We start from the raw sequence: 46,864 nt of genomic DNA, 5'->3' as shown, positions 1-46,864 counted from the left end.
AACCGAGAGCTATTCACCGATAGCTTCCTTTACGACCCAGATGGTGAGCCTCGCACTTGGTATGTTGTATGGGCAGATAATTCCGTAGATTATCCTGAATGGACTTTGGAAGAGTTTAGCTTTGTTGACGATTCTGATTTGATGTTCCGCGCCGAGCCAGGTGGTTTATTGGCTTTAACTCGACCTGGAGGCGAGTCAATATGCTTTGAAGGTGGTTACTGTACCGATACGGTAATGCTTCCGTTATCAGAGTTTGATGCGGAAGCGGGTAGCTTTGTAACTTACTTCGGGTCTGAAACAAATTACTTTTTCCAAACCCAAGCTGAAGCTCAAGCCAAGCTTGAACAGTTGCTCCCCGCTACAGAGGTTTTCACCATTGACTTTATTTTAGATGCTGATGCCACCGCCGCAGATTTCGAAGGTTGGGGGATTCACCTTTGGAACTTTGAGGACTGTAATGCTTACCCAGAACATGAGTACGCTATTCCACTAGCTGATTGGTTTGCTCCAATTATGCCAACCAGTATTGAAGCAGTGGGTATGGGACTATACGGTGAAGTAATAGGTGCTCGCTTTGAATTGCCAGTATATGTGGATGCAGGCTGTGCTAATTTCATTATTCATAAAGAAAATGACAAGGCTTATGAAGCAGATATGATGGCTGATATTGGTGAATACCAACACGCCACTGTTACTTATGGGCAGGAAGAGATCGTTTATTCTATGGAATAAGTAAACTCATCAACTTATAACTAAAGCCCCTTCAAATAGGGGCTTTTTTTTGGTTATTGTCATTATGGTTTTCACTGATGTGGATTTGACTCAGAGTGCTCTGCTGCTGTGGCCATTGCGAAGGCTGGTCAGGCCAAAGCGCAGGTTTTAAGTTTAGCCTGTTTTGCATTATTGTTTATCAGTTGAACGCTATTAAAGGGGAGAGTGGCAATAGCTTGCTGTTGCGGTACAATCGGCGCAATTTTTTGCCGAGCGGATCAACGCTCGTTTGACTTAAGTCGTGGTATCAGTGATGTCTAATTCTACAGTTGAAATCGGTTTGCTCAATCCTAAAAGCCCTAGCAATGTGGGCTCGGTGATGCGAGCGGCAGGTTGTTTTCAAGCCGATGCGGTGTTTTATACCGGCCAACGTTATGCGCGAGCGGCTCGCTTTAATACCGATACTAAGAGCCAAAGCCTCAATATTCCTTTAGAGGGCTTGGATGATATTTTAGCTCGGCTTAAACCCCAGCAAAAAGTGGTATGTATTGAGCTGGTGGAAGGGGCCACGGCCTTACCGGATTTTCAACACCCTGCCCATGCCTTGTATGTGTTTGGGCCAGAAGATGGGTCGATTAGCCAAGACATTGTAAACCAGGCCGATGAGGTGGTTTATATTCCTACCCAAGGCTGTTTAAACTTGGCGGCCACGGTAAATGTAGTGCTTTACGATCGCCAAGCTAAACTGGCTACAGTGCCTAGCGATGACGGGCTAATTAGGCAAAGTCGCGATGTGAATAACCGCCTCAAAGTGAAGTCTTAACCTTATTATTAGCCATCTATGGTGCTGGTTTTACCGTAACTCCCTGTTAAATTTTGAGTTAGAGGGCAATTTCTTAACTTACCGTGTTGATCGTTTGGCATTAAAACGGTGAAAACTGTGTGCTGTCCCGCTAATTGGAGGATTTTAAGCCTAGCCTCTCTTTGTTGCTCTCGAGCTGGTGGCTATAATGTAATATCAATGAACAAGGAATAGGTTATGTAGTATGTCTGGTGTTTTAGCTACCGTAGACCAACGTACTCAATTGGTGGGCGAGAACCGCCTAGAACTGCTGATTTTTAAACTTAATTCAATGCAGCTGTTCGCCATTAACGTCTTCAAAGTGAAAGAAGTCGTAAAACTACCACGGATGAACAAGTTACCCGGCTCGCACCCGCATATCAGTGGCGTGGTTAATCTTAGGGGCGTATCCATTCCGGTGATTGATTTGCGCGCCGCAATAAAAATGCCCCCAGCCAAAGCGGAGGCGCAAGCCGATTGTAATCTCATTATTACCGAATATAACCGCAGCGTTCAGGGCTTCATGGTGGGGGAGGTCATGCACATCGTGAATACCTCTTGGAAAGATATTCTACCGCCGCCTTCCTCTGCTGGGCGAAGCAACTACCTTACTGCAATTACTCGAATTGACTATCAGGACGCCAACCGTATTGTTGAGATCATCGATGTGGAAAAGGTCTTGGCGGAAATTGTCAGTTATAAGGTGAATATTTCTGAAGATGCGCTAGATAAAAACGTGGTTTCTTTATTGAATGGGAAACGGGTATTGGTGGTGGATGACTCCTCCACTGCGCGTGGTCAGGTTAAGGCGACCTTGGGCCAGTTAGGTATGGAAATTATCGAAGTCGAAAACGGCCTACAGGCGCTTAATTTGTTGAAGCGTTGGTTGGAGCAGGGTAAGTCGGTTTACGATGAAATTTTGTTAATGATTACTGATGCGGAAATGCCAGAAATGGACGGTTATCGGCTTACCGCGGAGGTTCGTAACGACCCGCGTATGGCGAAGCTATTCATCGCCTTAAATACTTCGCTGAGTGGTAGTTTTAACCAAGCCATGGTGGAAAAAGTGGGCTGTAATCGTTTTATTTCTAAATTCCAACCCGATTTGCTGGTAGACGTAGTGCAACAGCGGATGCGTGAACTGATGGCTAAATAGTCTAGACGCATAAATAAAAAAAACCAGCGACTCGCTGGTTTTTTTATGCCTTATCTTTAGCGAGGCTTTACCTAAAGAACAATTGACTAAAGGGATTAAGCAACGAAGCTAAGCCTGAAGTAAAGTGCAGTGGCGCATCTAGCAGGGTTAGGCACAGGCAGTCTTGATGGGCTGCGGTGCGAGGGCTGTGTTGGTGCTGTTTATTCTGAATCACAAAATCCCCCGGGTGATAGCTACCGACTTCATCATGAAAGCTACCGGCCAATACCAGAGTGATCTCTTGGCCCTGATGGGTGTGCTCTGGCAAGCTGCTGTCTTGATCCATATAAATGAAGTTCAATTTGCTGTTGCTTAGCGCATCCACTCTGGCGCGCTGGATTTTCCCAGGTAAGCGACCCCAGGGGCCAATATGTTCAGCATGGGTTTGCAGCGCGCGTGGCAGAGTAAATTGTTTTTCGCCTAACTGAATTTGTTGCTGACGCACCGGCTGTTCAATGGCTATTGATGTCTCAGGGCTTTGCTGCATGATCATCTGCAGCATGGAATCTAGCTCTTGCTCCATCGCCTGCTCGGGGATAGCGCTTAACTCAGCGGCAAGTTGCTGTTCGATGTCGGCGACCTTTTGTCGGCACTGCGCACAAAATTCTAGGTGGGCACTTAGCATAAGGCTCATTGCCGGATCTAATTGCCCTTGAGCATAGTGGCTGAGGCTTTGCTCGGGCGGATGAAATTGGATCTTACTCATCCAGTGCCTCCTTCATTTTTTTCAAGGCTAATCTAAGACGACTTTTGACGGTGCCAAGCGGCAAATCTAACATTTCAGATACCTGTTGTTGCGATTCGCCATGCAGATAAACTCGTCTAACTATATCGGCTTGCTCTTCTGGTAATTGGTCAATCACTTGTTGTAGTTCTTGGCTAACAAGGTGTTGATCAAGGTCTGGAATACTGTCTCGGTCTTGCTCTTCGCTAAGAACCGGCCATAGATCGTCACCTTGCACCCAACTCTGTTGGTGTTTGCCTTTGCGCATTAAGTCAAATTTCACGTTACGCGAAACCGAGAAAATCCAAGTCATCGCGTTGCCTTTAGAGGCGTCATATAAACCGGCTTTTAACCATAGTTTAAGCATGGTTTCTTGAACCATTTCTAAAGCCAATGATTCTTCAACTAATTGCTTGCGCGCTAAATTTAATAGCCGCGGGGCCACTTGGCGAAACAAACTTTGATAGCTTTCTCGGCACTGCTGGTTGGCGATATTGGCCAACAACAAAGCAATGCCATCATCGTCGTTGTTAGACTGGGTAAACGAGCCTGTCATGGGTTTGGTTTTACCACCGATAGTCGATTGGGTACTGTATCTTTCCATATTGCCAAAATCGTTGTCGGATTGATAACTGATTAACGCGGTAGATAGGTAAAACGATCATTCTGTCGCAAAATAAATGTTAAATAGCGTAAACACAATTCCGCAGAGGGCGAATGAAGTAGCCGCTGTTTGGTCTTTAAGGGGAGTGGTAGCAATTCTAACCAGCGCCAGCAGAGTTGGTTTAGCTTAGTGGCCGCTGGGCTGGTTATTAGCTCGTTTACCATTAATTCTGGGTGTTGTTGTAATACTAAGTCTAGCGCTTGTTGTAAGCGCTGTTGATGTTGAGCGCCACTATGTTGCGGCCACAGTTCAATAGGCTTTGCGGTGAGACTCGCACAAGGCCATTGTTCAGCTGATGAAGTCGCGGCAGCCACCACCACAGCCCAGTGGTGGATTTCACAATCGGCCACGATTTGCGACTGGCTGAGCCAATCAATCTGAATAATTTTTCCAAAACAGACCAAGTCACCCTGTTGTATCGCACTGTCACCGCAGCTGTCTTGATGAGCCAACCACATACCGCCGGCTTTTTCAGCAGCGCGTAAGCGCTCAGTGAACATTAACCCTTGGCCGCGCAGTTGAGCTAAACGCTGCGGCATTAAATGTTCACGAGTGGTGAATAAGGGTAAGCAAGGGTTGTGATTCAAGCCAATAGTCCTAAAAGTAACGATTTGACTTTATTTACGTAAGCAAGCAGAAAAAAGATGAATGATCTTTTTTATCGCTGATCACGTACTATGGTTAAAGATAATGTAAACAAACGCTTATAATTTTTATTGTTAGGATGATAAATAATGGATAAAGCAGCAAAACCACCGATTATCACCCAGCTAGAAGACTTTTATAGGCACTTGAGTTTGGCAAACATTGCCAGCTTAGCCGAGCTGTATAGTGAAAATATTGAGTTTGTTGACCCGGTTCACCACTTGTATGGGCTAGCGCCGCTCGAAGAGTATTTCAAACATTTGCTGGTGAATACCGAGTATTGTGATTTTCAATTTGGCCATTGCTTATTGGGCCAAGGTGAATGTAGCTTAACTTGGCAAATGCGCTTTAGCCATCCCAAGTTGGGCAAAGGAAAAGAGATTGTGGTAGATGGCATCAGTTTACTGAAGTTCACTGACAAAATTTATTACCACCGTGATTACTACGATTTAAGCGCCATGTTGCATGACCATGTACCGCTGCTGGGCTGGCTGTCGAAGAAACTTAAAGATGGGTTGCGCTAATGAATATTCTTATCACCGGGGCGAGCTCGGGTATTGGTAAACAATTGGCCCTCGATTACGTCGCACAGGGGCATCAGGTTTGGGGGCAAGGGCGTAATGCGCCACGCTTGCAAGCCTTAGCCGAGCAGGGCATTAAGCCGCTGCAAGTAGAATTGAGCGAGTTAAACCAAGTGCGTGAGGCTTTTGCCGATTTAGCCGATCTGGACTTAATTGTACTGGCAGCGGGAGATTGTGAATACCTTGACCCGCAAGCTTTTGACGCCGAATTGTTTGCTCGGGTTTGGCAAAACAATGTGCAAAGCATGGCCAATTGTATTGATGCGCTGTGGCCAAACTTAAAACCGCATAGCCAATTAGCACTAGTGGGTAGTTTGGCCCACTTGTTACCGTTTAGCCAAGCTGGCGCCTATGGCAGCAGCAAGGCTGCGGTGGATTATCTCGCACTGGCCTTAGGCACCGATTTAAAAGCTAAGCAGGTATCAGTGCACTGCATTCAACCGGGCTTTGTTAAAACCCCGTTAACCGACAAAAACAATTTTGCCATGCCCAATCTAATTAGCCCACAACAGGCAAGTCGTTATATTCGCCGAGGCTTGGTTAAGGGCAAAGCTAGAATCAACTTTCCCGGTGTTTTTAGCGGGATATTACATGCGCTAAGTTGCTTACCGGCGCGCTGGCAGCAAGCACTTTGTCAGCGTTTAGCGAATAAATAAGGACGTATTGATACATGAAAATAGCCATCATTGGTTCAGGGATTTCAGGCATGACTTGTGCCCATCTGCTACAGCATGACCACCACGTGACCTTATTGGAGCAAAATGATTATTTGGGCGGACATACCGCTACTAATCAGCTGGAAATAGAGGGAAAGAGCTACGCCGTAGACAGTGGTTTCATCGTATTTAACGACCGCACTTATCCTCTGTTTAATAAGCTGCTCGCCAAACTAGGTATTCAGGCCCAGCCTACCGAAATGAGCTTCAGTGTGGTGAATCCCGAGTTGGGACTGCAATATAATGGCCATAATTTGAATACGCTGTTCGCTCAACGCAGTAATGTATTTAAGCCGCATTTCTATAAATTTATTAGTGAAATCCTGCGTTTTAACAAGCTGGCCAAGCAAGCGGTAGATGCCGAGCCATCCCTGAGCGTGGGTCAGTTTTTAACTGAGCATGGTTTTTCTACGATGTTTCAAGAAAACTACCTATTGCCCATGGGTGCGGCCATTTGGTCGTCTACGCTCAATGCGATTAATCAATTTCCCATGCAGTTTTTTTGCTCGCTTCTTCGTTAATCACGGCTTATTGGATGTCACCAACCGCCCTCAATGGTATGTCATCCCCGGCGGATCTCAGCAATACATTAAACCGCTACTAGCCGGGCTAGAGGGTAATATTCACCTAAATTCGCCAGTGCACAACGTGCAGCGAAGTGAGCAAGGCGTCACTATCGACTATGGAGATAACAAGCAGTGGCAGGGAGATGCGGTGGTATTTGCTTGCCATAGTGACCAGGCCCTAGCCATTTTGGGCGAGCAAGCCACTTCCGAAGAGCGAAATATTTTAGGCAAACTCAAATATCAGCCTAATGAAGTGATTTTACATACCGACCAGCGTTTGCTGCCAAGCATTGATCGAGCGCGGGCTAGCTGGAATTATCTGTTGCCGCCTACAAAGGAGCGTGGCGATCGCCTCGCCAGCGTAACCTACGACATGAATCGCTTGCAGGGCTTAGATGATGCGCCACAGTTTTGCGTTACGCTAAACCCGCTGCAAGCCATTGATGAAGACAAGATCATTAAGCGGTTTAACTATATGCACCCGATCTTTTCTATCGAAGGTCATCAGGCTCAGCAGCAACGCGAGCAAATCAGTGGACATAATCATAGTTATTTTTGTGGCGCTTATTGGCATAACGGTTTTCACGAAGATGGAGTGCGCTCGGCGGTGGAAGTATGCCGTCAATTTGGGGTAGAGCTATGAGTATCAAGCACTCTGCCATCGCCTTTGGTGAGACCTTTCACCAGCGCTTTGTGCCGCGAAAACATGGCTTTAGTTACAAGCTGTATTACGCCTACATTGATTTAGCCGAAGAGCAGGCGGTGCAAGATCAGTTGGTTAATTTTGGTCGGTTTTTGCCGTGGTTACGGCTGAAGTCCGCCGACTATTTAGGTAAGGAAGGCGGCTCTATTTACGATAAAGCTTTGGCCGCACAACGCCGCTTTCAAGCCGATTATCAAGCTAAGCAAATCGTATTATTAGGCCAACTGCGTTGTTTGGGCTGGTTTTTTAGTCCGGTTAATTTTGTGCTTTACGGTGATGGCGAAAAGTTTGACTACTTGCTGGCCGAAGTCACCAATACGCCGTGGAAAGAAAAGCATCAGTATTGGTTAAATCTGAATGAATTAGCCGCCCACGACAAGGTTTTCCATGTATCGCCATTTAACCCTATGGACATGCAGTATCGCTGGCAGGTTGAGTTGGCCCAGCAGCAACTGCAAATTGTGATCAATTGTTGGCGTGAACAAAAAGAATTTTCTGCTGGACTGAATTTATTTAAGCAACCTTTGAACTCTTCTAGTCTTCGCCGCGTAATAAAAGCATACCCACTGATGACCTTGAAAGTGGTGGCGGGAATTTATTGGCAGGCCTTGAAGCTGTGGCTGAAGAAAGTGCCATTTTACGCGCACCCGTAGTTATAAGGTACTCATTAACAGGCTTGTGTAAGGACATACTATGACAACTGCAAAATCTCTGTTACTTGGCTCTCTAGGAGGCAGCGTAAACTGGGCCAGAAAATTGGTGGTAAACAGTTTTGCTGGCTTAAAAGGAGGCTCCATTACCCTAAGCCAGCCGGGTTATACCTCTATTCATCTTGGCGAGTTAGATCATCCCAATAACGTGGAAGTGCACATTCTTGAGCCACAAGTGTTTGCGCGTATTCTACGTGGTGGCAGTGTGGCCGCCGGAGAAACCTATATCGACGGCTTATGGCGCTGTTCAGACTTGCATGCCTTGTTGCAGTTGCTGGCCAATAACCAACAGCAAATAGACAGCTTAGACCGCCGTTTACACTGGTTGAGTGATGGCTGGATGAAGTTACAACATTTCTTTCGTCGTAATCATAAGCGCCAAGCCAAGAAAAACATTCTGGCTCACTACGACTTAGGCAACGGCTTTTATCAATCTTTTCTTGATTCGCAAATGCAATATTCTTCGGCTTTGTTCGCAGGCCAAGCGCTGAGTTTAGAACAAGCGCAAAACCAAAAATTGAAGCGGATTTGTGAGCAACTACAGCTAAGCCCAGATGATAACCTGTTAGAAATTGGCACCGGTTGGGGAGGCCTTGCCATGTATGCGGCCAAGCACTACGGCTGTAAGGTGACTACCACCACCATCTCCGATAAGCAATTTTCCCATGTGCAACAACAAGTTAAACAGCAGCAGCTTGAGCACTTAATTACGGTACTGAATAAAGACTATCGCGACCTCAGTGGTGAATACGATAAGTTAGTGTCGATAGAAATGATTGAAGCGGTGGGCGAGCAATATTTGCCCGGCTTTGCCGAGATCTGCAGTAAGCGCTTAAAAGTGGGTGGCCGCATGTTACTGCAAGCCATTACCATCGATGACCGCCGTTTCTCTGCGTATCGTAAGAGTGTGGATTTTATTCAGCAATATGTTTTCCCTGGTGGTTTCTTGCCTTCACCTTCCTTGCTTAAGCAGTTGTTTAGCAAGCAAAAGCTGATCCCGGTGCAACGCCTTGAAATGGGTTTGGATTACGCCCAAACCTTGCAACATTGGCATCAACGAGTAGTGCAGCAACGCCACGAGGGGCAGCAAAACTTTGGCTTTAGCGAACAGTTTTATCGTTTGTGGCACTTCTATTTTGCCTACTGCGAAGCAGGCTTTCGTAGCCACAATATTGGCACCGAACAGTTAACCTTAGTGAAGCAGTAACACTTATGCCTTGGTTAAGCTTTGTCGCCTTTAAGCTGAATTGGTTGGCCGCCTTCTTCTGGGGGGCACAGGCCGAACTGCTGATGTTATTGGGCATTGCTGCGCTGATAGCCCTGCAAAGTTATCGTTTCGGCTACGCCGTGCTGCTGCCTTGTGCGCTACTAGCCGGATTAGGCATAGCGGCAGATTGGCTGCTGGTATGGCTAGAGTTATTAAGCTTTAACCATCCGGGCTTGCCCTTGTTTATGGCCTTGTTGTGGGTGAGCTTCGCCCTGTTACTGCCCTCCTTACTCGCCTTGGGGCGTACTTGCTTGCTGCTTGTGGTGGGGGTTATGGGGCCAGTTTCCTACTATTTGGCTAACTTAGCCGAGGTATTAAGCTTACAGCCTAGCAGTGAACTGACCGCTGTGCTGTTACTTCCTTTATGGACGGGCTTAGCCTGCCTAGCCCTGTATCTATTGGAGCCGCGCCATGCTTAATGCTATTTTGTTAGCCGCGCTGTTAAGCAGCGCCAGCGTACCAAATTCAGCCTTACAAAAAGTCGGCGAAGCACAGTTGCGTTGGTTGTTTTGGCCGATTTATCAGGTGAGTTTACATAGCCCTGATGGGCAATATCAGCCGCAGCGCTATCCCATGAGTTTGAGCATTCACTATTTGCGAGACATCAAACAAAGCGCCTTATTAGAGGCCACCCAAGACGAGTGGCAGCGCTTGGGCGTTTGCCAACAGGCACCTTGTCAGCGCTGGCTCGGTCAACTCGCCGAGATTTGGCCCGACTTACAGCAAGGTGATCAACTGCAGTTATTTGCCGCTTCTGCCGATCAGGCCACGTTTTACTTAAATGGCCAAGCCTTAGGTAAAATGAACGACGATTTATTTAGTCAGCATTTTCTCGATATTTGGTTATCAGAGAACAGCCGTTTTCCAGAGCAACAACAAGCGCTGGTGGGCGGCGAATGAGCATCAACCAAAGCTCTCTGGATTGGCTGTTGTTTTATACATGCGCCGGGCTAAGGTTGCTGATGGCTGTACTTGTCTTGCCACTGTTCTTCATGTACCAATTGTTTTAAGTCTTCGCGGGCTAACCAGCCAAATTGCTCTAATTCGGGCTGCTCGGCAAAATGGGAGACATAACCAAGGCACAGGTAGCCAATAATGCTTAAGCGCTGCGGTATGTTCAGCGCATCGCGCAGCACTTGGTCATCAATAATGCTTACCCAACCTAGCCCAATGTTCTCTGCGCGCGCCGCCAACCACATATTTTGAATGGCACAGACGGTGCTGTATAAATCCATTTCTGGTTTGATGGTGCGGCCAATAACTACTGGTCCATTTCGCTCTCGGTCACAGGTAACACAAATGCCTAAGGGTGCTTCTACAATGCCTTCTAGCTTAAAGCTTTGGTAAGTTTGGCGAAGCTCCGGCGGAAATTGTAAGGCCGACTTAGCACTGGCCGCTTCATACCCTTGTTTTATCGCCTGTTTGGTGGCGGGCTGGCGAACCAAAATAAAATCCCATGGCTGGCTAAATCCAACGCTGGGAGCGTGATGAGCGGCCTGCAAAATACGTTCAATCACCGCTTGCTCTATGGGAGTATCAAGAAAATCTTGGCGAACATCACGGCGAGAATAAATGACTTTGTAAAGCGCATCTCGCTCAGCTTGGTTTATCTGCATGTTGCCCTCTATGGCTAAAATTGGCCATTAAGCCTGAAGCGTGACCGTTCTGCAATGCTTGCCGATTTTTCTAACACTCTTCTCAGCTGCACTTATTGGTAGTCGTCTTGGTAGTTTTTCGGCGGCGGTGTCCAGGCGCGGTCGGCTTGTGAATGGCCGTCGATGCGGTCTCTGTTCATTGCCTTACCCAATAGCTTTTCGAGTTGCAAAAACAGTTCGCGGTAGTCGTTACTAAAGCGGTTGTCTTCACTGCTGGCTAGCCAAGTTTTATAGAGTTTTTCTTTATGATCTTTTTCGATTTGGTCGAAGGCGGTTTTTAGTTGCTCTGATTTAAAGGGATGAAAGCCCAATTCGTTGAGCACGCGCCCACCCATTTCTAAGGCCGAGTAATAAGCTTCGGTAATCACGTGGTCGGCACCAAGGCTGCGCAGTTCGTAGGCATGGCCGCGGTCGAAGGCGCGTACCATTAAACACACATGGGGGTGATGTTGTTTCACGTATTTAACAATGTTTCTTACCCGTTGTTTGTCGTCGATGGTGACCACCATTAACTTGGCTTCTTCTATGCCTGCGGTATGCAATAACTCGGGTTGCGAGGCATCACCAAAATAGCTTTTGATGTTAATTTTGCGCATCAGCTCCACTTGGCCAGCCTGGTGATCCAGTACCACAGTACTAATGCCATTGGCCGTTAAGAAGCGGTTAACGATTTGTCCGAAACGGCCAATACCGGCAATAATTACCGTGCCTTTTTCATCTATTTCATCCGGCTCTCGGTGATTCTCGCTGCGCGCATAGCGCGGTAGGATAACTTTGTCGTACACAATGAACAGTGCCGGGGTGAGAAACATCGAAAAGGCTACCACTAGCGACAATATTTGAGAGATGTTGTAGGGCAGTACGTTGTTTTGCACCGTGTAGTTAAGCAATACAAAACCAAATTCACCGGCTTGGGCCAAACTTAGTGCAAACAACCAGCGGTCGCTGTTTTTAATTTTAAACACGATGGCCAGAGAGAATAGGATCAGCGCTTTAATCGCAATCACCGCCAAGGCTAAGCCGATGACCACCAGCCAGTGCTGAGACAATACCGCGAAATCGACAGCGGCTCCCACGGTGATGAAAAACAGGCCTAGTAGTAAGCCCTTAAAGGGTTCGATGGTGGATTCCAGCTCATGGCGAAATTCACTGTTGGCCAATACCACACCTGCTAAAAACGCGCCCAAAGCGGGGGATAAGCCGATTAAGCTCATTAATGCAGCAATGCCTATCACCAACATTAAGGTGGCGGCGGTAAAAATTTCCCGTAAGCCCGAGCTGGCCACATAGCGAAATAATGGTCGGCTTAAATAGTGCCCCGCGGTAACCAGCGTAATAATCGCAGCCACCACCACTAAGGCATAAGCCCAACCGGGTAGATGGGCGCTAAGCAGCAGGTTTTCGCCATGGCTGGCAACCGCGTTATTGGCTTGTTGGTTTTGGGTAATCAGCTCAGGTAGTGCCAATAAGGGAATTAGCGCTAGCATTGGGATTACCGCCATGTCTTGAAATAGCAATACCGAAAACGAAGAGCGGCCACCATCGGTTTTACTTAAGCCTTTCTCGTTAAAGGTTTGCAATACAATCGCGGTGGAGGAAAGCGAAAAAATAAGCCCAATGGCCAAAGAGATAGACCAAGCTAAACCCAACCAGAGACAGCCCAACATCACCACTAAGGTCGTTAGGCTAACTTGCAGGCCGCCCAAGCCCAGTAGCTTGTGACGCATGTTCCAAATCATCTTTGGTTCTAGCTCTAGCCCCACCACAAACAGCATCATTACTACACCAAATTCGGCAAAGTGCTGAATGGTTGCGGCCTCGCTGCCGACTAAGCCAATCACTGGCCCAATCATCACCCCTGCGACTAAGTAACCGAGCACCGAACCTAAGCCGAGCCGCTTGGCTAAAGGCACCGCCAATACCGCGGCAATCAGATAAACAAAAGCTTGTAAAAAGTAACCTGTCATGAGCGCTCCTTAAATACTTCGGTAGGCAGCGTTGCTAGGTTTTCTAGCTGGCATGCGATGTCTAGCTCAATGCGGTCTTCAACTAAAGCATGCAGCAGTTGCGACCAGTTATTTAGGTGTAACTCTAGGCGTTGTTCTTCTACCGCGGTGCGCGAGCCAAACAGCGCGAATGGTGCTAAGTAGCGCATGCCGGTGAGCCAGGCTGTTTGTTCTAAGGGGTGTAACAGTTGGCGAATAGAAAAGTGGTTATAACCTTCATTTTGATAGGCTTTTTCTACGCCGCCTGCGGTAAGGGCCGCCATAAATAGCTTACCGCGTAAGTGATTGCCGTGTTTGCCATAGGCAAATCCATATTCCAAGACTAAGTCTTGCCATTCTTTGAGAATGGCCGGGGTTGAATACCAATACAAGGGAAACAGCATGATCACCACATCGTGGGCGAGTAGCCGTTGTTGCTCTTTGTCTACGTTGATATGGAAATTGGGGTATTCGGCATATAAATCTACCGCAGTCACGCCGGGGATCTGCTGCGCTAGTTTAAACATAGGGCGGTTGATCTCGGAGCGCTCTTGAGAAGGGTGAGCAAAAAGCACTAATACTTGTTGTTTCTGCTGAGGCATAGTTAATCCCTAATAAGCCTGCGAATGCGCAGCAGTGAAAACTGAATTCAATATAGGTAGTTTTACTTACGCGATTCAAGTAAAACCTACGTTGTTAATTCGCTGAACGCGGGGTCTTTAACCAATTGCGCTGGGCTAAAGTGGCTTGCCTAAGTCGCGCAAGCCAAGGCTAAATGGGCTGATTTATTTTATTGCCAGCACCTGAACCACACTGCTTTCGCCTTGGTGGTAGGGGCCTTCGTCAATATAACGGGTAAGCTCGCGGCCAATCGAAAAGTCTAAGCCGTCCAGTTCTAGCTTTAGGTGCTCTAAAGACATGAAAAAGTCTAATTGCTCGGCGGGTGGCCCACCACGACCTTCGGTTTCTAGTTGACGTTTGGTGAAAGCTTCTAACAGCAATACGCCGGTATTTTTTAAGGCTTTAACGCAGCGTTGGTGTAAGTCTTTACGCAGAGGCGCGGGCATGTGGGCAAAAATAGACACAATACCATCCCAGCGTTCTTCACCTAAGTCATATGTGGCCAGATCGGCTACCTCGGTATGAATGGTAACGTCGTGTTGTTGAGCCAATAATTGAGCTTTTTCTAGTCCTACGACAGATTGGTCTACCGCTGTGACTTGATAGCCTTGGCTGGCCAAATATACTGCATTGCGGCCTTCACCTTCTGCTAAGCACAGCACTTTTCCCCGTTGCAGTATTGCTGAGCTTTCGGCACGCAGAAAATCATTGGCGGTGGTACCGTAGATATAATCCGATCGTTGATAACGTTGATCCCACATGTTCACTCTCCTCGGCACCTGATAATACCTAGCAGTTTATCGTGTTTATGGCTTGAAGCAGAGACTTGTTGTGAGAATATTTTTCGCTTGCCGTTAATGGCATCTTTCAAGGTTAGTTAAGCTATTGCCGTGAGTTAAGATGTTTTCGCTTAGCTGGCTGCTTTAGTCTAAAGAGCCAGCTTTAAGTTTACACTCGGCGCTTAGGTGTTGTTTATTGCCGGCTTAAGCAGGAACTGTCTGGAGCAACAATCAGCGTTATGGCTTGCGGCTCAACTTCGATATGGGCTTGCTTAAACTCATAGGGTTCGCCATCAAGGTTACAAGGAAGTGCTTGCTCTAGCTTTATGTCGAGGCTGGCGGTTTGCCAGCTAATTACATACTCTGCCTCGGGCTGTGTTTCTCCTTGGCTAAAGGCGCTAGCTTCTTGTATGACTTGGCTTAGAGCGAAGGCTGGGAAGGCTTTAATCACGCAGACGTCAAGCAGGCCATCGTTGACTAACGCCTTGGGCGCCAATTCTTGACCACCGCCTGCTTGTTTGCCATTGCATAAGGCGGCCAGAACTAATTCATCATTAAAGCGGTGTTCTTCGCTACTGATCTCGCCTTTATAGGCGCTAAGGGTAACCGCCTTTAGTAAGCCGGATAGGGTATAAGCGCCACCGCCGAGTAAGTCTTTTAGTTCTGTGGGGGTATCGGCGGTCACTTCTGCGGCAAAACCGGCACTTAATACATTCAAAAAATAATGGCTTGATGATTCTTCAGGGCCTTCTACACGTATTACATCAATTGCTTGCGGTTGATTATCTAAGGCGAACTGTAAGGCTTCGCTGGCCTCTAACGGCAGACCACAGCCGTTGGCGAAATCGTTGGCAGTGCCCAGTGGCATAATGGCAAGGCTGGGGCGCTCATCCTTCGGAAGTTGCATTAGCGCCGATACTGCCGCCTGAACCGAGCCGTCACCGCCACCAATCATTAGTTTTTTGTCGGGGTGATTCCAGCCTTGTTGGTGGGCTTCATTTATTAACCGTGGCACATCGGCAGCCTCCCAAGTCACTCTAACTTGAATGTCGTTGCCCTGTTCTCGCAGTGCCAATACCGCTTCGCGTAGTTCTTCTTGTTGAGCTTTTTTGCCGTTTAGGATCAGTCTTAGTGTCATTATTCCTCTCCGTTATTTGCGCTTTGCTCGCTCATCCAAAAAACAACAAGCTGGCTTATGCTGAAGTGTTGGCCTTAAGCTAGGCCCTTCATGCGTAGGTATAAGTTTTCTACTTTATCGCGAGCCCATTGGGTTTTTCGTAAAAACTTAAGGCTAGATTTAATGCTGGGATCGTGAGTAAAACAGCGAATGTTGATTCTTGCGCCGAGCCCTTCCCAACCATAAAAGTCGACGAGTTCGGTGAGTATGGCTTGTAGTGTTTTACCATGCAATGGGTTGTTTTTTTGAGTCATGCTAGTGGCCGTTAATTAATTCTCACTAAGTATATCAGTTGCTGGGGGGCGGCTGGTAGCCGAGAGTGAGGGGTTGTGGTTGGGTGAGTGGGGCGCTGCAATGGCCTCGTCAATGATAAGCGTTGTCTATTAATGAAAAACTATTGGCAACAAAAGCTAAAGTTTTTGTTTAGCCAGCCGATTAAGGGCTGATGTCCAGGAATAGGAGGTAGAATGGAAATCAGTGGAGCAAGCACTTCGCAATCAATGGAAGTGATCTCAGCGCAGTTGGCCCAGGGCCAACAAAAGCAAGACGGTAAAGCAGTACAAGAACTTGTTGCCGCTGCCGAAGTCCCGCAAGCCGCCCCTGCGAGCAGACCAGGTCTTGGTGGAAATATTAATATTAAAGTGTAAATAGACTAAGCCGCGCTGCGGCTTACTCTTTTTTTATATCCGCTGCGTTGTTCGGTGAAAGTAAGCCTACTCGTGCAAACTTGTTTAACTCTTGAGCAGGTTTTTCTTCTCTATAGATCGCCCTCTCATAAGCCTTAAGTTTTTTATAAATAAGTCGCCTTTTGTTGATTGAAGTCAATCGATTAACTAGCCGCGTAAATAACTTATGACCTACTGTTTTAAGGTAACTATAAAGCCGTTCACGGCTACTTACTCCTAATAAATTTCAATTGAGTAACAAGATATGCAAACTGTTAGCGCTCGCCTAAAGATTATAATTATGATGTTTCTGGTGGCATTTTCCCTGCTTGCTTATAAAGGCATATCGGGGATGAATGCCGCAACCCGTTCGATAAATGATATGTACTCAGAGGGGATGCAGCACACCATTAGAGCCGGTAAAATTCTCAATGCCTTGGGGGAAGCTCGAAGCTCTTTGTTGCTCTCTTTTCAACATGATCCCCAGTCTGAATTCGTTAATATGCATGACCATCCGGTGTCTTTGCATGTGAATGATATTCAGCAAGCGATGAAAGACTTGCATCATATTGTGGATGCAGAACTGGCAGGGGCAAATTTATCTCAACAAGAGCAGCAAGTTATATCGTCGCTAGAGCGCCAGCTCGACGTTATTACAGAGCAAGGTTTTACGGTGGCGCTAAATGCCATCGCGAAAGGGGATTTCCAAGCGGCTAACTTGGCTTTATTAAAAGTGATTAACCCAAGTTACGTAGAGGTGACAAAACACGCTGAGCAGTTTTTAGAAGCACAGATAACGGAAGCCGCTTCCTCTTTAGCGACAGCACAAAGCAATACTCGCTCTTTTCTGTGGGGAGGCGCCATTATCACACTAGTTAGTTTGCTGGTTATTGTGGGCTTGTCACTGCTAACCATGAAGCGTGTTAGCGCTGCTGCGGGTCAACTTCAAGAGAAATCAAAGCTGATTGTGGAAGGCGATTTGACTCAGCGTATTGAGCTTAGCGGGCAAGACGAATTTAGCCATATCGCCAATGATGTAAATAACATTGTGACTCAGTTCCAACATGTAGTGGCGACTAATCAGGCCTCCATCGACAGCTTAGCCAGTGCTGCAGAAGAGGGCTCGACAGTCGCTGAGCAAACCAAACAAAATGTGTTTGACCAGCAACAGCAAACTCAACTTATTGCCACAGCAATTCACCAGTTCACCGCTACCGTGCATGAAGTGGCGCAAAACGCCAGTGGCGCAGCAGAAGCTTCAGAAGAGGCAGACCATGCCGCCGACCAAGGTAAAGAGGTGGTACAGCAAAGTATCAATATGGTAGAGACCTTGTCGCAAGAAATGCAAGAGACGGTGGGAGTGATGCAAAATCTGGCACAGCATGTGGCAGAAATCAGCAGCGTGATCGAAGTGATTCAAAGCATTTCCGAGCAAACCAACCTGCTAGCGCTTAATGCGGCCATTGAGGCAGCTCGCGCAGGAGAGCAAGGGCGAGGTTTTGCAGTGGTGGCCGACGAGGTTCGAACCTTAGCCAGTCGAACTCAGCAATCTACCGGCGAAATTCAGCAAACTATTACTCAGCTACAGCAGGGCAGCCGTGAAGCCATGAGTCGCTTAGAGCAAGGGGCGCAGAGTGCTAAACAAACTGCAGAAAAATCTGTGCTTGCCGGTGAGGTATTGGCGCTAATTACGCAAAGCGTGGATAAGATTTCTGCGATGAATGCTCAAATTGCTACCGCCGCTGAGCAGCAGAGTTCGGTCACCGAAGAAATTAACCAGAATATTACCACCATTAGTGAAATCTCTAATCAAACCGCTAGCGGTGCTGAGCAAAACAGCAGTTCAACGTTGGTATTGGCACAGTTGGCTGAACAACTCAGGCTAGAAATACAAGCTTATCGCGTTTAGGCGTTGGTGCCGAATTAGGCGCTTCTGCTAGCAAAGCTAAATAAAATGACTATCTTAGGCAAAAACTCTGAAGTTTTTGCCTAAGTTGTTTTTAAATTTTAAGTATTCTTAAATTATCAGTGTTATTGATAATTAACCATAGACCCACCAGCACCGCATGCGCTACAGTTTGCTTTCGGTTTTTAGTAGGTGACTCAGTATGCGACGCATTGGTTTGTTGGTGGCGGCGCTCATTATGGTTATTACTTGGACGTTTTACCGGAATGACGCGGCTGACGAGGGTAAGGCTTCAAGCACTCCTCCTGTAACGGTGGAGGTGGTCCGTTTAAGTAATGGCGTACTTAATCAGCAGGTGCATTTATTGGGTAATGTCTTTGCTTTGCGTTCGGTAGAGATAAAGCCGGAGGTAGATGGGCGGATTAGCGACATTGCTGTTCAATCGGGGCAACGAGTTAAACAAGGGCAGTTGTTGGTTCAGCTCGACAATCGTCATCAACGAGCGGTAATGATGCGTGAGCAAGCCCGCTTAAGTGATATTCAGCGCCAGCATCAAAACTTACTGCAACTCTTACCTAAGGGCGCTACAACTCAAGCCGAAGTGGATCGCTATGAATCTCAGGTGGCGATGCAGCAGGCCGAGTTAGCGCTTGCCGAAGCGGCCTTGCAAGACCGAGCCTTACGCGCGCCGTTTGATGGCCAGCTTGGTTTGGTGGATTTAAGCCTCGGCCAAGTGGTTAACTCTGATACTGTGTTAATGACCTTGGACGATGCCAGCACTCTACGCTTAAATGTGCCTGTCGCGGCGCGCTATTTGGGACAAATTCAACTTGGGCAAACCGCCCAACTGCGCCAGTCTGGCGCCGAGCAACGAGTATTTGAAGCCAAGGTGAGTAGCATCGATAGTCGGGTTCGCGACGAAACCTTAAATGTGTTTGTGCAACTGTCTATCGATAATCAGCAGGGCTTGCTGGCTCCTGGCACCTTAATCAGCGGTGAATTGTCGCTAGCCTCTAGCGAGCACTTGTTAATGCCCTTGCAAGCGGTCGCCTACGATGGTGAGCGTCGTTATGCCTACCGCTTAAACCAGCAAACCGTAGATAAAGTAGAAGTAAGCTTGGGGCAGCGTGGTGATGAGCAAGTTGAGGTTTTAAGTGGTTTAGTCGCCGGTGATCAGGTGGTGTATAAGGGCTTGGTTAAGCTTCACGACGGCATCGAGGTTGAAGTACTTAACTAATGAAAATATCTGATCTGTCCATGTACCGCCCGGTGGCGGCGATAGTATTAAGCCTGCTGCTGATGTTATTTGGTCTGGTGGCTTACACTGAGCTGCCCGTGCGCGAAATGCCCGATATTGAAAGCCCAGTGGTGTCGATAGGTACCCCGTATCGCGGCAGCGCCTCGTCCATCGTTGAGTCACAAATTACCAAACCTTTAGAAGATGAACTCAGTGGCATCGACGGCATTGACTATATTTGGTCCTCTTCTTGGGACGGTTGGTCGGGCATCACCATTACCTTCAAGCAAGGCCACAATATGTTGGAGGCGGTGAGTGATGTGCGCGATGCAGTAAGCCGGGCACGCGGCCGCCTGCCCGACGATGTGGATGAGCCCATCGTACGTAAAAGCGATAGCGAAGAAGCGCCATTCATGTGGCTAAACCTCACTACCAGTATGCAAGATAGAGTGGAGTTGAGTGACTTTGCCGAGCGGATTTTAATTGAACGCCTAAGCCTGCTACCCGGCGTAAGTGCGGTGAATACTTCGGGTTTGGTTGAGCGGGTGATGTACATTGAGTTAGACCCCACCGCCATGGCGGGGCGTGGGCTTACCACCAATGACGTGCTTACCGCGCTAAATCAAGAAAACCTGCAATTACCCGCAGGCTATGTAAGAAACGATAGCCTGAATATCGTGGTAAGAGTGGCGCGGATGTACCAGCAGGCCGAGGACTTTGCCCGCTTACAAATTGCTAATGTGGCTGGCGACCATGTCACCTTAGATGATATTGCGCATATTTATGTTGGCGCGAAAAAAGACACCACCACGTTTAAGAGTAATGGCGTAGACAGCATGGGCTTGGGCATTGTTGCCATGTCTAAGGCCAACCCCTTGGATGTGGCCGATACAGTGAGCGCCGAACTGGAGCGTTTACAGCGCTTTTTGCCCGAGGGCGCTGCTTTAACGGTTGATTACGACAGCACCGTATTTATTCGCCAAGCCATTAGCGAGGTCTATTCCACACTGGCAATTTGTGCCGTATTGGTGGTGCTGGTGCTGTACTTATTTTTGGGGCGGATTAGCGCTACCTTAATTCCGGCTATTACCGTGCCGGTATCACTGATTGCGGCTTTCTCGGCGGCTTATTGGTTTGGCTATAGCATCAATTTAATCACCTTAATGGCCTTAATTCTGGCGATTGGTTTGGTGGTGGACGATGCCATTGTGGTGGTGGAAAACATTATTCGCCACCGCGCGGCTGGTGAGCCTCCCCTAGTGGCGGCATTTCGTGGTGCCAAAGAACTGAATTTTGCGGTTATTGCCACCACCATTGTATTGGTGATGGTGTTTCTTCCGCTGTTGTTTATGCAGGGAAAAATGGGTGACTTGTTTGCCGAGTTTGCGGTGCTCTTGTCAGCGGCGGTGATTTTTTCTTCCTTGGTGGCGCTAACGCTAGCGCCGGTGATGGCGGGCAAGCTGTTTGAAAAAGATCCCACTAAAACCACCTGGCTTAACCGCTCAGTAGGGCGAGCAATGACTCGTTTAGAGAAAGCCTATACTCAGTTGTTGCATCATATGATCGACTACAAGTTAAGCGCTGTAGTATTTGTTGGCGCTTGTTTGCTGGCGCTGATGTGGGCTTATCAACAGCAGCAAACTGCCTTTGCCCCAAAAGAAGATCGGGGCGTGGTGAATGTGTATGTGGGTGGCGAGGAAGCGACGAGTTATCCGCGCATGTTAGAAAGCATGGCGGCCATTGAACAACGTTTATTACCGATGATGGCAGAAGACGGCCCAATAGCAACACTCAACTATTCTGCTCCGGCTTTCGGTAGTTGGGCCGACCACCAAGGTTTCTTCATTGTGCGCTTAAAAGATTGGAGTGAGCGAGAGCAAAACGCCGCCGAGGTGGTTGAGATGATCCGCCAAGCCGCACACGACGTGAGTGATGTGAAGGTTTATCCCTATCAGCCCAGCTTTGGTGGGCGAGCTGGCGAGCCTGTGCAGTTTGTCTTGCAAGGTGATGATTACCAGCAACTGTATCGTTACGCCCAAGAGCTAGAGCAGCAAGCCAATGCCAGTGGGCTGATGCATGGCGTGAAGTTGGACTATAATCCCACCACGCCAGAAATAGTGTTAAGCGTGAACCGCTTAGCCGCCAGAGAGCTAGGCATTAGCGTGAATGATATCGCCAGTACCCTTGAGGTATTGCTAGGAGGGCGAACCCAAACCCGTTTTGAAGAGTTTGGCGAAGAGTACGATGTGTATTTAAAAGCCGACGAGCAGCAATTTCAGTCCCCCAGTGATTTAAGCAAGGTTTACCTGCGCAGTGACAGTGGAAACTTGGTTTCCTTAGACAGCTTAGTCAGCGCCAAGCAGGAAGCTTCGGCCCGAGGTTTGTTTCATTATCAGCGTAAAAAGTCGATTAGCCTGAAGGCTAACCTTAGCGACCAAGTCAGCCTAGGAGAGGCGCTAAGTTTTTTGAATCATGCCTCGGCGCAGATGCTGCCCAGCGGTTATACCGTAGATTACGCCGGAGAATCAAAAGAGTTTTATGACAACCAACGCGAGTTATGGCTGTTGTTTGCGCTCGCTTTACTGGTGTGTTACTTGGTATTGGCGGCGCAGTTTGAAAGTTTTATTAGCCCAGCGATTGTGATGTTAACGGTGCCTTTGGGTTTGTTGGGCGGCTTATTGGGCTTGTTGATTACCGGTGAAACGCTAAATATTTACAGCCAGTTAGGGCTATTGATGTTAATCGGTATGGCTACCAAAAACGGTATTTTGATTGTTGAGTTTGCCAACCAGTTACGCGATCGCGGCTTGCCGGTAAAACAAGCCATTTTAACTGCGGCGGGCAATCGATTACGGCCCATTGTGATGACCACGCTAACCACTGTCTTAGGCGCTCTGCCAATGTTGTTAGCGACTGGTGCGGGCGCTGAAACCCGCTTTGCCATTGGCGTAGTGATTTTTAGCGGGATGTTATTGGCCAGTTTGGTGACCCTGTTCGTGGTGCCTTGTTTATACAACCTGTTGGGAGGCTTGAGTGGCTCGCCAGAAGCGCGCGCCGAGCAGTTGAAACAGCAACTCGATGCGCCTAGTTTATTGGAGAAAGCAGAACCCTAATGCGTAAGATGGATAAACCGCGTGAGCGGGCAATTGTGGCGGCGCTAACCGAGGTATGTGAAACGGCAAAGGCAGCCAATAGCGGATTTGCTTGGATTTCCCATAAGGTTAATTACCAGCGTTTTCCCGATAGTTTGCAGCTCATCTGTGCTTATCGTCAGCCGCAGCATTTAGCTAGCGCGATTGGCGCTGGGGAAACTCAAGCTATCAGCCAACAAATTGTACAAGCCTTGGCGCGGCGGGGGATTAGTTTGACTAAGCCGCAGCGCCAGGTGCGCTTTATTAGCGAGCAACAGAGCTAGTCTTTTACGGTGTTGGGGCAAATAGAATGGCTTATTGCTAGTTAGAGCCTATCGTTTGCCAAACACCTAGCTTAAGTCTGCTGCGCCTAATGAGAGAGTTATTAGGATTCGTCTTCAGACTGTTGTGGCCAAATTGACTTGCCTTCTTCAGGGCTGGCGGTAGGTGCGTCCTCTTCGGCTGACTTGACGCGTATTTTATTACCTGATTGTTTGCTGCCATTTAAGGCTTTAATCGCCGCTTCCGCAGCATCAGTGTCGGCAAAAGTGACAAAGCCAAAGCCCTTCGACTGACCGTTCTCTTTGTCCAATACCAAGTCACAGCTAACTACTTCGCCATAGTCGTTAAACAGTGCCAATAGCTGTTGTTCAGTGATCTTGCGACTTAAATTACGAACCAATAATTTCATGGGAATTCCTAGCTGGCTAGCGTGTAATTGACGCGGTTTCTAAAGCGTCAATATTTCGCGAATGGGTAAGTGACTATTGTTGACTATATCGGCGTAAAAAGCTCACGATATTTGCCTTACTTTGACTACTCAGTTGCTGCATTAACTTAAAGCTAGGCTGAGTAATATTGAATTGCTGCTGCAATTGCTTAAGCAGACATAACCATAATTGCGCAGTCATTTCGGCATCGGCTAAGGCGCGGTGAAAGATCCCTTGGTTATCTATCTGTTGGTGGGCTACCAAGGTGGCCAGCTTGTGATTGGGTGCATCTTGCAATAAGCGCCGCGACAGCAACATGGAACAGGCAAACTCAGCCTGTGCTTGGCGGCCTATATAAGCCCATTCGGCAGTTAAAAAACTGCGGTCGAAAGAGGCATTATGCGCCACCATGTTGTGCGGACCAACAAACTGATAAAAGCGTTCCATCACTTCGGCGCAAGGTGGTGCGTCGGCCAGCATGGCATTGCTGATCCCGGTATAAGATTCAATAAAAGCTGGTATGGCGAAACCGGGATTCATCAGCTCTTGAAAGCGCCCGGTAATCTGGCCGTTTTCCAGTAATACTGCACCAATCTCAATGGCGCGTTCGCCTTGTTTGGGAGATAAACCACTGGTTTCAAAGTCGAGTACCACAACGGTATCGGCGGGAGTAAGCTTGGACAAATGACTAAGGCTAGTAAGTTAACAGAGCCCTATGGTAGCGCTCCTTTAGCAAAACACAAGCCCTAGCCCAGCCGTTGGTTTAGCCCACAAAACTGGGGTTTAGCGCTGACTACTAGGCTTACAACAAAGGGCTAGTACTAACGGCGCGCTTCCCTGCGAGCGGCTGCTTAAACTTAACTTGTAAAGGCTTAAGCACTGATTGGCAGAGCTAATATAAACAGCGCGCCGCCAAGTGAACTACTGGCTACGCTCACCTTACCCGCATGGTTGTGAGCGATGCGCTCGACTATGGATAAGCCCAAACCATGGCCGCCACTTTGACGGCTGCGGCTGTCATCAACCCGAGCAAAGGGTAAAAATATGCTTTCTCGGTAGGCTTCGGGAATGCCTATGCCATCGTCGTGTACTTCAAAAATCACCGACTTATCGGTGGAATAGGCCCGAATTAAGATCTGTTTTTCAGCGTACTTTTGGCTGTTAACAATCAGATTATTCAGTGCCCAGCGGAGCAGTTTTTCATCCGCTGATAGGCTCAATTGGGTGGCACATTCTATTTCAATATTCAGCCACGGGCTCAGTTTAACTAGGCGTTCACAAATGCTATTAAGCAACGGTAGCGGCCTTATGGTTTGTTTTTGCAACTGACGAGCCTTACCCAATTGTGAAAAACTAATTAGTTCGTGGGTGAGTTCTTCGAGGCTGTCTAAGTCTTGGTCCATCTCCTGAATATGCTGGTGCATGCTGTCCATGTCTTTAATGGAACGCGTCATATCTAGGGCAAACCGCAGATTATTGATAGGGGTTTTTAACTCATGAGAGGCGGCAATGCTCATGGCATCTTGCTGTTGTATTAGTGACTTAAGTTTAGCGGCCATGGTATTTAAGCTTTGCGCCATGTGGTTTAGCGGTAGCGGAGCTTGCTCGTTGGCGCTGACATCAAAGTTACCTTGGCCTATCGCCTGCGTTACTTTGGCCAAGTGGTGAGTCTGGCGGTAAAGTGAAAAAGAGAACCACCATAGGCTTAGCGCTAAACACACCGCCATTACGCCTATCATGTACCAGAGCAGCCAACTGCCGTGGTCGAGGAATTCTTCATCTAAATAAAGCGTTAATACTTGTTGCTCTGACCATGGGTAATAGAGGGTGACTTCGTCGTCGCCAAATAGCGTGCTGCGTAGTTCCACCAAGGGCTGTTGAGTACGGAGTTTTTCTTGCTGCTCGGTTGAGAGCTGACTAAGCGGTAGTTGCTGGGCGATGAAGGGAAATTCTCCTTGGTGGGATTGCATTACCGCTTCTAGCTCGCGCCCATCATTTTGTGCTAGCTCGCGTTGCAGCAGATAGTATAGTGGTGAGGCTATTTTGCTAACATGTTCGCGCTCAATACGTTCAATTTGATCACTCACCAACAGGCCATAGCTTAAGGCGGCCAGAGCAATCGCTGAAATCGACGCAATAAATAAGCGAAGGAATAGGGTGATCACAAGGGCTTAAGCGAACTAGAGACTTTGCACAAATAGGTAACCCTTACCACGCACCGATTTAATGTAGCGGTAGGGGGGCGTATTGTCGTTTAGCTTTTTTCTAATGGTGGAAACACGCATATCCAACGAGCGGTCCAAGCCGTCATAATCAATGCCTCGCATTTTTTGGAAGAGTAGGTCGCGGGGCAGTACGTGGCCGGCGTTATCCATGAAAAAATACAATAAGTCGAACTCGGCATCGGTCAGCTCAAGTTGTTGCTCGCCTAGCCAGATACAACGCTGGCTTTGGTCGGCAGTGAGGTCCTGACAACGAATCCGTTGCTTAATTTGTGGATTTGCCAGGGTATTTGGCTGAACCACGCCTTCACTGCGTCGCAGCGCCGAGCGTAGGCGCGCCAGCAGTACATGCGGGCGTAAGGGTTTGCTAAGAAAGTCATCTACTCCAATATTGAGTGCCGAAACTTCGGTAGCATCATCATTTTGCGCAGTGAGCATCAGGATGGGGCCATGGAAGAACGACCGTACTTTCTGACAAACTTGAATACCGTCCATGCCGGGCAGCATTAAATCAAGCAATAGCGCACTGGGTTGATGCTGCTCCAGCAATTGCGTGGCCATATCGCCGCGCTCGGCGGTGATGACTTCAAAACCTTCATTATTTAAGAAGCTGGCTACCAGTTGTTGCTGGCGGGCATCATCTTCAATTAATACCAGTTTATGGCGTATAGCTTGCAAACTTGCTTCCCTACGTAGCGCGTTTCTTTAGCTGGCTTATTTTAGAGGCCCCGTTAGCTGATGCAATGAGCTTTTATCAAAGCTTGATGTTGGTCACTTAAATATAAAAATTACATCATTCGCGGAAATTTATAGAAGGGCTTAAGTTGAAGGCTTAGTGAGTGCTAAGCCAATCTGCAATATAGCTTCAAATAATTGAACATATATTATTAATTGTTGATGTTTTGTTAAGCGCTAGCCGTTAATATCTGTAGCCATTAAATCGAAGCAAGTCATAACAAGGAAGTATATGAATTATTGGCGCAAAGTGGCATTGTTACCGTGTTTTTACTTAGTAAGTGTATTGGCTCAAGCGGAGTCTATCGCCAGCTATCCGGCAGATTGGCGAAGTTGGCCAGTGGTGGGAGAGAGTATGGTGCCGGGCAAAGATGTAGTGCTCCCAGAAGACACGCCTTTGTTCATTCAACAAGCGGTGGCAGCCTATAACTGGATTAATGACGGCAAAGGGACCAAATTAACCACCTATGTGCACCCCGATAAATTAAAGCAATATGCCAGTCACGGCCCCTATGATGACGGTGTGACCGTGGTAGGTGTATATGAAACCCCTGGAGTGGTTTTTGTTACCGAACATCTGGCGGGTGAAGCCATTTACGGCACCTACGATACCGAAGGGAAGGATATTAGCTCGCAGCACCCAACTTTTGAGCCAGAATATTGCGCCCGTTGCCATACCGCTTATCAGGATATCTGTATTAATGGTACCTGTAGTGTGCCAGTGATAGAGCTGTTTAAGGATAACTAAGCTTAAGTGCCTTGGTTTAAATCAGTTAACAAGTTAAAAATCAGTCAGTTGTTGTTTGTTTCGCACCTGATATTGGTGTTATGGCTGGTTTTTACTATGACTTATAACCGCTATCGTAGTGAGTGGGAAACGGGTATTACCCATGCGGTGAGCAATGCACGTAGTAGTAGCAACGCTATTATTGATTTGGTCTCTCCTTCAGCGGCGGGCTTAAATTATACCAACGTAAAATTAGACTCCTCGCTAAAACTTTATGCCGCCGCAGAAAAGCTGATCTATTTTTCAGTGGATGCTATCTCTGATTTTTCATCAACCCCCTTTGCTTTTGCCTACCTGCGTGAACCAGAATTGGTATGGAAAACCCATAACCAAGAGCAGGATATTGCTCAGCAAGAAGCCAAGATTGAACAGTTTAAGCAGCGTCTATTAGCCGACGACGCCGATAAAGTGAAGCTCACTTTTTTAATGGGGCGCGCCCAAGAGCGGCTATTACGTTTTTACATGGATATGAATCACGAGCGCCAGTATGGCCCTCTTTTTCCGCTACCTAATATAGCGCCAGACGATTATCTATTGCTGCCAGATAAGCAGCAATTAGTGTTACATCTCGCCTTACGAAACCGCCATCAGGGCAGCATTTATCTATTTTTTGATGCTCAGCATCTTTACCAGCTACAACGCGATATTCGTTGGCAGTTATTCAAAGAAGCCCTTACCGCTGTTCTATTTTCGGTGATTCTAATTGCTTGGGCTACTTGGTGGATAGTGCGTCCGCTCAAGCGTTTGGCTGGCAATATGAGCGCCCACCTAAAAGATATTGATGTTTCTCAACTCAGCGAATTAGAGCGAGATGATGAGCTAGGTGTATTGGCGCGCCGCTTTAAGAGTTTGGTAGAACGGGCGCAAGGGCAAATGGTTGAGCTTGAGCAGCGCTCTGAGCTGGATGCCTTAACTCAGCTAGGCTCGCGTTTTTATTTTAATGCTTGTTCTGAGGATTATGTGAGTCAGGCCAAACGCGCTCAGCAATGTGTCGGGTTTCTAATTTGCGATTTGGATAACTTTAAAGCCTATAACGATAGCCAGGGGCACCCTGAAGGCGACAAAGTATTACGGCGAGTGGGTTTGTGTATTCAATCAACCATGAAACGTGAAACCGATAAGGCGTTTCGCTTAGGCGGCGAAGAATTTGTGGTGTTATTGCAGACTCACCAAGTTAACGACATTCAGCCAATAGCGGTGCAATTGTGTCAGCAGCTGGAAGGCTTGGAAATACCTCATCCACAAAATGCGCCTTTTGAAGTGGTTACCATGTCAATAGGAATTGGCTTTGTTAACGCTGAAAATCTGCGTCACTTAAACAGTATTGACCAAATCTACGAAGTCGCCGACCAAGCCTTGTATAGAGCGAAAGCGGCCGGTCGTAATGCGATTGAATTAACCGAATGGACACCAGCATGCACATAGGGAAACAATGATGAGTGAAATGCGCAAACAGAAGCGAGTGTGGATAGATACAGATATTACCCTCGGACGTAAAAATAGCTTAGTCAGTTATTGTGATGTGGATGATGGTTATGCCATTGCTGCCTTGCTGCGTTCGGTTGAAGTAGACGTAGTGGGAATCAGCTCAACCTTAGGAAATACCAACGATATTGCTGTTTCTACTCAAGTCGCCAAAGATTTTATCGCGCGTTTTGGCCCCAATAGTGTGGTGGTTAACCAAGGTGCGAGCGCGCCTTTCGAGCAACAAGATGGCCAAGCTTTACCTAAGGGGGTGAGCGCGATGGCTGAGGCCTTGGCTGCAGGGCCGCTATGGATACTGGGCATTGGCGCCGCCACTAACATCGCATTGTTGGCTAAACATTACCCGCAGTTATTGGGCAACATTGAAAAAGTGGTATTGCTGGCAGGGCGCACTAGCATCGACCAGCATTTCATTTCAGGCCACCATCAACCCAAGCCATTTCGCGATTTAAATTTCGAGGCTGACGTAGTGGCCTATAAATACTTGCTCGATAGCCAGCTGGATATTTGCTTGGTGCCTTATCAAGCTTGCCAGCCTTTTTGGTTAACTCAGCATGACCTATTGGGCATGCTAAACGGCAGCAACGTGGCTCGCTACTTGGCGGAAAAATCTGAACCGTGGTTACTAGAGTGGGAAGTGGTGTTTGGTGCCTCAGGCTTTAACCCCTTCGATCTGATTGCGGCCGCTTATCTCATAGATGAGCAGTGGTTTAGCAGCGAGCATTGGCAAGTGGAAATAGTACAAGGGCCAAGCGATACCGAAAAGGGGAAAACCAAGGATTACTTGATTTGTTCAGATACGGTGAGTAGTGGCCGCAGTGTTGAATATTGCACGGCAATTAGCGAGCAGAGTAAAGCCGTGCTGCTAGAGCGTATAAAGAGTCATGACATGCAGCATTTTGTATTAGGCATGTCGCACGTTAATATTATTGTTGATGACATCAGCAAAGCCACAGAGTTTTATCAAAGGGCTTTAGGTTTTGTTTTGGCCAAAGATGATCAAGGCCAGCTGATGGATTACCAAGGGGTAACCATGAGCAGCTTCGCTCTAGATGCGGGGCTAAGTGATGGCAAGGTTAATGTGGATGTGCGTTTCTTACATCATCCGCAAGCGGGGCTCTATTTGGAATTGATGCATTATAATTACCCGCAGGGTAAGCAGCAGTTACCGCCACAGCCAAAGACCTATGATTTAGGTGGGCCGCGCCATATTGCGATGGAGGTGAGCAATTGTAACGAGGTGTTTAACTACCTTAAGAAACAACCCGGTGTGACCATGATAAATACCAGTAATGACTACCATCCTAATAAACTTGATGGTTTCCCTATTACCTTCTTCTACTGGATTGACCCTTACGGAGTGCAATGGGAAATGGAAGAAGGGCGGCAAATGGGGTTATCGCGCAGCATTGTATAAGCTGCGCGAGTTTTGCTCTTTAACGGGTAATCCGCTGGGCGGCGGCGTTTAAGGCTTGTTCCGCCGTTTGGCGGCCAGTGGTTATGTTGCTTAAGCTGGTGGCCATGGCGGCCCAAAATTTGCCCATGGCAGGGGCGTTGGGCATCGGCTTTCCTTGGGCTGCACTGGCATAAACGGCGCTGACTCTGGAGTCGTTAGCCAGTTCTTCTTTTAACTGAAGGTTGGCCATTGCGCCCAAATCGCCACTGGAAAACAGCAAGCGCTGGTTGTCTAGTTTCATCAGATAGTAGTTTAAAAACTCATCCACTAAATCCCCTTGAGTGGTGGCGCTGTTAACCACCGCGCTCCATACCCCAACAAAGGCTTTGGCAGGTTTGCCGTTTACCGTGGGTAAGGGGGCTACGCCAAAATCCATACCGACACTTTCTAGTTCATCCCAGTACCAAGGGCCGTTAATGACCATGGCGACTTGACCCTTTCTAAACTGCACGTCCATGATGGAGTAGTCGGCATTATCTGGCATTAAGTCTTGGTCGAGCATTTTCTTAACGAGTTTTGCCGCATACATGGCGCTGGGGTGATTCACCCCGGTATCTTTAATGTTGTAATGCTGCTGTTGGTCTTTGGCAAAAATGTAAGCGCCACCTGCGGCAAACAAGGGCCAAGTGTAATAACTGTTGTTGTAATCCCACAGTATTGCCTTGGTATTGTGTTGTTGCTGGAGGCGCTGATCTAATTCAAATAACTCTTCGAAGGAGTGCGGCGGTTGCTGAATCAGCGCTTTGTTGTAGATGAGACTTACCGCTTCCACGGAGATCGGGTAGCCATACACTTTTCCTGCTACTTTCACCGCATCCCAAGCATAGGGTTCGGCCGAATCTAGCAGCGCTTGACTGGGCTTAAGTTCTCGCAGTAGCCCGGCGGTAGCCCAATCGCCGATACGGTCATGTGGCCAAAATATAATGTCTGGTCCTTCACCATTCCGTGCTTGGATCTCAAAATTACCGGTGATATCGGTGGGTTGTTTTACCATTACGCTCACACCGGTATCTTGCTCAAACTGCTCAGCAATTTGTTGCATCTGAGGGTAGCTTTTGCCGGTCCATAGGGTGAGGCCTGGGGTGGTGTCGGGAGTACTAACGGCCCAACAGTTGCTGCTTATGATTAAGCCAGCGAATAACGAATACTTCCAAAATGTCATCTTGCGTTCCCAATAACTTACCGGGCTAGATTGGAAAATTCCCGAAGCTTTTGCAAGTTATAGAATCTAGAGGCTGGCGCTTGGTCACAATTAAAACCACCTTGGGTGGGAAGAGCTGAGTTAAGTCGTTATTTGTTAGTGCAGTTGTGGCGCTAGATCGTAAAGTTAGTGCATTTAACAATCCCAGCAAGTGGCTCTTTGGTAAGCGCTATTCCCCCCTTTTTTAGCGCCTTTGGGCGCGATCCTAGCTTCATTTCTATTAGAAATAACAAAACAAATCATGAACATAGTTTCAATAAACGGGCTTGCCAGTTAGAGTATAAGCTCTTTTCTAATTAGATTAAGCAACATGGGTGAGTTTAGAGTGGGTGATTCCGCTGCCAAGGATGCATGCGGGTTGAGCTCTGAATAGCGGTTTACCTGTTGAATAAGGATATCAGTTGATGCAGTTGGCAAAATTAGATGCGCTAATCGAGCGCTTGCAAGGGCTTGAGCGAGTGATTATTCAGGCGCATGACTTTCCCGATCATGATGCCGTAGCTTCGGCCTACGCCTTGGCCTATTTGCTGCGAAAAAAGGGCCTGAAACCACTGATCTGCTACCAAGGCTATTTGGACCGAGTGTCGCTACGAAATCTTATTGATTGGTTGGATATTCCCATCAGTAAAGCCCATCAATTAGATCTTAAACCCAGTGACAAGATCATCGTGGTAGATGGTTGCATAGGTGAAAAAAATGTCACCGATTTACCGGGTTTGGAAGTGGGGGTGATCGACCACCATCAAGTGACTGCGCCGGATTTTGTTTGGTACCACGATGTTCGCCCTGATTATGGCGCTACGGCTACCATCATTCTGGAGTATTTTTTTCACTATCAGCTGCCTATTCCGCAAAAAATAGCCACCGCCTTGCTGGTGGGCTTGGCATTTGATACAGCCAACTTTACTCGCGCGGTTAGCCCTGCCGATGTACAAGCGCTTATTCAATTACAGCAATGTGCCGATATGAGCATTGTTAATCGCATTTGCCGTAATCAGATTGAATATCAAGAGCTTAACTTGTTCCATTCGATGTTGGACTCAATCAAAAAAGTGAATAACTGTGCCTTTGCTAGCCTGCCTGATGGCTGCCCAAAAAACATGTTAGGGGTATTGGGTGATTTCCTACTATCGGTGGATGAGATAGACATAGTGGTGCTGAGCGCGCGCAATCAAGAAAAAACGTTTATTTCGCTTCGCTCTGAATGTAGCCACAATAACGTGGCAAAAATTGTGCGCCAAGCTTTAAATGATTCGGGCATTGGCTTTGGTGGGGGCCACGCCCACATGGCAGGAGGCGTGATTAACAAAGTGTTTTCTGCCGCGCATGAGGCGAACTTCATCTTTGAACTGTTTAGGCCTAAATTGCAGCTGGCTTAGCGGCGCTCGCAGCTGGTGCAGCCCCTACAGGCTGAGCGGGTTGTTGGGTCGAGGCGGCTGCGCTGTACCTTGCAATAGGCATTTTTTAGGGCGCGCCTAGCCGCAAACCAATCACTGGGTTTGGCGATTAATAGGTTGCCATAAAAGCGTTTGGTTAAGGGCTGTCGATATTGCTCGATGAAGCTCGAATCAAAATCGATCTCAAAGTAATCTAGCGCCTCTTCTATTCGCTTAAAGCTTTGGATTTTGTCCTGTAGTTGTTGTTTGTTATTCATTTTCTCACCTGCTTAACTAAGCCTAACAGCGGCCTGTTTCCCATTTATTGATATGGCATAATGGCCAGTCAATTTATTGCTTATAGGTGCCTTTTATTTTGCGCTTGCGAGACTATCAGCAGGCATCGGTAGATGCTGTTTTAACTCACTTTCGTGGCAGTGATGATGCGGCGGTGCTGGTGCTGCCTACTGGGGCAGGTAAAAGCATTGTAATTGCCGAGTTAGCCCGCTTAGCGCGTTACCCCATTTTGGTATTGGCCCACGTTAAAGAGTTGGTGGAGCAAAACCATCAGAAGTTTAAAGACTATGGCTTTAGCGCTGGGGTTTACGCCGCAGGGCTGGGCAAAAAGCAAACCGAGCATGCGGTTACTTTTGCCAGCGTGCAGTCATTAAGTCGCAATCTTGAGCAGTTTAATGACTATTATTCTTTGCTGGTGATCGACGAATGTCACCGGGTGGCTGACGACAGCGATAGTCAATATCAACGCATTATTCAGCATCTAAAAATCCATAACCCGCAACTTAAAGTGCTGGGTTTAACCGCTACGCCCTATCGTTTAGATAAGGGCTGGATCTACCAGCAGCACTATCATGGCTATGTGCGTGGCCAAGCCGATGCTTTTTTCAAAAAATGTATTTATGAACTGCCGCTGCGCTACTTAATTAGCAAGGGCTATTTAACCCAGCCGCTGGTAGTGGATGCCCCCGCTGCGCGTTATCAGTTTGATGAGTTGCCAGCCAGCTACACGGAAGCCCAGTTGGATCAGTTTTTAGCACGTTGCCCACGGGTGACTCAGGCCATTTGCCAGCAATTATTACAATTGGCTGAGCAGCGCCGAGGGGTGATGATATTTGCCGCTTCGGTAAAGCATGCCCAGGAGATTGCCAGTTACCTACCGGCCGAGCAAACCGCGCTACTCACTGGCGATACCGCCAATAAGCTGCGCGACCAATGGGTGGAGCAGTTTAAACGGCAGCAGCTTAAGTTTTTGGTGAATGTATCGGTACTCACCACCGGCTTTGATGCGCCCCATGTGGATTTAATTGCGATTTTGCGACGCACCGCCTCGGTGAGTTTGTATCAACAAATTGCTGGGCGTGGTTTGCGTTTATATGAGGGAAAAAGCGATTGCTTAATCATTGATTATGCGGGCAATAACTACGACTTATACCAACCAGAAATCGGCGAAGTAAAACCCAACCCCAACAGCGCTTTGGTGCAGGTTAGCTGTCCCAAATGTGGTTTTGCCAATATGTTTTGGGGAGTCTGCGATAAAGACGGCGAGCTAATTGAGCACTATGGCCGGCGTTGTCAGGGCTTGGTGCCTGCTGAAGATAAGCCCGAACAGCTACAGCAATGTGATTATCGTTATCAATACAAGCAATGCCCGCAGTGCAACGGTGAAAACGACATTGCCGCGCGCCAATGCCAAAGCTGTGGCTGTCAGCTAAGTGACCCAGATAAGTTATTGAAAGAAGCCTTACAGCTAAAGGATCGTATGGTGTTGCGTTGCAGTGGCATGTCGTTTAGTGCTCAAGAGCAGCAACTTAGCGTGATTTACCACGATGAAGATGGCGCAGAGCTAAAAGAGCAGTTTAATTTCGCTTATGCCAAGGCGCGGCAAGCCTTTAATCAGCATTTTTCTCGGCGCATCAGCGGCCCAGCCAATTTGCCCAATACCGCAGAGCAGGCCTTACAGCAGCTAAATAACATGGTGCATCCCGATTTTGTTATCGCCAAAAAGAACAAACATTATTGGAAAATTGAGCACCGGATCTTCGATTACCAAGGGCCTTATCGTAAGGCCCATCAGCAATATTAGTCTTAGTTTGCGGAATTATTTGAGTAGTTCGGGTTTAAGTAGTGGTGCCACAAAGCTTTTATGTTGCTGGATTTCCTCCAAGCTCAAACCTGTTAACTCATAAGGAAAGACCAGCCAGTCGTCGGTTTGGTGCAAACAAAAATCGGGGCTAATGTCAGTTTGGTTGAAGCTAGGGCGCTCCCACAAAGTGGCTACCTTCACCTGACTTGGCATGTTGCGTTTAAGCTTGCTGCTGAGGCGATTTATTACCGCTTGAATGTTATGGCCGCTGCTAAATACGTCATCTACAATCAGCAAGCTGTCATCCACATTTAGGTTTTCCAATAAATATTGAATCCCATGTACGCGGATCTCCTCGGGTGCGTTAAGAATGTTTTGATAGCTGCTTTGCCCCTGATAAGAGGTACGCAAAGAAATGTGGTCGGTATTTACCCCAAGGGTTTGTAGACACTCTTGCACGTAAATGCCCACTGCACTGCCGCCTCGCCACAAACCCACGATAAAGCTGGGACGAAAGCCACTTTCATAGATGTTTACGCCGAGGCGAAAGGCATCTTCGATCAGCTTTTCCTCTTCGAGATAGCGTTTGTTCATGCTATGGGGGGGATTTTTTACTGCAGCATCTTTACTTGGCATATTGAAGGCCTACTCTTTACAAAACAATTTCACGATTGTGATTTTATACTATAACCTTGAGCACTAGGTCAGCAACGATTATTGGTAATCACTGAAGATGAGCGAAAAATTATATTTAAGCGGACAGTCCCTACTTGAAGATTCGTTCCGCTTAGCCAAACAAGTATTAGACAGCGATTTTAAGCCCACTTTCACCATTGCGGTGTGGCGAGGCGGAGCGCCCATTGGTATTGCGGTGCAAGAGTATTTGGCTTTTCACGGGGTGACCACCGACAACATTGCGATTCGTACTTCCTCTTATGCGGCGGCCATTGATCAGCAGTCTAAGCAGATTAAAGTGCATGGCTTGAGCTATTTGGTTAAGCATGTACAGCATCATGATAAGTTGCTGATTGTTGACGATGTATTTGATACCGGCCGTTCCATTGAAGCGATTATTAGCGAGTTGAGACGCTTAGCCCGTCTAAATACCCCGGAAGATATTCGCGTAGCGGTGCCGTATTATAAGCCCGAGCGCAATCTCACTGAGCGGGTGCCCGATTATTACCTGCACGAAACCAAGCAATGGTTAAAGTATCCGCATTCTTTAGAGGGCCTAAGCCCCGAGGAGATTGCCGAGCATCGTCCCGAGTTATATCAGATTTTAAAAGCCCACCTGTAAAACGATTTGAGAGGTAGCATGCTTAGCCAAGCCGAATTTTCCCAAACTTGTTATGAGAAGTTTTTGTCCTATTTTGATGAAGTGAAGCGGGGCAAAGGCGGTGATTTACAAAAGGGGCGGCTAGAAGGTTTTATGCAAGCCGCTGAGTTGTTAGGCATAGTTGAGCGAGCACGCGCTCAAGCCTTGATGGAACAAGCCCACATGCAGGTGTTTGGTGAAACTATTGCCGAGCGAGAGCGGCGTAAAAAGGCCTTAAAAGAATACGACGAAGAGTGGTTAAACATTCCCAGTATTCAGCGCCAGCAAAAATAAGCCGCCTTGGTCGGGCTACGACCAAGGAGCAAAGCCTAGCTTAAAGGTGGATAAGCAAACTGTTCGACGAACTGGGCGACTTTAGCTAAATGGGGCTGAAGCTGCGTTTGGTAGTTCAGCCATTTATAGCGCGAGTGCTGGTAGATTTCTTCCACCACTTGGTTGCTTGACGCCGACATCACAATCTTCTGCTGAGCGTGCTGATTAAACTGGTGGTAATCCTCGCTCACAGGCAAGTTGAGAAACTCAAATAAAGCCTCGGCCTGAGGCTCCAAGTCTTCCACCAAATCTTCATAACGCACATAGTGAATATTTAAATCCAATTGTTGCTGATAACGTTGAAATAGCGTGAACACTTGTTGGTAGTAGCTAAAGCAATCGGCTAGGCGGTTCAACTTAGCCTGTTGTTGGTTATTGGCCGAGTTTTGTTGGAAATTACTCAAACACACATCGGCTGGGTGGCGCAGGCAAAAGATGATTTTGGCTTTAGGAAATAGGCTTAAAATCAGCGGTAGCTCTACCGTATACAGCGGAAACTTGTCAACAATGACGCTGTCGGGCTTCAGCTCAAAGCCTAACTCCCTGATGTAGTCGTAGTAGCCTTGGCGCAATAATTGGCGCTCGCTGGGGCTAAGTGTGGCCAAATCTTCGGGGTAGCGTTTATTCAGTTGTTGGCTCATCGCCTGGCCCACTGAATACAGTGAGCGGGTTTCACTTAAAGCTATCACTCGTTGTTGGGTATCTAAAATGTTCTCTAACAAGGTGGTGCCCGAGCGATTAAAGCCCATCATAAATACCGGCTCTGGCTCGGCATCGTTTTGCGCTAAAGTGGGCTGCTGCTTAATAAAGTTTAAATCGAGTTTTTGATAGCTGGCGACTAAATCTTGGTGGCTTTGCGCTTGGGCTCGTTGGTGATTCAGCGCGGCCATGGCCGAGTAATCGTTAAAAGCTGCCGAGTAATCTTGCAGCTGGTCTCGTGCATCGGCGCGTAGCTTGTAGGCTGCTTTTTTGCGCATAAAATCAAGCTGGTTAATTAGCTCATCGCTAAGTAATTCAATGCATTGTTCGGGATGTTTCTGGCGCAAGGCCAGCTCGGCTCGGTAGTAGACTATCCAACTCTTATTGGGGTAGTCGATAGCGGCTTGTTGTAATAGCTGTTCGGCACGCTTGTGTTCTCGAATGAACATTAGGGTGTCTATGGCAAAGGCCACTTGCCACTCTTCAATTAAGGCGCTGTGTTGCAGCAGCGCTTCAATTCCATCTAAGGTTTGTTGGCGCTGGTTTTGTAGCTTGGCGGCGGAGATCTCTAGAGCTAGGGCTTTGGCCAGTTGACCGGGCCAATGGCGCATTTTGGCGCAAAGCTCGGTTAACTGTTGGAAGCGCCCCTCGGCCAAATAGCATTCTCCTAAGGGGCTGGCTATATCGGCATTGTCGGCTCCATCAATCAGTGCAAAACATTGCTCAAAAGAAGCGATGGCGGCTTGTAGTAGACCCAGCTGTTGTTCGGCTAAGCCGATGTTTTTATAACAGTTATTTCGTTGCTGAAGATTGTCGCAAAGGGCTAGCGCCTGCTGGTAAGCGTCGCGGGCTCGCTCAAATTTTTGCTGTTGAAACAAACTGTAAGCCGCCAGCTCTAAACTTTGAAAATTTTGCTGCGACTTAAGCTGATTAATTTTGTTAATGGTGGAAAAAGCCTGACTGAATTTACCCGCCTGTAAGGCTTTAACGGCTTTCTCCATAATGCGCTGCCGCTGTTCCGGCTTCATGCTGCGATCCTGTTTACTGAGCTAATTAGCGCTTACTTTACTGAAACTGTACAGGCTGTCTTGTTAAAGCTTAACAAAATATGCGCTGGCGCTTTGTTTCATAAAAAATCGTTAACTGGGTGGGCTATTGCTGGTGAAATTTTAATCCTAAACAACTAAGCGTGAATACATTTGTTCAGCTCTAGCTTAAGTGAGCTAACTCTCATTTTTCTGTTCTGTATTGGTGCAATTAGCAACTATAAATGTGCAAGCCATTAGTGAATGTTGATGAATTTGCAGGAAAAATTACCTCTTTGTAGGTATTAAAGTTATTACTTTGATTTTTTATGTTGCTATTTTGTGTTGTTGGCGCAGCCCTTGCTATCTACTTACTGAGGTCAGGGAAAGACCAAGTCAGCAGCTAATCGGGTGTTGCTTGGTAGCGGTGAAATAATCTGTATTTATGTTAGATGAATCCGCCAGACCACAGCTTTTATTTATGATTAAGCAATATAGGGAAATATTATGTCTTATTTAGCACCTGCCGAGTTTGCCACCAAAATGGTTGACGCCGGCGAATCCAAAATCTTTATGTCTACTCGCGATACGGTTATTCGCGCTTTTATGGCTGGCGCTATTTTGGCTCTAGCCGCTATTTTTGCTATTACCATCGCAGTGCAAACTGGGGTCTTCCTGCTGGGCGCCATCTTATTCCCTGTGGGCTTTTGTATGCTCTATTTAATGGGGTTTGACTTGTTAACTGGGGTATTTGTATTGGCTCCGCTGGCGCTATTAGATAAGCGGCCCGGTGTCGATGTACGAGGAATATTAAGAAACTGGGGTTTGGTCTTTTTGGGTAACTTCGGTGGCGCTTTAACCGTGGCCTTTATGATGGCCTTTATCTTTACCTATGGTTTCAACGTTGATGCCGGTGCGGTGGGCGCCAAAGCGGCTAGCATTGGTGAAGCACGTACGGTGGGTTATGCCGAACACGGCCTAGGTGGCTGGTTAACTATCTTCATTCGCGGCATGTTATGTAACTGGATGGTGTCTATGGGCGTGGTAGGCGCGATGATCTCAACTACCGTAAGCGGCAAAGTGATTGCCATGTGGATGCCGATCTTCTTGTTCTTCTTCATGGGCTTTGAACACTCAGTTGTTAACATGTTCTTGTTCCCATTTGGCCTAATCATGGGTGGTGAGTTCTCTATCTCTGATTACTTCCTGTGGAATGAAATTCCAACTGCTTTGGGTAACTTAGTGGGTGGTTTAGCCTTTACCGGTTTAACCTTATATACCACCCACGTAAGAACAGCGCCCAAGCGCAAAGTGGCTTCGGCTGCGGTAGAAGCGCCAAGCAAATCAGCACCGGCTAACGCTTAAGCTTTGCCTATGACCACTAGCCAACTGCGTGTATCGATTGGCCAATGTTCTGATAAGGGGCGCAAGCCCCTTAATCAGGACTGCTACGGCGCATTTACCCCAAGCGGAGCACAGCTACAACATAAGGGTTTTGCTGCGGTGATTGCCGACGGCATTAGCAGTAGCGAAGTGAGTCAAATTGCCAGCGAAACCGCCGTTAACAGTTTTTTAGACGATTATTATTGCACCTCCGAAACTTGGACGGTGCAGCATGCCGCTACTCGCGTCTTACAAGCCACCAATAGCTGGCTCTATAGCCAATCTCAACAAAGCCGCTACCATTACGACAAAAATAAAGGCTACGTTTGTACCCTGAGTGCTTTGGTGATTAAGGGCAATCAGGCACATTTATTTCATGTGGGTGATACTCGCATATATCGCTTAAGCCTGCAGGGTTTAGAGCAACTGACTAAAGACCACCGTGTTTGGGGCAGCGAGCAACAAAGTTACTTGAGCCGCGCCTTAGGCATTGAGCCTGAGTGTGAATTTGACTACCAATGTTTAACAATAGAGCAGGGCGATATTTTTCTGCTGTGTAGCGATGGGGTATACGAATACATCGACGCCGAGCAAGTGCAGCAAACCCTCATCGCCAATCACCATGATCTCACTAAGGCTGCCGAAGACATTGTTGCCACAGCTTATTTGGCGGGCAGTGACGACAACTTAAGCTTGCAGATTATTCGCCTTGAACAAGTGCCGCAGAGCGCGGATAACAGCCTAAAAGAGCAGGTTGCCGCCTTGTCTTTCCCTCCACAGTTAGACGCCAGAATGGAAATGGATTCTTATAAGATTATTCGCCCGATTCATCACAGCGCCCGTAGTCATGTCTTCTTAGCTGAAGATCAGCACAGTGGCCAGCAGGTAATTCTAAAAACCCCTTCGGTGGATTTACGTGGTGATGAAGAGTACCTAGAGCGCTTTTTTACCGAAGAGTGGATGGCTCGGCGAATTAACAGCGCCCATGTATTAAAGGCTAGCGCCGAGGTGCGCCAGCGACACTTTTTATATACCGTGTTTGAATATCTAGAAGGGCAAACCCTGCAGCAGTGGATCACCGACAATCCTAAGCCCGATTTGGCTAAGGTGAGGGAGATAGTCGAGCAAATTGCCAAGGGCTTGCGCGCCTTTCATCGCATGGACATGCTGCATCAAGATCTAAAGCCCGACAACATCATGATTGATAAACATGGCACCGTGAAGATCATTGATTTTGGTTCGGTATGGGCGGCTGGTTTGGCCGAGCAAGTACAGGACCATACTCAATCGTCTTTATTAGGCACCGCCTTGTACTCTGCGCCAGAGTTGTTTTTAGGTTACGGCGGCAGCGTGCGCGCCGAGCTGTTCTCGTTAGCGGTGATTACTTACTATCTGCTGTCGGGGCGTTTCCCCTATGGGACTAACGTGGCTAAAGCTAAAACCGAAGCGGCTCAGCGGCGTTTGGTATATCAGTCGGTACTTGATAGCGAGCGGGAAATTCCGGTGTGGGTGGATGACGCCCTAGAAAAAGCCTTACACCCCAATCCGCAAAAACGTTATTCGCAAATTAGTGAGTTTTTGGTGGATCTGCGCAAGCCCAACCAGGCCTTTATTAACAAAACTAGAGCACCTCTGGTAGAGCGTAACCCAGTGGCGTTGTGGCAGGGCATTTCTGCGATACTCGCTGGCGTCGTGATTTTTTTATTGGTTCGTTAAGCTCTAAGTTAACGGGCTGCATTTTGTTTAATCAAGATCGTTACTCAAGAAAGGAAGCAATATGATTAGTAGCAGAGAACAAGTCACCCAACAAATTGTTGCCAGTAAAGTAAAAAAGGGCATTAAGTGGAGCGAAGTGGCCAGCGCCATTGGCCTATCTAAAGAGTGGACCACTGCCGCCTGTTTAGGGCAAATGACCTTTGATAAACAGCAGGCCGAAATCATCGGTGATTTATTTGAATTATCTGATGAAGCGGTAGCTTGGTTGCAAATTGCCCCATATAAGGGCTCGTTGCCCACTGCCGTGCCAAGCGATCCGTTAATTTACCGCTGGTACGAAGTGGTGAATGTATATGGTTCTACCATTAAAGAGCTGATCCACGAAGAGTTTGGCGATGGCATCATGAGCGCCATTGATTTTTCTATGGATATTCAGCGTGAAGCCGATCCGAAAGGGGATCGCGTGAACATTGTACTGTCTGGTAAGTTCTTGCCGTATAAGACCTATTAGGCGCAATGTATGAGTGTTAAGCCAGCCCTTGCGGCTGGCTTTTTGTTGAACAGTGTTTAACGACTGTAGCGCTGTTTCTTATTGCGTAGTCGTTTCAACCATTGGAAACGCGCCAAGCGTTGCATGTCTTCAATGGCGTCGGTTTCGTCAATAATCTCTTGGCCTAATAAGGTTTCTAGAATGTCTTCCATAGTGAGCAAACCTTGTACTTCACCATATTCGTTAACCACTGCGGCAATCAGCTCGCGCGCTTGCAACAGGCTTTGGTAGGCATGGCGCACACTTACGCTAGCTGGCAACATTAATAGCTTGCGTGAGTAGTCAAAAATCGGCGCATCTAGCTTGTTGTCTAGCGCGGCACTAAGTAAGTCTTGTTTATGCACATAGGCGATGAAGTTATCTCGCTCCTCTTGGTAGACCGGAATCCGCGAAAAGGGCTCGGCCTGATGCACAGCAATAAACTCTCTCACGCTGCTGTTCTTTTCAATACGGTGCACTACCGCGCGTGGCGTCATAATGTCGGTGACTTTACGCTGCTCTAGGCGCAGTAAGTTACGCAGCACCTGAGACTCGCCCGCTTCAATTACGCCCTGCTGGTGGCCTAGCTCTGCTAGAGCGCTTATTTCTTCACGCAGGTTAGAAAAGTCTTCTTCGTGGTTACCAATGCGAGCGGTGATGCGGTCGCTTAACCAAACAAAGGGGGCAAATAGCTTAATCATTAGCGGTAGCAACCAAGCGGCAAAGGGGGCCAGCTGTCGCCAGTAAGTTACGCCAAGAGTTTTCGGCACAATTTCCGACAAGACCAATACCAATATCGTCATAATCGCCGAAGAAATGGCTAAATATTGAGAGCCATAAAGAGCCGCGACCTGAGCGCCCACACCGGCGGCGCCTGCGGTATGCGCTACGGTATTAAGGCTAAGAATCGCCGCCAGAGGCTTATCAATACTGTCTTTCAATTTGGATAAACGCTGGGCAACTTTGGGGGATTGTTGTTGCTGCAGTTGAATGTAGCTAGGCGAAACACTCAGTAGCACCGCTTCTAATATTGAACATAAAAACGAGACAAAAATGGCGAGACATAAAAAACTCACTAACAGAAACACGTAATTTACCCTGTTTGTTTAAAAAAATTGGCCATTTCAGGCGCGAATGTTTAGGCAGCAAGGCTAGCTTAATCGTAGCTGGGTAACAAGTGATATAGAGCCGAGTAAGGCGGACAGCCTCTGAATTTAGACTAATGACTTATCGGGCTTAGCGGGTGGGATTTAACAAATACTCTAATTAAGGCCTTACATCCGTTGATGTAAGGCTCGAGTGCTTATCAGCGTTTTTATTACTAAGTTGTGGCTTAAATCAGGCCGCCGGCTCTTAAGCCGACTAAACCGAAGGTGGTGGTTAAGGCCGAAAAAATGGTGGTGATGGCGATGATGTCGGCGGCTAAATCGGCATCGCCCCTCATTTGCCTAGCCATTACAAAGCTGGCAGTGGCAGAAGGGGTGGCCATCATCAAGTAGAGGATCCCCAAGCTTAAACCACGAAAACCTAACAGTGCCCCGATCAGCACCGACACTAAGGGCAAAATAACTAACTTAGCGGCAGAGGCTTGAAAAATCAGGCTACGATTGCCTTTTAAACGATCCAAACTTAACGAGCCGCCAATACACAGCAGAGCCAGCGGCAGGGTCATATTAGCCAAGTAACGGCCGCTGGTGGTGAGCCATTCAGGCAAACGTAAGCCGATTAAGGCAAGGCATAAACCAAATACAATGGCCAGAAACAGTGGGTTGCTAAACATTGAATAGGCCATGCCTTTAAGTAAACTCTGCTCGGCTTTAGGTTGGGCTGCACTTAATACCGCAATCGCCAACACATTGTAGAGGATCACCATGATCGCCAAATATACCCCTGCCGGTGCTAGCGCCTCATGGCCAAAGGCATTCACGATGGTGGCCAGGCCAATAATGCCCATGTTGCCTCGATAGGCGCCTTGAACAAATACGCCGCGCTGGGGGCCGGCCATATTACGGGCATAAATCCACAGCAAACCCACCGACGCTAAGGTAATTAGGCCCGCAGTGGCTAACAGTTTTACTTGGATTAAAGCGGCTACATCGGCGGTGGCAATGTTTAAAAACAATAAGCAAGGCAGGGTAACGTTAAATACCAGGCTTGAACCGCTGCGAATAAATTCGCCTGAAATCATATCGCGCCGTTTAAAGAGGTAGCCCAATATCATCATTAATATGATGGGGGCGGTAACCGAAACAGAGAAGCTAAACGCATGCAACATAGCCAAACCTAGCAGCTTAACAAAATTAAATGTTACCTCAGCCGTGCGGCTTAGGCGATGTGTTTTAGCACTACCCTTAGCAGCATTTGTAGCGCTAACAAACTAAGTAATAACTTGATTATTATAGAGATAGTAGAGGGATTAAACCTTAAGCTGATTTTGTTGCCCAGCCAAGAGCCACTGATTGCGCCAAGCAGCATCATCAGTAACAGTGGCAATTGAGACGCCAATTCACTGCTGATGCTGAAATAAACCGGCAATTTAGCCAGATGGCTAATGCTCATAAATAAGGCACTGGTGGCGATAACTTGCTGAGGGCTTTGCAGTTGCTTGCTTAACAGTGCTAACGACAGGGGGCCGGTAGCGCCCACAATCAAGCCCAAGCCGGTTTGCATAAAACCGATTAAATAGTAGCTTTGGTAGTGCTGCATGAACTGGTTGAAATGCGGGCTCCATAGACTGAGTAAGATATAACAGCCAATGGCGAAAGGTAGGTTTTCACTGGCTAGGTTAGACAACAGATAGCCAAATACCAAGCAGCCCAGTAAAGAACCCACTAAAAATTTAGGCAGCAGCGACCACTGCACCTGCGCAATACTAAATAGCATTCTTGAGCCGTTGCTGGCCAGTTGGGTAAGCCCGTGTAAGGGAATAATTAAACTTGGCGCAACAAACATGGGAAGCAAAGTAATCAGCAGCATTCCGCCACCAAAGCCTATTACTGCAGCAATTGCCGATGTGACACAGGCAAGTAAAGCTAACATCCATTCCGTTGGCAAAGCGTTTCCTCTTGTTGTGTTTGAGCCGCTAGGGTGTTGTTGCATTAACTAGCAATGGTTTTGCGGCAGCCATCATTAAGTATTTGCCGAGTCACGGGCACCGTCAAAGGTGAGGTATGGGCGATCAATAGGCACAGGCTACTACAGCCATTTGTTTAAATGCCATGAACAATAGTGCCTTAGCGACTAGACTGAAGACGAGAGATTAAGTTGGGTTAGAAGCTAATAATTCACAATAACCCATTGACTTATATTTGATTTTATATTTCCAGCTAGCTTATCTACTAAGGCGTTGGAAATTCATAATAACGATAGTCAAGGAACTGATAATGGACAACGAAAACAATCAAGGCACAGGCCAGTGTCCGATTATGCATGGCGGAATAACTGGTTCGGCAAATTCTAATGTGGCGTGGTGGCCGAACAATCTCAACCTCGACATTTTGCATCAGCACGACCGCAAAACCAATCCGCTAGGAGATGACTTTAACTATCGAGAAGCCTTAAAAAACCTCGATGTCGCCGCCTTGAAGCAAGATTTAAAAGACTTAATGACCGACAGCCAAGAATGGTGGCCAGCAGACTGGGGCCATTATGGTGGTTTGATGATCCGCATGGCTTGGCACTCTGCAGGCAGTTATCGAATTAGCGATGGCCGAGGAGGCAGCGCCACCGGTAATCAACGTTTCGCCCCGCTCAATTCATGGCCAGATAATACCAACCTAGATAAAGCCCGTCGGTTGTTATGGCCAATTAAACGTAAATACGGTAACAAAATTAGCTGGGCCGATTTGATGATTTTGGCCGGTAACATGGCCTATGAATCGATGGGTTTGAAAACCTTTGGTTTTGCCTTTGGCCGAGAAGATATCTGGCATCCAGAAAAAGACACCTATTGGGGATCTGAAAAAGAATGGCTGGCTCCAAGTGATGCCAAGAACAGCCGATATTCTGGTGAACGGGATCTAGAAAACCCATTGGCGGCGGTAATGATGGGGCTGATTTACGTTAACCCTGAAGGGGTGGATGGCAATCCCGATCCTTTGAAAACCGCTCAAGATATGCGCGTCACCTTCGAGCGCATGGCCATGAATGACGAAGAAACCGTGGCGCTTACCGCTGGCGGCCATACGGTGGGTAAAACCCATGGTAACGGTGATGCCGCAGAGCTAGGTCCAGAACCTGAAGCTGCTGAACTGGAAGAGCAAGGTTTGGGCTGGAATAACCATAAATCGCGCGGGATTGGCCGCGATACCGTGACCAGTGGCATTGAAGGCGCATGGACCACCAACCCTACTCAATGGGACGATGGCTATTTTAATCTACTGTTCAAATATGAATGGGAATTAACTAAAAGCCCTGCCGGAGCATGGCAATGGCAGCCGGTGAATATTGCCGAAGAAGACATGCCAGTGGATGTGGAAGACCCATCAATCCGCTGTATGCCGATTATGACCGATGCCGACATGGCCTTAAAAATGGACCCTGAATACCGCAAAATCTCGGAACGTTTCCATCAAGACCCTGCCTACTTATCGGAAGTGTTTGCGCGTGCTTGGTTTAAGTTAACCCACCGTGACTTAGGGCCTAAAGCCCGTTATGTTGGCCCAGATGTACCTAGCGAAGAGTTGATTTGGCAAGACCCTATCCCAGCAGGGCGCAGTGACTATGATGTTGCGGCGGTGAAGGCAGCAATTGATGCCACAGAGTTGAGTGTGAGTGAGTTAATCAGTACCGCTTGGGACAGTGCCCGCACCTTCCGTGGCTCTGATAAACGCGGTGGCGCTAACGGTGCTCGCATACAACTGGCGCCACAAAATGCTTGGCAAGGTAACGAGCCAGAGCGCCTAGCCAAGGTATTAGCCGAGCTTAAACCGATTGCTCAGCAGTTTCACATTAGCCTTGCCGACACCATTGTATTGGCTGGTAATGTGGGTCTAGAGCGGGCGATTGCCGTTGCTGGATTCTCTGTGCCGGTGCCATTCTCGCCGGGACGTGGTGATGCCAGTGAAGCAATGACCGATGTAGAGTCCTTTGCGGTATTAGAGCCTTTGGCTGATGGCTTCCGTAACTGGCAAAAGGCCAATTATGTAGTGATGCCAGAAGAGCTATTGCTAGACCGAGCTCAATTGATGGGGCTTAGCGCGGTAGAAATGACGGTATTGATTGGCGGCATGCGGGTATTGGGCACCAACTACGGTGGCACAGCCCACGGGGTATTCACCGACCGAGTGGGGGTCTTAACCAACGACTTCTTC

44 protein-coding genes and 2 pseudogenes are annotated in these 46,864 nt (G+C 47.7%); 26 read left to right on the top strand and 20 right to left on the bottom strand.

Going from position 1 to position 46,864, the window contains the following annotated elements:
- The 3 genes from ACQY6Q_RS09710 to ACQY6Q_RS09700 form a co-directional block, all read left to right on the top strand.
- Nucleotides 1-732: hypothetical protein (locus tag ACQY6Q_RS09710; RefSeq protein ID WP_427980730.1), on the top strand; the 732-nt coding region annotated here is incomplete at its 5' end.
- A gap of 292 nt (nucleotides 733-1,024) precedes the next feature.
- On the top strand, nucleotides 1,025-1,534 hold the full coding sequence (locus tag ACQY6Q_RS09705) for an RNA methyltransferase (RefSeq protein WP_427980727.1): 510 nt from the start codon (nucleotides 1,025-1,027) through the stop codon (nucleotides 1,532-1,534).
- 223 nt (nucleotides 1,535-1,757) lie between these two features.
- Complete coding sequence (locus ACQY6Q_RS09700; RefSeq protein ID WP_427980724.1) at nucleotides 1,758-2,708, top strand: chemotaxis protein CheV; 951 nt, start codon at nucleotides 1,758-1,760, stop codon at nucleotides 2,706-2,708.
- 67 nt (nucleotides 2,709-2,775) lie between these two features.
- Here the strand turns inward: ACQY6Q_RS09700 and ACQY6Q_RS09695 are convergent, their stop codons facing one another.
- From ACQY6Q_RS09695 to ACQY6Q_RS09685, 3 genes are read right to left on the bottom strand one after another with little or no spacing between them, the layout of a single operon-like run.
- Nucleotides 2,776-3,453: a ChrR family anti-sigma-E factor gene (locus ACQY6Q_RS09695; RefSeq protein WP_427980721.1), complete on the bottom strand. Its 678-nt coding sequence runs from the start codon at nucleotides 3,451-3,453 to the stop codon at nucleotides 2,776-2,778.
- A complete protein-coding gene (locus ACQY6Q_RS09690; RefSeq protein WP_427980719.1) occupies nucleotides 3,446-4,075 on the bottom strand; it encodes a sigma-70 family RNA polymerase sigma factor in 630 nt (209 codons plus the stop codon). Before ACQY6Q_RS09690 ends, ACQY6Q_RS09695 begins: the two co-directional genes overlap by 8 nt.
- 32 nt (nucleotides 4,076-4,107) lie before the next feature.
- Nucleotides 4,108-4,722: a hypothetical protein gene (locus tag ACQY6Q_RS09685; protein WP_427980716.1), complete on the bottom strand. Its 615-nt coding sequence runs from the start codon at nucleotides 4,720-4,722 to the stop codon at nucleotides 4,108-4,110.
- A 147-nt stretch (nucleotides 4,723-4,869) separates the two neighbouring features.
- On the opposite strand from ACQY6Q_RS09685, the gene ACQY6Q_RS09680 reads away from it, so the two are divergent.
- From ACQY6Q_RS09680 to ACQY6Q_RS09650, 7 genes and pseudogenes are all read left to right on the top strand, one after another.
- Nucleotides 4,870-5,304, top strand: a complete 435-nt coding sequence (locus tag ACQY6Q_RS09680) for a nuclear transport factor 2 family protein (RefSeq protein WP_427980713.1) — start codon at nucleotides 4,870-4,872, stop codon at nucleotides 5,302-5,304.
- Nucleotides 5,304-6,017, top strand: a complete 714-nt coding sequence (locus ACQY6Q_RS09675; RefSeq protein WP_427980711.1) for an SDR family NAD(P)-dependent oxidoreductase — start codon at nucleotides 5,304-5,306, stop codon at nucleotides 6,015-6,017. Before ACQY6Q_RS09680 ends, ACQY6Q_RS09675 begins: the two co-directional genes overlap by 1 nt.
- Nucleotides 6,018-6,031: 14 nt before the next feature.
- A pseudogene (locus ACQY6Q_RS09670) lies at nucleotides 6,032-7,286 on the top strand (NAD(P)/FAD-dependent oxidoreductase).
- A complete protein-coding gene (locus ACQY6Q_RS09665) occupies nucleotides 7,283-7,999 on the top strand; it encodes a DUF1365 domain-containing protein (protein ID WP_427980708.1) in 717 nt (238 codons plus the stop codon). Before ACQY6Q_RS09670 ends, ACQY6Q_RS09665 begins: the two are co-directional and overlap by 4 nt.
- A gap of 40 nt (nucleotides 8,000-8,039) precedes the next feature.
- Entirely contained in the window at nucleotides 8,040-9,263 is a 1,224-nt protein-coding gene (locus tag ACQY6Q_RS09660; protein WP_427980705.1) for a class I SAM-dependent methyltransferase, read from the top strand.
- 5 nt (nucleotides 9,264-9,268) lie between these two features.
- Nucleotides 9,269-9,742, top strand: coding sequence for a DUF2878 family protein (locus tag ACQY6Q_RS09655; RefSeq protein WP_427980702.1), 474 nt, complete (start codon nucleotides 9,269-9,271; stop codon nucleotides 9,740-9,742).
- On the top strand, nucleotides 9,735-10,223 hold the full coding sequence (locus ACQY6Q_RS09650) for a chalcone isomerase family protein (RefSeq protein WP_427980700.1): 489 nt from the start codon (nucleotides 9,735-9,737) through the stop codon (nucleotides 10,221-10,223). Before ACQY6Q_RS09655 ends, ACQY6Q_RS09650 begins: the two co-directional genes overlap by 8 nt.
- A gap of 50 nt (nucleotides 10,224-10,273) precedes the next feature.
- On the opposite strand, the gene bluB is transcribed toward ACQY6Q_RS09650, so the two are convergent.
- The 6 genes and pseudogenes from bluB to ACQY6Q_RS09620 form a co-directional block, all read right to left on the bottom strand.
- A complete protein-coding gene (gene bluB / locus ACQY6Q_RS09645) occupies nucleotides 10,274-10,939 on the bottom strand; it encodes a 5,6-dimethylbenzimidazole synthase (protein WP_427980697.1) in 666 nt (221 codons plus the stop codon).
- Between the two features lie 92 nt (nucleotides 10,940-11,031).
- Entirely contained in the window at nucleotides 11,032-12,945 is a 1,914-nt protein-coding gene (locus ACQY6Q_RS09640) for a monovalent cation:proton antiporter-2 (CPA2) family protein (protein WP_427980695.1), read from the bottom strand.
- Nucleotides 12,942-13,565, bottom strand: a complete 624-nt coding sequence (locus ACQY6Q_RS09635; protein ID WP_427980692.1) for an NAD(P)H-dependent oxidoreductase — start codon at nucleotides 13,563-13,565, stop codon at nucleotides 12,942-12,944. Before ACQY6Q_RS09635 ends, ACQY6Q_RS09640 begins: the two co-directional genes overlap by 4 nt.
- 183 nt (nucleotides 13,566-13,748) lie before the next feature.
- Nucleotides 13,749-14,345 (bottom strand): class I SAM-dependent methyltransferase, encoded by a 597-nt coding sequence (locus ACQY6Q_RS09630; RefSeq protein WP_427980689.1) that lies wholly within the window; start codon nucleotides 14,343-14,345, stop codon nucleotides 13,749-13,751.
- Nucleotides 14,346-14,556: 211 nt separating this feature from the next.
- Nucleotides 14,557-15,501, bottom strand: coding sequence for a lipid kinase YegS (yegS, locus tag ACQY6Q_RS09625; RefSeq protein ID WP_427980687.1), 945 nt, complete (start codon nucleotides 15,499-15,501; stop codon nucleotides 14,557-14,559).
- 80 nt (nucleotides 15,502-15,581) lie between these two features.
- A pseudogene (locus ACQY6Q_RS09620) lies at nucleotides 15,582-15,794 on the bottom strand (VF530 family DNA-binding protein); the annotation flags it as partial.
- 213 nt (nucleotides 15,795-16,007) lie between these two features.
- Between ACQY6Q_RS09620 and ACQY6Q_RS09615 the strand changes: the two are divergent.
- The 5 genes from ACQY6Q_RS09615 (at nucleotide 16,008) to ACQY6Q_RS09595 (ending at nucleotide 22,763) form a co-directional block, all read left to right on the top strand.
- Nucleotides 16,008-16,187: a hypothetical protein gene (locus ACQY6Q_RS09615; protein WP_427980684.1), complete on the top strand. Its 180-nt coding sequence runs from the start codon at nucleotides 16,008-16,010 to the stop codon at nucleotides 16,185-16,187.
- A 283-nt stretch (nucleotides 16,188-16,470) separates the two neighbouring features.
- Nucleotides 16,471-18,114 carry a methyl-accepting chemotaxis protein gene (locus tag ACQY6Q_RS09610; RefSeq protein ID WP_427980681.1) on the top strand — a complete coding sequence of 548 codons (1,644 nt, stop codon included), beginning with the start codon at nucleotides 16,471-16,473 and terminating at the stop codon, nucleotides 18,112-18,114.
- Between the two features lie 199 nt (nucleotides 18,115-18,313).
- A complete protein-coding gene (locus ACQY6Q_RS09605) occupies nucleotides 18,314-19,348 on the top strand; it encodes an efflux RND transporter periplasmic adaptor subunit (RefSeq protein WP_427980678.1) in 1,035 nt (344 codons plus the stop codon).
- Nucleotides 19,348-22,461: an efflux RND transporter permease subunit gene (locus ACQY6Q_RS09600; protein ID WP_427980676.1), complete on the top strand. Its 3,114-nt coding sequence runs from the start codon at nucleotides 19,348-19,350 to the stop codon at nucleotides 22,459-22,461. Before ACQY6Q_RS09605 ends, ACQY6Q_RS09600 begins: the two co-directional genes overlap by 1 nt.
- Entirely contained in the window at nucleotides 22,461-22,763 is a 303-nt protein-coding gene (locus ACQY6Q_RS09595; protein ID WP_427980674.1) for a hypothetical protein, read from the top strand. Before ACQY6Q_RS09600 ends, ACQY6Q_RS09595 begins: the two co-directional genes overlap by 1 nt.
- A gap of 101 nt (nucleotides 22,764-22,864) precedes the next feature.
- Here the strand turns inward: ACQY6Q_RS09595 and ACQY6Q_RS09590 are convergent, their stop codons facing one another.
- From ACQY6Q_RS09590 to ACQY6Q_RS09575, 4 genes are all read right to left on the bottom strand, one after another.
- On the bottom strand, nucleotides 22,865-23,170 hold the full coding sequence (locus tag ACQY6Q_RS09590) for an RNA recognition motif domain-containing protein (RefSeq protein ID WP_427980671.1): 306 nt from the start codon (nucleotides 23,168-23,170) through the stop codon (nucleotides 22,865-22,867).
- 73 nt (nucleotides 23,171-23,243) lie between these two features.
- Nucleotides 23,244-23,873, bottom strand: coding sequence for a 3'-5' exonuclease (locus tag ACQY6Q_RS09585; RefSeq protein WP_427980669.1), 630 nt, complete (start codon nucleotides 23,871-23,873; stop codon nucleotides 23,244-23,246).
- 188 nt (nucleotides 23,874-24,061) lie between these two features.
- The gene (locus ACQY6Q_RS09580) at nucleotides 24,062-25,354 is read right to left on the bottom strand and encodes a sensor histidine kinase (protein WP_427980666.1); all 1,293 of its coding nucleotides are present in this window, start codon (nucleotides 25,352-25,354) and stop codon (nucleotides 24,062-24,064) included.
- 15 nt (nucleotides 25,355-25,369) lie between these two features.
- Nucleotides 25,370-26,089, bottom strand: coding sequence for a response regulator transcription factor (locus tag ACQY6Q_RS09575; protein ID WP_188407352.1), 720 nt, complete (start codon nucleotides 26,087-26,089; stop codon nucleotides 25,370-25,372).
- A 289-nt stretch (nucleotides 26,090-26,378) separates the two neighbouring features.
- Between ACQY6Q_RS09575 and ACQY6Q_RS09570 the strand changes: the two genes are divergently transcribed.
- The 3 genes from ACQY6Q_RS09570 (at nucleotide 26,379) to ACQY6Q_RS09560 (ending at nucleotide 29,835) form a co-directional block, all read left to right on the top strand.
- Nucleotides 26,379-26,894, top strand: a complete 516-nt coding sequence (locus tag ACQY6Q_RS09570; protein WP_055734483.1) for a hypothetical protein — start codon at nucleotides 26,379-26,381, stop codon at nucleotides 26,892-26,894.
- Between the two features lie 96 nt (nucleotides 26,895-26,990).
- Nucleotides 26,991-28,358 (top strand): diguanylate cyclase domain-containing protein, encoded by a 1,368-nt coding sequence (locus ACQY6Q_RS09565; protein WP_427980662.1) that lies wholly within the window; start codon nucleotides 26,991-26,993, stop codon nucleotides 28,356-28,358.
- Between the two features lie 19 nt (nucleotides 28,359-28,377).
- Nucleotides 28,378-29,835, top strand: a complete 1,458-nt coding sequence (locus tag ACQY6Q_RS09560; RefSeq protein ID WP_427980659.1) for a nucleoside hydrolase — start codon at nucleotides 28,378-28,380, stop codon at nucleotides 29,833-29,835.
- 19 nt (nucleotides 29,836-29,854) lie between these two features.
- On the opposite strand, the gene malE is transcribed toward ACQY6Q_RS09560, so the two are convergent.
- Nucleotides 29,855-31,036 carry a maltose/maltodextrin ABC transporter substrate-binding protein MalE gene (gene malE, locus ACQY6Q_RS09555; RefSeq protein ID WP_427980656.1) on the bottom strand — a complete coding sequence of 394 codons (1,182 nt, stop codon included), beginning with the start codon at nucleotides 31,034-31,036 and terminating at the stop codon, nucleotides 29,855-29,857.
- A gap of 443 nt (nucleotides 31,037-31,479) precedes the next feature.
- Between malE and ACQY6Q_RS09550 the strand changes: the two genes are divergently transcribed.
- A complete protein-coding gene (locus ACQY6Q_RS09550; protein ID WP_427980654.1) occupies nucleotides 31,480-32,454 on the top strand; it encodes a DHH family phosphoesterase in 975 nt (324 codons plus the stop codon).
- Here ACQY6Q_RS09550 and ACQY6Q_RS09545 read toward each other — a convergent pair.
- Nucleotides 32,451-32,729, bottom strand: coding sequence for a nitrogen fixation protein NifW (locus tag ACQY6Q_RS09545; RefSeq protein ID WP_427980652.1), 279 nt, complete (start codon nucleotides 32,727-32,729; stop codon nucleotides 32,451-32,453). The two genes, ACQY6Q_RS09550 and ACQY6Q_RS09545, sit on opposite strands and share 4 nt — an antisense overlap.
- A 98-nt stretch (nucleotides 32,730-32,827) precedes the next feature.
- Between ACQY6Q_RS09545 and ACQY6Q_RS09540 the strand changes: the two genes are divergently transcribed.
- On the top strand, nucleotides 32,828-34,552 hold the full coding sequence (locus ACQY6Q_RS09540; protein ID WP_427980650.1) for a DEAD/DEAH box helicase family protein: 1,725 nt from the start codon (nucleotides 32,828-32,830) through the stop codon (nucleotides 34,550-34,552).
- A gap of 15 nt (nucleotides 34,553-34,567) precedes the next feature.
- On the opposite strand, the gene ACQY6Q_RS09535 is transcribed toward ACQY6Q_RS09540, so the two are convergent.
- A complete protein-coding gene (locus ACQY6Q_RS09535) occupies nucleotides 34,568-35,188 on the bottom strand; it encodes a phosphoribosyltransferase (protein ID WP_427980647.1) in 621 nt (206 codons plus the stop codon).
- A gap of 97 nt (nucleotides 35,189-35,285) precedes the next feature.
- Here ACQY6Q_RS09535 and ACQY6Q_RS09530 point away from each other — a divergent pair, with 97 nt between their 5' ends.
- Nucleotides 35,286-35,849, top strand: coding sequence for a phosphoribosyltransferase (locus ACQY6Q_RS09530; RefSeq protein ID WP_055734488.1), 564 nt, complete (start codon nucleotides 35,286-35,288; stop codon nucleotides 35,847-35,849).
- A gap of 18 nt (nucleotides 35,850-35,867) precedes the next feature.
- Nucleotides 35,868-36,161: a hypothetical protein gene (locus tag ACQY6Q_RS09525; protein ID WP_055734489.1), complete on the top strand. Its 294-nt coding sequence runs from the start codon at nucleotides 35,868-35,870 to the stop codon at nucleotides 36,159-36,161.
- Between the two features lie 35 nt (nucleotides 36,162-36,196).
- On the opposite strand, the gene ACQY6Q_RS09520 is transcribed toward ACQY6Q_RS09525, so the two are convergent.
- On the bottom strand, nucleotides 36,197-37,927 hold the full coding sequence (locus tag ACQY6Q_RS09520) for a sulfotransferase (protein ID WP_427980643.1): 1,731 nt from the start codon (nucleotides 37,925-37,927) through the stop codon (nucleotides 36,197-36,199).
- A 504-nt stretch (nucleotides 37,928-38,431) separates the two neighbouring features.
- Between ACQY6Q_RS09520 and ACQY6Q_RS09515 the strand changes: the two genes are divergently transcribed.
- The 3 genes from ACQY6Q_RS09515 (at nucleotide 38,432) to cynS (ending at nucleotide 41,534) form a co-directional block, all read left to right on the top strand.
- On the top strand, nucleotides 38,432-39,289 hold the full coding sequence (locus tag ACQY6Q_RS09515; protein WP_427980640.1) for a formate/nitrite transporter family protein: 858 nt from the start codon (nucleotides 38,432-38,434) through the stop codon (nucleotides 39,287-39,289).
- A 9-nt stretch (nucleotides 39,290-39,298) separates the two neighbouring features.
- Entirely contained in the window at nucleotides 39,299-41,023 is a 1,725-nt protein-coding gene (locus ACQY6Q_RS09510; RefSeq protein WP_427980638.1) for a protein kinase domain-containing protein, read from the top strand.
- 61 nt (nucleotides 41,024-41,084) lie between these two features.
- Nucleotides 41,085-41,534 carry a cyanase gene (cynS, locus tag ACQY6Q_RS09505; RefSeq protein WP_427980636.1) on the top strand — a complete coding sequence of 150 codons (450 nt, stop codon included), beginning with the start codon at nucleotides 41,085-41,087 and terminating at the stop codon, nucleotides 41,532-41,534.
- Between the two features lie 56 nt (nucleotides 41,535-41,590).
- Here the strand turns inward: cynS and ACQY6Q_RS09500 are convergent, their stop codons facing one another.
- The 3 genes from ACQY6Q_RS09500 to ACQY6Q_RS09490 form a co-directional block, all read right to left on the bottom strand.
- On the bottom strand, nucleotides 41,591-42,628 hold the full coding sequence (locus ACQY6Q_RS09500) for a CNNM domain-containing protein (protein WP_427980633.1): 1,038 nt from the start codon (nucleotides 42,626-42,628) through the stop codon (nucleotides 41,591-41,593).
- A 257-nt stretch (nucleotides 42,629-42,885) separates the two neighbouring features.
- Nucleotides 42,886-43,827 carry an AEC family transporter gene (locus ACQY6Q_RS09495; protein WP_427980630.1) on the bottom strand — a complete coding sequence of 314 codons (942 nt, stop codon included), beginning with the start codon at nucleotides 43,825-43,827 and terminating at the stop codon, nucleotides 42,886-42,888.
- A 50-nt stretch (nucleotides 43,828-43,877) separates the two neighbouring features.
- Nucleotides 43,878-44,606, bottom strand: a complete 729-nt coding sequence (locus ACQY6Q_RS09490) for a TSUP family transporter (RefSeq protein WP_427980627.1) — start codon at nucleotides 44,604-44,606, stop codon at nucleotides 43,878-43,880.
- A 329-nt stretch (nucleotides 44,607-44,935) separates the two neighbouring features.
- On the opposite strand from ACQY6Q_RS09490, the gene katG reads away from it, so the two are divergent.
- A partial coding sequence (gene katG, locus ACQY6Q_RS09485; RefSeq protein WP_427980624.1) for a catalase/peroxidase HPI occupies nucleotides 44,936-46,864 on the top strand: 1,929 nt, incomplete at its 3' end.

Origin of the sequence: Agarivorans sp., from assembly GCF_050295395.1 — a bacterium.
Lineage (GTDB): Bacteria > Pseudomonadota > Gammaproteobacteria > Enterobacterales > Celerinatantimonadaceae > Agarivorans.
Note: the sequence above shows the minus strand (reverse complement) of the source record. Positions and strands in the feature narration are given on the sequence as shown.

What these genes read in the sequence shown, in the direction of transcription:
- ACQY6Q_RS09630 (WP_427980689.1), bottom strand. Translation starts at nt 14,345, where the DNA reads ATGTGGGATCAACGTTATCAACGATCGGATTATATCTACGGTACCACC.
- ACQY6Q_RS09545 (WP_427980652.1), bottom strand. Translation starts at nt 32,729, where the DNA reads ATGAATAACAAACAACAACTACAGGACAAAATCCAAAGCTTTAAGCGA.
- ACQY6Q_RS09525 (WP_055734489.1), top strand. Translation starts at nt 35,868, where the DNA reads ATGCTTAGCCAAGCCGAATTTTCCCAAACTTGTTATGAGAAGTTTTTG.
- ACQY6Q_RS09560 (WP_427980659.1), top strand. Translation starts at nt 28,378, where the DNA reads ATGCGCAAACAGAAGCGAGTGTGGATAGATACAGATATTACCCTCGGA.
- ACQY6Q_RS09665 (WP_427980708.1), top strand. Translation starts at nt 7,283, where the DNA reads ATGAGTATCAAGCACTCTGCCATCGCCTTTGGTGAGACCTTTCACCAG.
- ACQY6Q_RS09535 (WP_427980647.1), bottom strand. Translation starts at nt 35,188, where the DNA reads ATGCCAAGTAAAGATGCTGCAGTAAAAAATCCCCCCCATAGCATGAAC.
- ACQY6Q_RS09595 (WP_427980674.1), top strand. Translation starts at nt 22,461, where the DNA reads ATGCGTAAGATGGATAAACCGCGTGAGCGGGCAATTGTGGCGGCGCTA.
- cynS (WP_427980636.1), top strand. Translation starts at nt 41,085, where the DNA reads ATGATTAGTAGCAGAGAACAAGTCACCCAACAAATTGTTGCCAGTAAA.
- ACQY6Q_RS09700 (WP_427980724.1), top strand. Translation starts at nt 1,758, where the DNA reads ATGTCTGGTGTTTTAGCTACCGTAGACCAACGTACTCAATTGGTGGGC.
- ACQY6Q_RS09610 (WP_427980681.1), top strand. Translation starts at nt 16,471, where the DNA reads ATGCAAACTGTTAGCGCTCGCCTAAAGATTATAATTATGATGTTTCTG.
- ACQY6Q_RS09520 (WP_427980643.1), bottom strand. Translation starts at nt 37,927, where the DNA reads ATGAAGCCGGAACAGCGGCAGCGCATTATGGAGAAAGCCGTTAAAGCC.
- ACQY6Q_RS09565 (WP_427980662.1), top strand. Translation starts at nt 26,991, where the DNA reads ATGACTTATAACCGCTATCGTAGTGAGTGGGAAACGGGTATTACCCAT.
- ACQY6Q_RS09495 (WP_427980630.1), bottom strand. Translation starts at nt 43,827, where the DNA reads ATGTTGCATGCGTTTAGCTTCTCTGTTTCGGTTACCGCCCCCATCATA.
- yegS (WP_427980687.1), bottom strand. Translation starts at nt 15,501, where the DNA reads ATGACACTAAGACTGATCCTAAACGGCAAAAAAGCTCAACAAGAAGAA.
- ACQY6Q_RS09690 (WP_427980719.1), bottom strand. Translation starts at nt 4,075, where the DNA reads ATGGAAAGATACAGTACCCAATCGACTATCGGTGGTAAAACCAAACCC.
- ACQY6Q_RS09650 (WP_427980700.1), top strand. Translation starts at nt 9,735, where the DNA reads ATGCTTAATGCTATTTTGTTAGCCGCGCTGTTAAGCAGCGCCAGCGTA.
- ACQY6Q_RS09705 (WP_427980727.1), top strand. Translation starts at nt 1,025, where the DNA reads ATGTCTAATTCTACAGTTGAAATCGGTTTGCTCAATCCTAAAAGCCCT.
- ACQY6Q_RS09600 (WP_427980676.1), top strand. Translation starts at nt 19,348, where the DNA reads ATGAAAATATCTGATCTGTCCATGTACCGCCCGGTGGCGGCGATAGTA.
- ACQY6Q_RS09635 (WP_427980692.1), bottom strand. Translation starts at nt 13,565, where the DNA reads ATGCCTCAGCAGAAACAACAAGTATTAGTGCTTTTTGCTCACCCTTCT.
- ACQY6Q_RS09605 (WP_427980678.1), top strand. Translation starts at nt 18,314, where the DNA reads ATGCGACGCATTGGTTTGTTGGTGGCGGCGCTCATTATGGTTATTACT.
- ACQY6Q_RS09550 (WP_427980654.1), top strand. Translation starts at nt 31,480, where the DNA reads ATGCAGTTGGCAAAATTAGATGCGCTAATCGAGCGCTTGCAAGGGCTT.
- ACQY6Q_RS09660 (WP_427980705.1), top strand. Translation starts at nt 8,040, where the DNA reads ATGACAACTGCAAAATCTCTGTTACTTGGCTCTCTAGGAGGCAGCGTA.
- ACQY6Q_RS09680 (WP_427980713.1), top strand. Translation starts at nt 4,870, where the DNA reads ATGGATAAAGCAGCAAAACCACCGATTATCACCCAGCTAGAAGACTTT.
- ACQY6Q_RS09695 (WP_427980721.1), bottom strand. Translation starts at nt 3,453, where the DNA reads ATGAGTAAGATCCAATTTCATCCGCCCGAGCAAAGCCTCAGCCACTAT.
- ACQY6Q_RS09510 (WP_427980638.1), top strand. Translation starts at nt 39,299, where the DNA reads ATGACCACTAGCCAACTGCGTGTATCGATTGGCCAATGTTCTGATAAG.
- ACQY6Q_RS09655 (WP_427980702.1), top strand. Translation starts at nt 9,269, where the DNA reads ATGCCTTGGTTAAGCTTTGTCGCCTTTAAGCTGAATTGGTTGGCCGCC.
- ACQY6Q_RS09640 (WP_427980695.1), bottom strand. Translation starts at nt 12,945, where the DNA reads ATGACAGGTTACTTTTTACAAGCTTTTGTTTATCTGATTGCCGCGGTA.
- ACQY6Q_RS09590 (WP_427980671.1), bottom strand. Translation starts at nt 23,170, where the DNA reads ATGAAATTATTGGTTCGTAATTTAAGTCGCAAGATCACTGAACAACAG.
- malE (WP_427980656.1), bottom strand. Translation starts at nt 31,036, where the DNA reads ATGACATTTTGGAAGTATTCGTTATTCGCTGGCTTAATCATAAGCAGC.
- ACQY6Q_RS09675 (WP_427980711.1), top strand. Translation starts at nt 5,304, where the DNA reads ATGAATATTCTTATCACCGGGGCGAGCTCGGGTATTGGTAAACAATTG.
- ACQY6Q_RS09515 (WP_427980640.1), top strand. Translation starts at nt 38,432, where the DNA reads ATGTCTTATTTAGCACCTGCCGAGTTTGCCACCAAAATGGTTGACGCC.
- ACQY6Q_RS09570 (WP_055734483.1), top strand. Translation starts at nt 26,379, where the DNA reads ATGAATTATTGGCGCAAAGTGGCATTGTTACCGTGTTTTTACTTAGTA.
- ACQY6Q_RS09615 (WP_427980684.1), top strand. Translation starts at nt 16,008, where the DNA reads ATGGAAATCAGTGGAGCAAGCACTTCGCAATCAATGGAAGTGATCTCA.
- ACQY6Q_RS09530 (WP_055734488.1), top strand. Translation starts at nt 35,286, where the DNA reads ATGAGCGAAAAATTATATTTAAGCGGACAGTCCCTACTTGAAGATTCG.
- bluB (WP_427980697.1), bottom strand. Translation starts at nt 10,939, where the DNA reads ATGCAGATAAACCAAGCTGAGCGAGATGCGCTTTACAAAGTCATTTAT.